Annotated in this window: 59 protein-coding genes and 2 tRNA genes; 60 read left to right on the top strand and 1 reads right to left on the bottom strand. The window is 44.7% G+C overall.

Going from position 1 to position 55,481, the window contains the following annotated elements; genetic code table 11:
* The first annotated feature begins 169 nt into the window (after window positions 1-169).
* From BTR1S_RS19160 to rsmI, 13 genes are all read left to right on the top strand, one after another.
* Window positions 170-361: a sigma factor G inhibitor Gin gene (locus BTR1S_RS19160; protein WP_006640366.1), complete on the top strand. Its 192-nt coding sequence runs from the start codon at window positions 170-172 to the stop codon at window positions 359-361.
* Window positions 362-585: 224 nt separating this feature from the next.
* Window positions 586-1,230, top strand: a complete 645-nt coding sequence (locus BTR1S_RS19155; RefSeq protein ID WP_006640367.1) for a 5-bromo-4-chloroindolyl phosphate hydrolysis family protein — start codon at window positions 586-588, stop codon at window positions 1,228-1,230.
* Window positions 1,217-2,383: a toxic anion resistance protein gene (locus BTR1S_RS19150; RefSeq protein WP_006640368.1), complete on the top strand. Its 1,167-nt coding sequence runs from the start codon at window positions 1,217-1,219 to the stop codon at window positions 2,381-2,383. The genes BTR1S_RS19155 and BTR1S_RS19150 overlap by 14 nt, the downstream gene beginning before the upstream one ends.
* A gap of 154 nt (window positions 2,384-2,537) precedes the next feature.
* Entirely contained in the window at window positions 2,538-3,980 is a 1,443-nt protein-coding gene (locus tag BTR1S_RS19145) for an aminotransferase class I/II-fold pyridoxal phosphate-dependent enzyme (RefSeq protein ID WP_006640369.1), read from the top strand.
* Window positions 3,977-4,615 (top strand): dTMP kinase, encoded by a 639-nt coding sequence (gene tmk / locus BTR1S_RS19140; RefSeq protein WP_006640370.1) that lies wholly within the window; start codon window positions 3,977-3,979, stop codon window positions 4,613-4,615. The genes BTR1S_RS19145 and tmk overlap by 4 nt, the downstream gene beginning before the upstream one ends.
* A gap of 76 nt (window positions 4,616-4,691) precedes the next feature.
* Window positions 4,692-5,021, top strand: coding sequence for a cyclic di-AMP receptor DarA (gene darA / locus BTR1S_RS19135; protein ID WP_029418760.1), 330 nt, complete (start codon window positions 4,692-4,694; stop codon window positions 5,019-5,021).
* 11 nt (window positions 5,022-5,032) lie between these two features.
* Window positions 5,033-5,473 carry a YaaR family protein gene (locus tag BTR1S_RS19130; RefSeq protein ID WP_029418759.1) on the top strand — a complete coding sequence of 147 codons (441 nt, stop codon included), beginning with the start codon at window positions 5,033-5,035 and terminating at the stop codon, window positions 5,471-5,473.
* Between the two features lie 11 nt (window positions 5,474-5,484).
* A complete protein-coding gene (gene holB / locus BTR1S_RS19125; protein ID WP_006640373.1) occupies window positions 5,485-6,474 on the top strand; it encodes a DNA polymerase III subunit delta' in 990 nt (329 codons plus the stop codon).
* Window positions 6,475-6,476: 2 nt separating this feature from the next.
* Window positions 6,477-7,304: a competence/sporulation regulator complex protein RicT gene (ricT, locus tag BTR1S_RS19120; protein ID WP_006640374.1), complete on the top strand. Its 828-nt coding sequence runs from the start codon at window positions 6,477-6,479 to the stop codon at window positions 7,302-7,304.
* A 14-nt stretch (window positions 7,305-7,318) separates the two neighbouring features.
* The gene (gene yabA, locus BTR1S_RS19115) at window positions 7,319-7,681 is read left to right on the top strand and encodes a DNA replication initiation control protein YabA (RefSeq protein ID WP_006640375.1); all 363 of its coding nucleotides are present in this window, start codon (window positions 7,319-7,321) and stop codon (window positions 7,679-7,681) included.
* A gap of 80 nt (window positions 7,682-7,761) precedes the next feature.
* Window positions 7,762-8,505: a tRNA1(Val) (adenine(37)-N6)-methyltransferase gene (locus BTR1S_RS19110; protein WP_006640376.1), complete on the top strand. Its 744-nt coding sequence runs from the start codon at window positions 7,762-7,764 to the stop codon at window positions 8,503-8,505.
* Window positions 8,492-8,785 (top strand): GIY-YIG nuclease family protein, encoded by a 294-nt coding sequence (locus tag BTR1S_RS19105; protein ID WP_006640377.1) that lies wholly within the window; start codon window positions 8,492-8,494, stop codon window positions 8,783-8,785. Before BTR1S_RS19110 ends, BTR1S_RS19105 begins: the two co-directional genes overlap by 14 nt.
* A complete protein-coding gene (gene rsmI, locus BTR1S_RS19100) occupies window positions 8,760-9,635 on the top strand; it encodes a 16S rRNA (cytidine(1402)-2'-O)-methyltransferase (RefSeq protein WP_006640378.1) in 876 nt (291 codons plus the stop codon). Before BTR1S_RS19105 ends, rsmI begins: the two co-directional genes overlap by 26 nt.
* Window positions 9,636-9,681: 46 nt before the next feature.
* Here rsmI and abrB read toward each other — a convergent pair whose 3' ends face one another.
* Window positions 9,682-9,975, bottom strand: a complete 294-nt coding sequence (gene abrB, locus BTR1S_RS19095; protein WP_087962552.1) for a transition state genes transcriptional regulator AbrB — start codon at window positions 9,973-9,975, stop codon at window positions 9,682-9,684.
* Window positions 9,976-10,478: 503 nt separating this feature from the next.
* Between abrB and metG the strand changes: the two genes are divergently transcribed.
* The 47 genes from metG (at window position 10,479) to lysS (ending at window position 55,269) form a co-directional block, all read left to right on the top strand.
* Complete coding sequence (gene metG, locus BTR1S_RS19090) at window positions 10,479-12,467, top strand: methionine--tRNA ligase (protein WP_006640380.1); 1,989 nt, start codon at window positions 10,479-10,481, stop codon at window positions 12,465-12,467.
* 86 nt (window positions 12,468-12,553) lie between these two features.
* Window positions 12,554-13,321, top strand: a complete 768-nt coding sequence (locus BTR1S_RS19085) for a TatD family hydrolase (RefSeq protein WP_029418758.1) — start codon at window positions 12,554-12,556, stop codon at window positions 13,319-13,321.
* A gap of 246 nt (window positions 13,322-13,567) precedes the next feature.
* Window positions 13,568-14,767: a resuscitation-promoting factor gene (locus BTR1S_RS19080; protein ID WP_029418757.1), complete on the top strand. Its 1,200-nt coding sequence runs from the start codon at window positions 13,568-13,570 to the stop codon at window positions 14,765-14,767.
* A 168-nt stretch (window positions 14,768-14,935) separates the two neighbouring features.
* Window positions 14,936-15,496, top strand: coding sequence for a ribonuclease M5 (gene rnmV / locus BTR1S_RS19075; protein WP_006640383.1), 561 nt, complete (start codon window positions 14,936-14,938; stop codon window positions 15,494-15,496).
* The gene (gene rsmA / locus BTR1S_RS19070) at window positions 15,489-16,367 is read left to right on the top strand and encodes a 16S rRNA (adenine(1518)-N(6)/adenine(1519)-N(6))-dimethyltransferase RsmA (protein ID WP_006640384.1); all 879 of its coding nucleotides are present in this window, start codon (window positions 15,489-15,491) and stop codon (window positions 16,365-16,367) included. Before rnmV ends, rsmA begins: the two co-directional genes overlap by 8 nt.
* 180 nt (window positions 16,368-16,547) lie before the next feature.
* Entirely contained in the window at window positions 16,548-17,429 is an 882-nt protein-coding gene (yabG, locus tag BTR1S_RS19065) for a sporulation peptidase YabG (RefSeq protein WP_006640385.1), read from the top strand.
* 214 nt (window positions 17,430-17,643) lie between these two features.
* Window positions 17,644-17,904: a biofilm formation stimulator Veg gene (veg, locus tag BTR1S_RS19060; RefSeq protein ID WP_003178187.1), complete on the top strand. Its 261-nt coding sequence runs from the start codon at window positions 17,644-17,646 to the stop codon at window positions 17,902-17,904.
* A 146-nt stretch (window positions 17,905-18,050) separates the two neighbouring features.
* On the top strand, window positions 18,051-18,236 hold the full coding sequence (locus BTR1S_RS19055; protein ID WP_006640386.1) for a small, acid-soluble spore protein, alpha/beta type: 186 nt from the start codon (window positions 18,051-18,053) through the stop codon (window positions 18,234-18,236).
* A 175-nt stretch (window positions 18,237-18,411) separates the two neighbouring features.
* A complete protein-coding gene (gene ispE, locus BTR1S_RS19050) occupies window positions 18,412-19,281 on the top strand; it encodes a 4-(cytidine 5'-diphospho)-2-C-methyl-D-erythritol kinase (protein WP_029418756.1) in 870 nt (289 codons plus the stop codon).
* 56 nt (window positions 19,282-19,337) lie between these two features.
* Window positions 19,338-20,171 carry a pur operon repressor gene (purR, locus tag BTR1S_RS19045; protein WP_006640388.1) on the top strand — a complete coding sequence of 278 codons (834 nt, stop codon included), beginning with the start codon at window positions 19,338-19,340 and terminating at the stop codon, window positions 20,169-20,171.
* Between the two features lie 18 nt (window positions 20,172-20,189).
* Window positions 20,190-20,567: a 2-iminobutanoate/2-iminopropanoate deaminase gene (ridA, locus tag BTR1S_RS19040; RefSeq protein WP_006640389.1), complete on the top strand. Its 378-nt coding sequence runs from the start codon at window positions 20,190-20,192 to the stop codon at window positions 20,565-20,567.
* A gap of 179 nt (window positions 20,568-20,746) precedes the next feature.
* Window positions 20,747-21,040 carry a septation regulator SpoVG gene (gene spoVG / locus BTR1S_RS19035; protein WP_006640390.1) on the top strand — a complete coding sequence of 98 codons (294 nt, stop codon included), beginning with the start codon at window positions 20,747-20,749 and terminating at the stop codon, window positions 21,038-21,040.
* A 324-nt stretch (window positions 21,041-21,364) separates the two neighbouring features.
* Complete coding sequence (glmU, locus tag BTR1S_RS19025; protein WP_006640392.1) at window positions 21,365-22,735, top strand: bifunctional UDP-N-acetylglucosamine diphosphorylase/glucosamine-1-phosphate N-acetyltransferase GlmU; 1,371 nt, start codon at window positions 21,365-21,367, stop codon at window positions 22,733-22,735.
* A 20-nt stretch (window positions 22,736-22,755) separates the two neighbouring features.
* Entirely contained in the window at window positions 22,756-23,709 is a 954-nt protein-coding gene (locus tag BTR1S_RS19020) for a ribose-phosphate diphosphokinase (protein ID WP_006640393.1), read from the top strand.
* An 81-nt stretch (window positions 23,710-23,790) separates the two neighbouring features.
* Complete coding sequence (locus BTR1S_RS19015) at window positions 23,791-24,417, top strand: 50S ribosomal protein L25/general stress protein Ctc (RefSeq protein WP_029418754.1); 627 nt, start codon at window positions 23,791-23,793, stop codon at window positions 24,415-24,417.
* 112 nt (window positions 24,418-24,529) lie between these two features.
* Window positions 24,530-25,096 carry an aminoacyl-tRNA hydrolase gene (pth, locus tag BTR1S_RS19010; protein ID WP_006640395.1) on the top strand — a complete coding sequence of 189 codons (567 nt, stop codon included), beginning with the start codon at window positions 24,530-24,532 and terminating at the stop codon, window positions 25,094-25,096.
* 57 nt (window positions 25,097-25,153) lie between these two features.
* Window positions 25,154-25,384, top strand: a complete 231-nt coding sequence (gene fin, locus BTR1S_RS19005) for an anti-sigma-F factor Fin (protein ID WP_006640396.1) — start codon at window positions 25,154-25,156, stop codon at window positions 25,382-25,384.
* 63 nt (window positions 25,385-25,447) lie between these two features.
* Entirely contained in the window at window positions 25,448-28,981 is a 3,534-nt protein-coding gene (mfd, locus tag BTR1S_RS19000) for a transcription-repair coupling factor (protein ID WP_029418753.1), read from the top strand.
* A 135-nt stretch (window positions 28,982-29,116) separates the two neighbouring features.
* Window positions 29,117-29,653, top strand: a complete 537-nt coding sequence (gene spoVT / locus BTR1S_RS18995; RefSeq protein WP_006640398.1) for a stage V sporulation protein T — start codon at window positions 29,117-29,119, stop codon at window positions 29,651-29,653.
* A 213-nt stretch (window positions 29,654-29,866) separates the two neighbouring features.
* A complete protein-coding gene (locus BTR1S_RS18990) occupies window positions 29,867-31,459 on the top strand; it encodes a putative polysaccharide biosynthesis protein (RefSeq protein WP_006640399.1) in 1,593 nt (530 codons plus the stop codon).
* Window positions 31,449-32,933 carry a bifunctional methyltransferase/pyrophosphohydrolase YabN gene (gene yabN, locus BTR1S_RS18985; RefSeq protein WP_029418752.1) on the top strand — a complete coding sequence of 495 codons (1,485 nt, stop codon included), beginning with the start codon at window positions 31,449-31,451 and terminating at the stop codon, window positions 32,931-32,933. The genes BTR1S_RS18990 and yabN overlap by 11 nt, the downstream gene beginning before the upstream one ends.
* Complete coding sequence (locus tag BTR1S_RS18980; RefSeq protein WP_006640401.1) at window positions 32,923-33,186, top strand: RNA-binding S4 domain-containing protein; 264 nt, start codon at window positions 32,923-32,925, stop codon at window positions 33,184-33,186. Before yabN ends, BTR1S_RS18980 begins: the two co-directional genes overlap by 11 nt.
* Window positions 33,187-33,261: 75 nt before the next feature.
* Window positions 33,262-33,570, top strand: a complete 309-nt coding sequence (gene yabP, locus BTR1S_RS18975) for a sporulation protein YabP (RefSeq protein WP_006640402.1) — start codon at window positions 33,262-33,264, stop codon at window positions 33,568-33,570.
* A complete protein-coding gene (gene yabQ / locus BTR1S_RS18970; RefSeq protein WP_006640403.1) occupies window positions 33,567-34,193 on the top strand; it encodes a spore cortex biosynthesis protein YabQ in 627 nt (208 codons plus the stop codon). Before yabP ends, yabQ begins: the two co-directional genes overlap by 4 nt.
* A 17-nt stretch (window positions 34,194-34,210) precedes the next feature.
* Complete coding sequence (locus BTR1S_RS18965) at window positions 34,211-34,588, top strand: FtsB family cell division protein (protein ID WP_006640404.1); 378 nt, start codon at window positions 34,211-34,213, stop codon at window positions 34,586-34,588.
* Between the two features lie 79 nt (window positions 34,589-34,667).
* On the top strand, window positions 34,668-35,054 hold the full coding sequence (locus tag BTR1S_RS18960) for a S1 domain-containing RNA-binding protein (RefSeq protein WP_006640405.1): 387 nt from the start codon (window positions 34,668-34,670) through the stop codon (window positions 35,052-35,054).
* Between the two features lie 153 nt (window positions 35,055-35,207).
* Window positions 35,208-35,281: transfer RNA gene (locus BTR1S_RS18955), tRNA-Met, on the top strand.
* A gap of 10 nt (window positions 35,282-35,291) precedes the next feature.
* Window positions 35,292-35,363, top strand: a tRNA-Glu gene (locus BTR1S_RS18950).
* Between the two features lie 219 nt (window positions 35,364-35,582).
* Window positions 35,583-38,072, top strand: a complete 2,490-nt coding sequence (spoIIE, locus tag BTR1S_RS18945) for a stage II sporulation protein E (RefSeq protein ID WP_006640406.1) — start codon at window positions 35,583-35,585, stop codon at window positions 38,070-38,072.
* Between the two features lie 71 nt (window positions 38,073-38,143).
* Window positions 38,144-38,881 (top strand): VWA domain-containing protein, encoded by a 738-nt coding sequence (locus tag BTR1S_RS18940; RefSeq protein ID WP_029418751.1) that lies wholly within the window; start codon window positions 38,144-38,146, stop codon window positions 38,879-38,881.
* Window positions 38,847-39,884, top strand: a complete 1,038-nt coding sequence (prkT, locus tag BTR1S_RS18935; protein WP_006640408.1) for a serine/threonine protein kinase PrkT — start codon at window positions 38,847-38,849, stop codon at window positions 39,882-39,884. Before BTR1S_RS18940 ends, prkT begins: the two co-directional genes overlap by 35 nt.
* A gap of 100 nt (window positions 39,885-39,984) precedes the next feature.
* On the top strand, window positions 39,985-41,415 hold the full coding sequence (gene tilS / locus BTR1S_RS18930; protein ID WP_006640409.1) for a tRNA lysidine(34) synthetase TilS: 1,431 nt from the start codon (window positions 39,985-39,987) through the stop codon (window positions 41,413-41,415).
* Window positions 41,399-41,938: a hypoxanthine phosphoribosyltransferase gene (gene hpt, locus BTR1S_RS18925; RefSeq protein ID WP_006640410.1), complete on the top strand. Its 540-nt coding sequence runs from the start codon at window positions 41,399-41,401 to the stop codon at window positions 41,936-41,938. The genes tilS and hpt overlap by 17 nt, the downstream gene beginning before the upstream one ends.
* Window positions 41,939-42,023: 85 nt before the next feature.
* On the top strand, window positions 42,024-43,940 hold the full coding sequence (gene ftsH, locus BTR1S_RS18920) for an ATP-dependent zinc metalloprotease FtsH (RefSeq protein ID WP_006640411.1): 1,917 nt from the start codon (window positions 42,024-42,026) through the stop codon (window positions 43,938-43,940).
* A gap of 197 nt (window positions 43,941-44,137) precedes the next feature.
* Window positions 44,138-44,914 (top strand): type III pantothenate kinase, encoded by a 777-nt coding sequence (locus BTR1S_RS18915; protein WP_006640412.1) that lies wholly within the window; start codon window positions 44,138-44,140, stop codon window positions 44,912-44,914.
* Between the two features lie 10 nt (window positions 44,915-44,924).
* On the top strand, window positions 44,925-45,794 hold the full coding sequence (gene hslO, locus BTR1S_RS18910; RefSeq protein ID WP_029418750.1) for an Hsp33 family molecular chaperone HslO: 870 nt from the start codon (window positions 44,925-44,927) through the stop codon (window positions 45,792-45,794).
* Window positions 45,795-45,859: 65 nt separating this feature from the next.
* A complete protein-coding gene (locus tag BTR1S_RS18905; protein WP_373870249.1) occupies window positions 45,860-46,744 on the top strand; it encodes a peptidyl-prolyl cis-trans isomerase in 885 nt (294 codons plus the stop codon).
* Between the two features lie 68 nt (window positions 46,745-46,812).
* On the top strand, window positions 46,813-47,739 hold the full coding sequence (cysK, locus tag BTR1S_RS18900) for a cysteine synthase A (protein WP_006640414.1): 927 nt from the start codon (window positions 46,813-46,815) through the stop codon (window positions 47,737-47,739).
* 175 nt (window positions 47,740-47,914) lie between these two features.
* Entirely contained in the window at window positions 47,915-49,345 is a 1,431-nt protein-coding gene (locus BTR1S_RS18895) for an anthranilate synthase component I family protein (protein ID WP_006640415.1), read from the top strand.
* Complete coding sequence (gene pabA, locus BTR1S_RS18890) at window positions 49,342-49,926, top strand: aminodeoxychorismate/anthranilate synthase component II (RefSeq protein WP_006640416.1); 585 nt, start codon at window positions 49,342-49,344, stop codon at window positions 49,924-49,926. The genes BTR1S_RS18895 and pabA overlap by 4 nt, the downstream gene beginning before the upstream one ends.
* A complete protein-coding gene (pabC, locus tag BTR1S_RS18885; protein ID WP_034325931.1) occupies window positions 49,923-50,780 on the top strand; it encodes an aminodeoxychorismate lyase in 858 nt (285 codons plus the stop codon). Before pabA ends, pabC begins: the two co-directional genes overlap by 4 nt.
* A 17-nt stretch (window positions 50,781-50,797) precedes the next feature.
* Entirely contained in the window at window positions 50,798-51,655 is an 858-nt protein-coding gene (gene folP, locus BTR1S_RS18880) for a dihydropteroate synthase (RefSeq protein WP_006640418.1), read from the top strand.
* A complete protein-coding gene (folB, locus tag BTR1S_RS18875; protein ID WP_029418747.1) occupies window positions 51,648-52,010 on the top strand; it encodes a dihydroneopterin aldolase in 363 nt (120 codons plus the stop codon). The genes folP and folB overlap by 8 nt, the downstream gene beginning before the upstream one ends.
* Window positions 52,007-52,507, top strand: coding sequence for a 2-amino-4-hydroxy-6-hydroxymethyldihydropteridine diphosphokinase (gene folK / locus BTR1S_RS18870; RefSeq protein WP_006640420.1), 501 nt, complete (start codon window positions 52,007-52,009; stop codon window positions 52,505-52,507). The genes folB and folK overlap by 4 nt, the downstream gene beginning before the upstream one ends.
* A complete protein-coding gene (locus tag BTR1S_RS22185; protein ID WP_006640421.1) occupies window positions 52,459-52,668 on the top strand; it encodes a helix-turn-helix domain-containing protein in 210 nt (69 codons plus the stop codon). Before folK ends, BTR1S_RS22185 begins: the two co-directional genes overlap by 49 nt.
* Window positions 52,669-52,684: 16 nt before the next feature.
* The gene (gene dusB, locus BTR1S_RS18865; protein WP_006640422.1) at window positions 52,685-53,686 is read left to right on the top strand and encodes a tRNA dihydrouridine synthase DusB; all 1,002 of its coding nucleotides are present in this window, start codon (window positions 52,685-52,687) and stop codon (window positions 53,684-53,686) included.
* An 83-nt stretch (window positions 53,687-53,769) separates the two neighbouring features.
* Window positions 53,770-55,269 (top strand): lysine--tRNA ligase, encoded by a 1,500-nt coding sequence (gene lysS / locus BTR1S_RS18860; protein WP_006640423.1) that lies wholly within the window; start codon window positions 53,770-53,772, stop codon window positions 55,267-55,269.
* The last annotated feature ends 212 nt before the right edge of the window (window positions 55,270-55,481 follow it).

Here is a 55,481-nt window from a genome sequence, read left to right as displayed (position 1 = left end):
AAGCGAAAGACCAGCTTATCTCTAAGCTGGTCTTTTTATATTCCGTCGATATTGATACAAACACCTAATGTTTGCCGTTTACATATACTAATCTAACCTTCAAAAACTTTCTTAATTTTGTATACAAATATGATTTTGGGGAATACTGAAACCCATGGAGGTGGAATGGATGAGTAAGTCTAATCATGGGGAAACGTGCATCATCTGTGAAGAAAATAAAACCGAAGGTATTCATCTTTATACAAAATTTTTATGTGCGGATTGTGAAAAAAAGATCATTTCTACTTCAACATCAGACCCCCAATACGCCGATTATGTAAAAAAATTAAAGAGTCTCCGTACGCCGCCATTGTATTCTTAGACCGCTTCCTGGTCTATTTTTTTTGCAATCAAAATGGGGATCACTTTAAGTTCAGATGGAGGCAATGTATAATGGTATTAACGAAAACATTGATCTTTAAGGCATCTGGGAAAAGGTGTCTTTTTTACTATATTGAATAAATGTGTTCTGTTGAAACTTGTATAATCAATGATACGTAGAAGAGAATCATATGTTGAAATTCAATTCATGGGGAGTAGATGGTGATGAAACCAATCCTTCATTTTTTGCTTCGTGTATATACCGCAAGCACAATGTCCGTGCTCCTTTGGCTGATCAGCTTTTTTGCGTTTGACCAGACGTTTCTGCTGTCTTCTCTTTATGCGGGTGCCGGTTGGGCTGCGATTTACCTTGGAGGCAAGTGGTATGGAACCCATTTATTTTTAAAAGAAAATCAGCTGACAAGGCGGGAATTCGCATATATTAAACAAAATCTGCAGGAAGCTAAAGCAAAAATCGCCCGATTAAGAAAAGCCCTGTTTAAGGTCAAGAATATCCAGACGATAAAGCAAAACCTGGAAATTCTGCGGATTGTCAGAAAAATTTATACGGTCACAAAAAACGACCCAAAACGCTTTTATCAAGCAGAGCGTTTTTATTATCAAACTCTTGATTCGATTGTGGAATTAACTGAAAAATATGCTTTTTTAGCTTCACAGCCAAAGCGAAGTGCAAAGCTTGAAGTTTCTCTGAGTGAAACCCGGATGACAATTGACAAGCTGGCGAAACAATTGGAAGAGGACCTTTACGATTTGCTCGAAACGGATATCGAACATTTGGAATTTGAACTCGATGTCGCCAAACATTCGCTTAAAAAAGCGGGAGGGGGAAAGCCTGATGAGCCAGTATAAATCTAAGACGGAAAGTGAATTTGAAGATCTGCTTTCCGATCCTTTTGGACAGGGGGAAGCAATGGAACCGGGCAAAGCGGAGGAACGGCATGAAGTGAGGCTGGTCGATACGCTGTCAGAAGAAAAACGCCGAAAAGCGCTGCAGCTGTCAGAACAAATTGATCCGAAAAATCATCAAAGCATTACACTATACGGAACACAAGCCCAATCCAAACTCTTGAATTTTTCGCATCACATGCTTGAGCATGTTCAAAAAAAAGATGTCGGCGAAATCGGAAAGATTTTAAGCGATCTCATGAAAAAGCTGGAACAGGTGAATCCTGATGAGCTTCAGCCAGAAAAAAAGAATCTGTTTTCACGCTTTTTTGGCAAGATCTCCAACTCTGTTCAAGAAGTATTATCAAGGTACCAGAAAACAGGGGCACAGATTGATAGAATCAGTGTAAAGCTCGAGCATTCCAAAAACGCGCTGATCCACGATAATAAGATGCTTGAACAGCTTTATGAAAAAAATAAGGAGTATTATGAAGCGCTGAATATTTATATTGCAGCAGGGCAGTTGAAGTTGGAGGAATTGAATACAAAAACCATTCCCGTCCTAAAAGAAAAGGCTGCCGCAAAGCATGATCAAATGGCCGTTCAAGAAGTGAACGACATGGTTCAGTTTGCAGACCGGCTGGAGAAAAGAATGTATGATTTAACGTTAAGCAGACAAATTACGATGCAGAGCGCACCGCAGATCAGGCTGATTCAAAATACAAATCAGGTGCTTGTTGAAAAGATCCAATCCTCTATTATGACGGCGATTCCGCTTTGGAAAAACCAAGTGGCCATTGCTTTGACATTGCTGCGTCAGCGCCGTGCTGTAGAAGCGCAAAAGCAGGTTTCAAAAACGACTAATGAACTGTTGTTAAAAAATGCGGAGATGCTGAAAGCCAATACGATTGAAACCGCCAAAGAGAATGAACGCGGCTTTGTGGACATTGAAACCTTGAAGAAAGTCCAGGATCAATTAATCGGCACACTGGAGGAAACCATTAAAATCCAGGAAGAGGGAAGGACAAAACGCCTTCAGGCAGAAGAAGAAATAAGGGCGATGGAAGAAGATCTCAAGGTAAAGCTGCTCGACATGAAATCACCCCCGCCGTCTTAAAACGATAATAAAGATTTACCATACAGGTCGTCCTTTAAGTTCTTGATGCAGAAGGGTATAATAAGGGCAGAAATCAGATGGCATCCGGCGCGCGTCGCCGGGCGCCTTAAAAACGCCGGCAACGACTCACCGGCCATATGAAGGATCGGTTTACATGAAAACACCTTTATTCACAGCATTGGTCAACCATGCCAAAGGAAACCCTTATTCTTTTCACGTTCCGGGACATCACAATGGAGATGTCTTTTTTGATGAAGGAAAAACACTGTTTAACTCCATCCTTTCGATCGATATGACCGAATTGGCGGGGCTTGATGATTTGCATGATCCGTCAGGCGTGATTCAGGAGGCGCAAGATTTAACATCCCGGCTATATGGATCAAAAGAAAGCTTTTTTCTCGTCAATGGATCGACCGTTGGGAATCTGGCAATGATACTTTCGGTTTGTCAGCCGGGCGATCTTTTGCTTGTTCAGCGAAATTGTCATAAATCAGTTTTTCATGCAATCGAACTTGCAGGAGCCCGTCCAGTGTTTTTGACGCCGGAAACCGATGAAACGATGGCTGTCCCTACACATGTTTTGCAACAAACGGTGAAGGATGCCATCTCAAAATATCCGTCGGCAAAAGGCATTATGCTGACATATCCTAATTACTACGGCCATGCCGCCGACTTGAAGCCTATTATCACAGAAGCCCATCAACATCACATTCCTGTTTTGGTCGACGAAGCCCATGGCGCTCATTTCGTGCTCGGACGTCCTTTTCCGCAGACGGCGTTACGAGCGGGAGCCGATGCGGTCGTACAGTCCGCCCATAAAACGCTTCCGGCCATGACCATGGGGTCTTACCTGCATGTAAACAGCCGGAGAATTGATAGAGACCGTCTGGCATACTATTTGACCGTATTGCAAAGCAGCAGCCCATCTTATCCGCTTATGGCGTCATTGGATTTAGCGCGGGCATATGCTGAAGAAATCGTCAAAACAAACAGATTGGCAAAAATCGAAAAAGAGATTGCCGGCATGAAAGAGCTGTTTTTGAAAATAGCGGGTGTGGACATCAGTGAACCGGCTGACCCGTTCATTCAGAAGGACCCGTTGAAGCTCTGCCTCAGATCAAAACAAGGCCATACAGGCTATGAACTCAAAGAAATATTTGAGGCAAACGGCGTCCATCCTGAACTCGCGGATGAAAGGCAGGTGCTGTTTGTCCTTCCGCTAGAAGGAAAAAGACCTCTGCCGCCTGATGTCATCAGCCGGATTGGAAAACAGATTACCAGCCGATCAGCCGGTGATACCCGTCAGGCTCCGATTGAGCAGCCATCTGAAAAAGTCACGACATTGCCTTATGGAAAAAGCGTGCTGTCCGCATTTAAAACAGAGTCAGTGCCTTTCAATAAAGCTGCGGGCCGGATCAGCGCGGAACAAATCGTCCCGTATCCGCCGGGCATTCCCCTCATAATGGATGGGGAAAGGATAAAACAAGAGAGCATCAGCCAGTTATCCAGGCTTGTCGATCTGAATACGCACATTCAGGGAAGCAGCCGTTTGAAACAAAAACAACTAACTGTATATATAGAAGAGGAGAAATCATGAACGGTTTATTTATTACCTTTGAAGGCCCTGAAGGAGCAGGGAAAACAACCATTCTTCAAGCGGCGGCACAACAACTGATCAAAGAAGGCCATGCCGTTCTCGCAACAAGGGAACCGGGCGGCATTGAAATAGCGGAACAAATCCGCGAGGTCATTTTGAATCCGAGAAACACGGCTATGGATCCTAAAACAGAAGCGCTTTTGTATGCGGCGGCGAGAAGGCAGCATCTGGTTGAAAAGGTAAAGCCGGCACTGGAAGACGGGAACATTGTTTTATGCGACCGGTTTATCGACAGCTCCCTCGCCTATCAAGGGTATGCCAGGGGGCTTGGAATCGACGAAGTCCTGTCCATTAATCAGTTTGCCATCGGAGACTTGATGCCGCACATCACCATTTACTTTGCCATTGATCCGGAGGAAGGGATCAAACGGATCAATGCAAATGATTCACGTGAGAAAAACCGTCTTGATCTGGAACAAATTCATTTTCATACGCTTGTTCAGAAAGGCTATCAGGAGGTCATAAACCGGTTTCCTGACCGCTTCCGAATGGTGGATGCGAGCAAGCCGATTGATCATGTACGAAAAAGCGTAAATGAAATCATTGAAGAAGCATTAAAAACAATTCGTTTGTGACCTGCTTACCATTCTATTGTTATAATGGTAACAAGAATATCCTTAGGTGTTTCCAATCAAAAGGGAGGCTTTTAAAATGAAATTAATAATCGCTGTTGTTCAGGATCAAGATAGCAACCGGCTTTTAAAGGCTTTGACCGATCATAATTTTCGCGTGACAAAGCTGGCGTCAACCGGAGGCTTTCTGAAGTCGGGAAACACAACCTTTATGTTGGGCGTCGATGATATTCGGGTCGACAAAGCATTGAGTCTGATTGAAGAAAACGGAAGTAAACGGGATCAGCTGATCGCCCCTGTATCTCCAATGGGAGGAAACGCGGATTCATATGTTCCTTATCCGGTTGAAGTAGAAGTTGGCGGAGCCACCGTTTTTGTGCTGCCGATTGAGCAATTCCATCAATTTTAAGGGTTGAGGATATGAAAATAAGTCAAGAACTGCGCACGATGATAGAAAAACAGCAGAAGCCTGCTGTCAGAGCAGAAAGCAATTCTGTTTCATTCAAGGAAAAGATGAGCATCCAAAGCGGCAAGCTGAGATTTGAACAGCTGACAATGCTTTTGACGGATATTGAAGCGTTTGGAAAACGGCTCGCCAAGTCGAGGAACTTTAAAGATTTAGCAAGATTTAAAGGCTTGATCAAACGCTTTGTGAAAGAAGCAGTTGAAAACGGCCTGGCGGTTGAGAATTCAAGAAGCTTTGATTTATATGGAAACAGCAGGACATTGAGCATCGTAAAAGAGCTGGATGAAAAGCTTGTTCAATTGACAGAGGAATTGCTGGATCAAGAAAAGCCCTCTATCGAATTGTTGGAACGCATTGGAGAAATAAAGGGTTTATTAATAAACCTTTACACATAGAGAGTGATCGTATGGCTACAACGTGGACAGAAATGCAAAAGCTTCAGCCTCGTGTCATGAAGCTTTTGCAAAATAGTATAGAAAGAAATCGTCTTGCACACGCCTATTTGTTTGAAGGACGGAAAGGAACAGGCAAATTAGATGCTGCCATGCTGCTGGCAAAAAGTTTTTTTTGTCTTGAACAGGGCACAGAACCTTGCGAATCTTGCCGAAATTGCCAGCGGATCTCCTCAGGCAACCATCCTGATGTACACGTCGTTCATCCCGACGGCCTGTCGATCAAAAAAGGGCAGATTCAGGCTCTTCAGGAAGAGTTCTCAAAAACAGGACTGGAATCGCATAAAAAGCTTTACATTATTTCACATGCTGATCAAATGACGGCAAATGCCGCAAACAGCCTGCTGAAGTTTTTAGAAGAACCAAGCGATGATACGATAGCGGTGCTCTTGACGGAACAGCCGCAAAAATTGCTTGATACGATTATATCGAGATGCCAAGTCTTGTCTTTTCAATCACTGCTGCCCGAATCGATTGAAAAAGAGCTGATCAAACAAGAAGTTTCCCCGCATATTGCAGCAATTTTGTCGAATATGACAAACAATTTATCGGAAGCGCTCGAATTGAGTCGAAATGATCAGTTTGCAGAGTCCAGAGCGAAAGTGATAAAATTGTATGAAGTCTTACACCAGCGAAAAGGACATGCTTTTTTCTATATTCAAGATCAGTGGATGCCCTTTTTCAAGGAGAAAGACCACCAAGAAATGGGTCTTGATATGCTTTTATTTATATACCGCGATATATTGTCCATTCAGATAGGACATGAAGATAAAATAATATTTCAGGACTTATTCCAAACATTAAAACAGCATGCGCTGCAATCAACACAACAAAGAGTGACAAACCAGATTCTTGCTGTTTTAGAAGCAAAAAAACGGCTTTATTCCAATGTTAATGCTCAAGGTTTAATGGAGCACTTGGTTTTAATGCTGCAGGAGGGATAAGCTTGTATAATGTGATTGGTGTTCGCTTTAAAAAAGCGGGCAAAATTTATTATTTTGATCCAAATGGATTTCAGATAGATAAAGACAGCTGTGTGATCGTTGAAACGGTTCGCGGTGTTGAGTACGGGCAGGTCGTCATCGCGAATAAGAAGGTAGACGAGCACGATGTTGTGCTGCCATTACGAAAAGTCATCAGGGTGGCCGATGAACGGGACCGCTTAATTGTCGAGGAAAATCAGGAAGCGGCGCTTTCAGCCTTTGATGTATGTCAGAAAAAAGTCAATGAGCACGGTCTTGAGATGAAATTGGTCGATGTCGAATTCACATTCGACCGAAATAAAGTCATTTTTTACTTTACGGCTGACGGAAGGGTCGACTTCAGAGAGCTTGTAAAAGATTTGGCTTCCATTTTCAAAACAAGGATCGAGCTTAGACAAATCGGAGTAAGGGATGAAGCAAAGATGCTCGGCGGTATCGGACCGTGCGGAAGGATGCTGTGCTGTTCGACGTTTCTCGGTGATTTTGAGCCTGTGTCCATCAAAATGGCGAAGGATCAAAACCTGTCCCTTAATCCGACGAAGATTTCCGGACTATGCGGGCGGCTCATGTGCTGTCTGAAATACGAAAATGATGAATATGAAACGGCTAAAGAGCAGCTTCCGGATATCGGTGAAGTGATCGCCACGTCAAACGGGCCGGCGAAAGTCGTCGGACTGAATATTCTCGAACGCATTCTTCAGGTTGAACTGACAGATAGCGAAAAAGTTGTGGAATATACGTGGGATGAACTGCTGCAAGAAGGTGTCGTATCTGCACAAACCACAGATTAACGAGGTGTGAAACCTTGGATAAAAAAGAATTGTTTGATACAGTCATAAGCTTAGAAGAACAAATTGGCTCTTTGTACCGCCAGCTGGGAGACCTCAAGCAGCATATCGGGGAAATGATTGAAGAAAACAACCATTTGCAGCTTGAAAATGAACATTTGCGCAAGAGGCTGGAAGAAACGGATCAAAGGCTGAAAACGGCAAAAACCGGAGAGAAAGAATTAAAAGCAGAGAAGACAGGGCATGCTGATATTGGAGAAGGTCATGACAACCTGGCTCGTCTGTACCAGGAAGGCTTTCACATTTGCAACATTCATTACGGAAGCGTCCGCAAAGAAGGAGACTGTCTTTTCTGCCTCTCGTTTTTAAATAAAAAATAAAGGAAGGGCTTCCGGTTAAAACGGAAGCCTTTTTAACGGGGCAAGCGCCAAGACTACAATTTTCGGGAAAGGGAAAACATATGATTCAATTAAAAGATGATGAGCGACTCGATTATCTGCTGGCAGAGGATATGAAAATCGTGCAAAGCCCGACGGTGTTTGCATTTTCTTTAGATGCCGTGCTGCTGTCGAAGTTTGCATATGTTCCGATTCAAAAGGGGAAGATCATTGATCTATGCACGGGAAACGGAATTGTTCCGCTGCTTCTCAGCACCCGGTCAAAAGCTGAAATCACCGGGGTTGAAATTCAAGAAAGATTGTACGATATGGCATTGCGGAGCGTGGAATATAACAATCTGCAACACCAGATTCATCTCATCAGGGATGACTTAAAGAATATGCCGCAGGTGCTCGGATACAATAAAGCGGATGTTGTCACATGCAATCCGCCATATTTTAAGACGCCGCAAAAAACAGAGCAAAATCTCAATGAACACCTGGCGATTGCCAGGCATGAAATTTACTGCACTCTCGAAGATGTGGTCCGCGTCAGCAGCAAGCTTTTAAAACAAGGCGGAAAGCTTGCTCTTGTCCATAGACCGGGAAGGCTGCTTGAGATTTTTGAACTGATGAAGGCGTATCAAATAGAACCGAAACGCGTGCAATTCGTTTATCCGAAACAGGGGAGAGAGGCCAACACCATTCTAGTCGAAGGAATAAAGGACGGCCGCCCTGATCTGAAGATTTTGCCTCCGCTTTTTGTATATGATGAAGATGATCAATATACGGGCGAGATAAGGAAGATTTTATATGGAGACAAATAATCACTATTTTTATGTGCTGTCATGCCGGGATGGCAGCTTGTATGCGGGATACACGAACAATATTGAAAAGCGTTTGAAAACCCATAATGATGGAAAAGGCGCAAAATATACAAGAGCGCGGCTCCCTGTAAAGCTTTACTATGCAGAACGCTTTTCAACAAAAAGAGAAGCCATGCAAGCGGAATATTATTTTAAAAAATTATCAAGAAAAAGCAAAGAAATATATATAGAAGAAAAGCGAAAGGCGGAGGCACATGATCAATCGTCAAAAGAGCTTTGATCAAAAATCAGACATGGGGATCTTATACCTCGTTCCCACACCGATAGGCAATTTGGAGGATATGACATTCAGGGCCGTTGAAACGTTGAAAGCAGTTGACGTCATCGCTGCGGAGGATACCAGGCAAACGAAGAAATTATGCCATGTGTACCAAATCGAAACACAGCTCGTCAGCTATCATGAACATAATAAAGAAAGCAGCGGGCATAAAATCTTGGAATGGCTCAAGGAAGGGAAAAATATCGCATTGGTGAGCGATGCCGGGATGCCGACCATATCGGATCCGGGGGCCGAAATCGTCCGTGATTTTACGGATATCGGCGGTTATGTCGTGCCGCTTCCCGGTGCGAATGCAGCTTTAACCGCACTGATCGCTTCGGGTCTTCCGCCTCAGCCCTTTTTCTTCTTCGGTTTTTTGGATCGGAACAAGCGGGAGCGGAAGAAGCAGCTTGAGCAATTAAAAAACAGACAGGAAACAATTGTTTTTTATGAATCGCCACATCGGCTGAAGGAGACGCTGTCCGCGATTTATGACGTGTTTGGTAACCGCCGGGTCGCGTTAACTAGAGAGCTGACCAAAAAGTTTGAGGAATTTATTAGAGGGACGATGGAAGAAGTCCTGGCATGGACGGATGAGGAACAGGTGCGCGGAGAATTTTGCCTTGTTGTTGAAGGCTGCGGAGAAGAAGCGCCAGAAGAAGCAGCTTGGTGGGAAAACTTTTCAGAAAAAGAACATGTTGAACATTATATCAGCAAAGGGCTTCAATCAAAGGAAGCCATAAAAAAAACCGCCGTTGACCGCGGAGTCCCAAAACGAAAAATATATGACGCTTATCATATCCAAAACTGAAGAAAACCGCTCTTGCTTTCGCAAGAACGGTTTTTGTATAATCAAATTAATTTTTTAGAGATTGAAGCTGAGCTTGAATTTCGTTGATGATTTGTTCAGCGCCTTCTGGGCTGAGAACAAGTTTACCGCCAGCAAGTTTCAGGTTATCATCAGAAACCTCACCTGTTACTTGGCAAGTCATGTTTGGTTTATATTTTTTCAAGATGATTTTTTCGTCATCCACATAGATTTCAAGAGCGTCTTTTTCCGCGATTCCAAGTGTACGGCGAAGTTCAATCGGAATCACCACGCGTCCTAGCTCATCAACTTTACGTACGATACCTGTAGATTTCATATTCATTCTCCTCCCGAAAGATTCTTATTTTAATAGGTGTTATAATCTTCGTCATTATTCGACAAAATCCTTACAGTCCTAGCATAACAAGGTTTCCAATAAACGTCAATCATTTTCTTTTCTATTGTTTGTAAAAATTAGCTCTTATAGTCAAAAAACCTTGAGAGAACTGATTAAATAAGGGATTTGAAGATGATAAAACCAATCGATAATCCTAAAAAAAGCCCTTAAATCAAGACTTTCGAACTAAGGTTTTTCCTCATATCGATTATATACGACATTATTCGACAATGAAAGCATTTTTTTGTCGAAGTTTTATATTTATTTCCTAAAAAAAATTGGAATCGACTATATTCCTTGTTTATCGACATGTATATTTTCTTGAACTTGAAGGCTAAGATGGTATCATATAAAGAGGGATTAAGTAATGAAGATATTTGAATGAAGACATTTGCCGCTCTCGTCCTTTGGGCGGGAGTTTTTTGACATTTTAATTGGGAGGTTCCATCATGCCGCAAGAAAAAAATACGTTTTACATTACAACACCGATCTACTATCCAAGTGGAAAATTACATATTGGGCACGCCTACACAACCGTTGCCGGTGATGCCATGGCCCGCTATAAAAGGCTTAGAGGCTACGATGTCAGATACTTAACAGGAACAGATGAGCACGGCCAGAAAATCCAGCAAAAGGCCGAAGAGGAAAATATCGCACCGCAGGAATTGGTGGATCGTGCGGCAAAGGAAATTCAGCAGCTTTGGAAAAAGCTTGATATTTCCAATGATGATTTTATTCGGACGACTCAAGACCGCCATAAGACCGTCATCGAAAAGGTTTTTCAAAAACTGCTCGACAACGGAGATATTTATCTTGACGAATATGAAGGCTGGTACAGCATTCCTGATGAAACATTTTACACGGAAACTCAGCTGGTTGATGTGGAGCGGAATGAAAAAGGGGAAGTCATCGGAGGGAAGAGTCCTGACAGCGGGCACCCTGTAGAGCTGATTAAAGAGGAGTCCTACTTCTTCCGCATGGGAAAATACGCAGACCGTCTGCTAGCTTTTTATGAAGAAAATCCTGAATTTATTCAGCCTGAATCCCGTAAAAACGAAATGATCAACAACTTTATTAAACCGGGCCTTGAGGATTTGGCCGTGTCCCGGACGACGTTTGACTGGGGCATCAAAGTGCCGGGCAATCCGAAGCATGTCGTTTATGTGTGGATTGATGCGCTCTTTAACTATATTACGGCACTCGGTTTTGATACGGACCACGATGAAAATTATCAAAAATACTGGCCTGCCGATGTCCACCTTGTCGGGAAAGAAATCGTCCGCTTTCATACCATCTACTGGCCGATTATGCTGATGGCATTGGACCTTCCATTACCTAAAAAGGTTTTTGCCCACGGATGGCTGTTGATGAAAGACGGGAAAATGTCCAAATCAAAAGGGAATGTCGTAGACCCGGTTACGTTAATCGACAGATACGGTCTTGACGCATTGCGCTATTACTTGCTTCGCGAAGTGCCGTTCGGATCTGACGGCGTCTTTACACCGGAAGGATTCGTAGAACGGATCAATTATGACCTGGCAAATGATTTAGGAAACCTTTTAAACAGAACGGTCGCCATGATCAATAAATACTTTGACGGGCAAATTCACTCTTATCAAGGTCCGGTAACAGATTTTGATGAATCACTATCATCGTTTGCGAAAGAAACGATACAAGCATATGAGCAGGCGATCGAAAACATGGAATTCTCTGTGGCGCTTTCTTCCCTGTGGCAGCTTGTCAGCAGAACGAATAAATATATCGATGAAACCGCACCATGGATTCTTGCAAAAGATAAAGAAAAAGAAAACGAACTTCAGTCCGTTATGTATCATTTGGCAGAATCGCTGCGCATCACGGCTGTATTGCTTCAGCCGTTCTTAACGCAAACGCCGGAAAAGATTTTTTCACAGCTTGGTATTTCCGATCCGGCATTAAAAACATGGGAAAGCATTGCCGGCTTCGGTCAGCTCACATCAGTGAAGGTTCAAAAAGGAGATCCGCTGTTCCCGCGGCTTGAGGCTGAAGAAGAAGTTGCATATATCAAATCAAAAATGCAGGGAAAAGCTCCAAAAGAAGAACCGAAAAAAGAAGAGGCTGCGCCTGAGCGTCTTCCCGAAATCACAATTGATGACTTTATGAGCATGGAGCTGAGAGTCGCTGAAGTCCTTCAGGCAGAACCGGTAAAGAAAGCTGATCGGCTGTTAAAACTGCAGCTTGATTTGGGCTTTGAAAAACGCCAGGTCGTATCGGGAATCGCAAAGCACTACAAGCCTGAAGAATTAGTTGGTAGAAAAGTCATTTGTGTAACCAACTTAAAACCGGTAAAACTAAGAGGGGAATTATCTCAAGGAATGATTTTAGCCGGTGAGGACAACGGAGTTCTGTCACTTGCAGCTGTAGACAGCTCATTAGCAAACGGAACACGAATCAAATAAATTTGACAAAAGGTGTTTCACGTGTAACATTTCGTCGAACACCTTTTGTTTTTATCTAAATTCAAATGAAAAGGGTGGCATTTCTGATGTTATTTGATACACATGCACATTTAAATGCGGAGCAGTTTAATGAGGATTTAGAAGATGTCATTGCCCGGGCAAAGGAAGCAAAAGTGGAGCATATCGTTGTCGTAGGTTTTGACCGTCCAACGATCAAACGGGCGATGGAACTGATTGAGACATATGATTTCATATATGCGGCAATCGGCTGGCATCCGGTTGATGCCATTGACATGACTGATGAGGATCTGCAATGGATTAAAGAGCTTTCCTCTCACGAAAAGGTTGTGGCAATTGGCGAAATGGGTCTTGACTACCATTGGGACAAATCACCGAAGGACATTCAAAAAGAAGTGTTTAGAAAGCAAATTGCTTTGGCGAAGGAAGTCAAGCTTCCGATCGTCATACACAACCGCGATGCGACAGAAGACGTTGTCACGATTTTGCGTGAAGAAGGAGCGGAAGAAGTCGGCGGTATTATGCATTGTTTTACAGGCAGCGCAGAAGTGGCGAAAGAATGCATAAATATGAATTTCTACCTATCTTTTGGCGGTCCGGTTACCTTCAAAAATGCAAAAAAACCGAAAGAAGTCGTCAAACAAATACCAAATGACCGTCTTCTGATTGAGACTGACTGCCCGTATTTAACGCCCCATCCTTTTAGGGGAAAGCGGAATGAACCGGGCTATGTCAAACTGGTTGCAGAACAGATCGCGGAATTAAAAGGGATGACTTACGAAGAAGTGGCTGCCATTACTTCTGAAAACGCAAAAAAACTTTTCGGCATCAGCTGACAGTATTTGATGTCAATCTTTGCACAAGCTTGTCTTTTCGGGAGCCGATTCTAAGAAGTTCTACATGTCTGTTTACACTCATAGGATATCTTTGTCGACAAGTCTTTCTTTCTTTTATGAGGTTGTATTTCCATAATAAAAGTAATGGCGGGCTTGCGGAGGTAAATAGAGAGGAGGGTTGACAGGCTTGTAGATACTCTATATAATCTCCCCGAGGAGAAGGAGGCGTTTTTCATCATACAAAAAATGAAAAAGCTGTTTTCCGTAAAGCTTAGCAAAAGCAGAGGAGTTCTCATTGTTGCCGGGCTGCTGGTGGCAGGGAGCGGAACTGCATACGGAGCAAACGAGCTCACGAAACAACCGGTCTCGATTTCGATAAACGGGAAAAAGCAGAGTGTCCGCACGCATGCTAAAACGGTGGGTGAGCTGATGAAAGGCTTAAACATCAAGACGAGGAAAGAGGATCACATTTCTCCCGCTGAAGATACAAAAATAACAAGCAACATGAATGTTGAGTACATTGCTGCCAAACCGGTCCATTTGGCGATGGACGGAGAGGAAAAGCAAGTATGGACGACAGCGGGTACGGTCGGCAAACTTTTGAAAGAATTGAATCTCGAGTTGGCGGAACATGATCAAATTGAACCCTCAGTTGATAAAGAGATAAAAAAAGACATGAAGCTGACTTTGCAAAGAGCTTTTAAAGTGACTGTAAAGGATGCCGGCAAAAATAAAGACATATGGACAACTTCGACTACGGTCGCTGACTTTTTAAAACACCATAAGATCAGCATAAAGGGCGATGATGAAGTCAAGCCTGCGCTGGATGAAACACTGACGAAAGATCAGGCGAACATTCACATTACTCGCATCAAAAAAGTCACCGATGTAGTGGAAGAGAACATTCCTTTTGACGTGAAGAAGAAAGAGGATGCATCTTTGGAAAAAGGCACGGAAAAGGTCGTTCAAGACGGCAAAGAAGGCAAGCTTAAAAAGCACTATGCCGTTATTAAGAAAAACGGCAAAGAAGTTTCCAGGGAATTGATTAAAGAGGAAACAGCGGCTGAAAGCAAAGCCAAAATCATCGCCGTCGGCACAAAACGAAAAACGGTAGCTCAAATAAGCACAAATGTATCGCGCGGCAATGAAGCTTCCGGAAAAGAGTTCTATGTGACTTCAACAGCATATACGGCAAGCTGCAGCGGCTGCTCAGGACACACGGCGACCGGTGTGAATTTAAAAAACAACCCGGGCTCCAAGGTCATTGCGGTTGATCCAAGCTTCATTCCATTGGGCACGAAAGTCCATGTAGAAGGATACGGATATGCGGTTGCGGCTGATACAGGCTCCGCAATTAAAGGCCGCAAAATCGATGTGTTTTTCCCGAGCAAGTCTGCGGCTTACCGCTGGGGAAACAAAAGAGTTAAAATCAAGGTTCTCAACTAAATCAGCATTTATTTTATTTTGATCGTAAGCAGAGGGATTTTGCGCCCTCTGTTTTTTTGGTTATAATAGATCCATCTTGTTTTCTAATTACTTAGACGGTTTTGTTACAAAAAGGTTTCAATATTTTTAAAAATGTAATAAAAGGTTTTTCAGCATGCGGAGGAAGAAATGAAAATTAAGGAAATCATCGTTGTCGAAGGACGTGACGATACAGCAAAAATCAAGTCTGCCGTTGACGCGGATACAATTGAAACGAACGGCTCCGCCATCGGGGAAGATGTGATTAAACAAATTCAGCTGGCTCAAAAAACGCGCGGGGTCATCATTTTAACAGACCCCGATTATCCGGGTGAAAAAATCAGAAAAACTATTGCCGAAAAGGTGCCCGGCTGTAAGCATGCATTTTTGCCCAAGCATTTGGCAAAGCCTAAAAACAAGCGAGGAATCGGTGTTGAGCATGCATCGCCTGAAAGCATCAGAGCCTGCCTGAAGACCGTTCAGGAGGAAATGGAAGCGACGGAAGCGGAAATTGAAACGCGTGATCTTATCGAAGCCGGCCTGATCGGAGGCCCCCTTGCCAAACAAAGGCGGGAACGGCTCGGCGAGATTTTAAATATTGGGTATACAAATGGAAAGCAGCTTCAAAAGCGTCTGCAGATGTTTCAAATTAAAAAAAGCGATTATTTAAGCGCTCTGGATGCTGTGCTGCGGGAGGAAAACAATGAATAAAGATATAGCCACCCCCAAAAGGACAAAAGAAATCCTCAATAAATACGGATTTTCTTTTAAAAAAAGCTTGGGGCAGAACTTTCTAATTGATACAAATATATTGGACAGAATCGTTGACCATGCCGAAGTGACGGAACGCACGGGCGTGATCGAAATCGGTCCTGGAATCGGCGCTTTAACCGAGCAGCTGGCAAAACGCGCCAAGAAAGTGGTGGCCTTTGAAATTGACCAAAGGCTTCTGCCGATTTTGGAGGATACATTATCCCCTTACGACAATGTGACTGTGATTCATCAAGATGTTCTGAAAGCCGATATTAAAGCTGTGATGGATGAGCAGTTTCAAGGTTGTGACGAGGTCATGGTTGTCGCCAACTTGCCGTATTATGTGACGACTCCTATTATTATGAAGCTTCTGGAGGAACATCTGCCGCTTAAAGGCATTGTCGTCATGCTGCAAAAAGAAGTGGCAGACCGCATGGCTGCAAAGCCTTCATCAAAAGAATACGGCTCTCTTTCCATCGCCGTTCAATTTTATACTGAGGCGAAAACGGTCATGGTTGTACCGAAAACGGTTTTCGTTCCCCAGCCAAACGTTGACTCCGCCGTCATCAGGCTGACGCTGCGAGAAGCCCCGGCTGTCACAGTTAAAGATGAGGCCTTTTTCTTTCAGGTTGTCAAGGCGAGCTTCGCCCAGCGCCGCAAAACGCTTTTGAATAATCTCGTCAATAATTTGGCGACTGGAAAAGAGAAGAAAGCTGAGATTGAAAAAGCGCTGCAAGATTCACAAATCGACGGAAAGAGACGCGGCGAATCGCTCAGCATCGAAGAATTCGCCGTGCTTTCCGACCATCTGGCAAAAGCCTTTCTGTAAGGAAGGGCTTTTTTTGCGTTGGGCCGAGAGTGTAGCGGAAACGATAGGGCTTGCTCCCCGTTCACCACTTGAACTGCAGGTACATAGGCTAAAGAAGCACCTTTATTTTTTGCTGTATTCCGGCCGGCATTTGAGATTTTTATCAAAGATGGGGCTTAGTCTATGTGTGGAGTGAAAAGCATGCAGTTTAAAATAGGCGATATGGTGGTCAGAAAATCTTATCGAAGAGATATATTATTTCGAATTATACGAATTGATCAATCGGCAAAGGGAGAACCGATAGCTGTTTTGCACGGTGATGAAGTCAGGTTAATCGCTGACGCGCACCTGGCGGATCTGGAGATTGTCCGCGAGGCTGAGCGTCTGATGAGAAAACGGGAAGAAGAAACAAAAATGAAGGAATCCCTTGATTTGCTCCGTCAGGATTATAAGCTTCTTCGCGAAAAACACGAATACCGTGCAACAAATCAATACAACAACCAAAAGCAGTATTTTCATATGCCGGGAAGGGTACTTCATTTAGACGGGGATTCAGCTTATTTGAAAAAGTGTCTCGCATTGTATGAAAAGATCGGTGTTCCTGTGTACGGCATCCATTGCTATGAAAAGAAAATGTCCGCCGTCATTGAGGAGCTTATTGACGAATATCGGCCCGATTTATTAGTCATCACAGGGCATGATGCATATTCGAAGCAGAAAGGGGGCATCGATGACTTGGATGCCTACAGACATTCCAAAGATTTTATTGAAACTGTTCAAAAAGCAAGAAAAAAAATTCCTCATCTCGATCAGCTCGTGATTTTTGCCGGAGCGTGCCAGTCTCATTTTGAGTCATTAATCAGAGCAGGGGCGAACTTTGCAAGCTCTCCGTCAAGGGTTAACATTCATGCGCTTGATCCGGTCTATATCGTTGCAAAAATCAGCTTTACTCCTTTTATGGACCGAATTAACGTCTGGGAAGTACTGAGAAACACCCTGACGAGGGAGAAAGGGCTCGGAGGGATTGAAACCCGGGGTGTTTTACGAATTGGAATGCCGTATAAAACGAATGCTAATCAGTAAACCCGCCCGTTTTTCGGCGGGTTTTTGTCAGGTTTTCGCCATATTTTTAAAAAACATACATAATGAAGCGAAAAATGAGGAAAATAAGGGAAAGTCGACGTGCAATTTGTCACAATTATTTTATTGACAATCGCTTATAAACGTTGATATAATTTAAATTTTATTTGACAAAAATGGGCGGTTGTTGTATACTGAATGTAGTGAGGTGGATGCAATGGCGAAAACGTTGTCCGATATTAAAAGATCGCTTGATGGACATTTAGGAAAAAGGCTTACGTTAAAAGCAAACGGAGGCCGCCGAAAAACGATTGAGCGTTCGGGCATTTTAGCTGAGACGTACCCTTCTGTTTTTGTGATACAACTAGATCAAGACGAGAATTCGTTCGAAAGAGTTTCATACAGTTATGCAGATATTCTTACTGAGACGGTTGAGTTAAGGTTTTCCGATGACAAAACGAGCTCAGTAGCACTTTAATTAGCAGTAGACGTCATGTTTACTGCTTTTTGTTTATCCATAATTTCTCGGGAAAGATCTGCAGGCGATCAAGAAAAGCTATAAATGTCACCCGTTTTATGATGAGTTCTGGCACATGGTATGATACTTGAAAGGGGCTGTTTCGCATGGGCAGACGTCGAAGCATCATGTCAGAAGAATTCAAATATGAATTGGCAAAAGATCTTGGGTTTTACGATACTGTCAAGAATGAAGGCTGGGGAGCGATTCGGGCCAGAGACGCCGGAAACATGGTGAAGCGGGCCATTGAATTAGCCGAACAGCATATGGCTCAAAATCAACAGAACCAGTAAAACGGTGACAAACGGAGGACGCTGCTGTCCTCCGTTTTTTGTTTAAAGAATCGGGCGGAGCGCATCCGGTAAGACGAGTCCTTTTGCCGCAGTACATGCATTTGTACGACCTGTACTTCAAAATATGTTACAATGTGGATACTTATGTTTAGATGGAGAAGTAGGTGAAAAAGGATTGCGTATTTTAGAGAAGGCGACGGCTAAAATCAATTTGTCTCTTGACGTCCGCGGCAAACGTCCTGACGGATACCATGAAGTTGAGATGGTTATGACGACGATTGATCTGGCGGATAGGGTTGAGTTAACGGAGCTGGCAGAAGATAAAATAACGGTTTCTTCCCATAACCGCTTTGTTCCGGATGACCAGCGGAATCTTGCTTATCAGGCTGCAATGCTGATGAAGAAACGGTACGGCATTAAAAAAGGCGTTTCCATTTTGATTACGAAGGTCATTCCGGTAGCTGCGGGACTGGCGGGGGGAAGCAGCGACGCCGCCGCAGTCCTCAGAGGCTTGAACCGCCTGTGGGATATGAAGCTTTCTGTAAATGAGCTTGCAGAGCTTGGCGCGGAGATCGGATCGGATGTCTCGTTTTGCGTTCACGGCGGAACGGCACTTGCAACAGGCAGAGGAGAAAAAATCCGCCACATTGAGACTCCTCCGCATTGCTGGGTCGTGCTTGCGAAACCGACGATCGGCGTATCGACCGCAGAGGTATACAGGCAGCTGAAGATCGACAGTGTTGAACATCCGGATGTACAGGGGATGATTTCCGCCATCGAAGAGAAAAATTTTCACAAGATGTGTGACAAGCTTGGAAATGTTCTCGAATCTGTTACATTAAACATGCATCCTGAAGTTGCGGTGATTAAAAATCAGATGAAGCGCTTTGGCGCGGATGCGGTATTAATGAGCGGAAGCGGTCCGACGGTGTTTGGGCTTGTCCAATATGAATCAAAAGTGCAAAGAATATATAACGGGTTAAGAGGGTTTTGCGATCAGGTATATGCAGTCCGGATGATCGGGGAACAAAATGACCTTGATTAAATCCGTATGTTAAGTTATATTATTTTTAAAAATATTCGGATTTTGGAGGTAAGTGCATGAAGTTTCGTCGAAGCGGCAGATTGGTGGATCTGACGAATTATTTGCTGACCCATCCGCATGTCTTAGTGCCATTAACCTTCTTTTCAGAACGGTATCAATCTGCTAAATCATCAATTAGTGAAGATTTAACCATCATTAAGCAGACCTTCGAGCAGCAGGGAATTGGAACGCTTCAGACGGTTCCCGGGGCAGCTGGGGGCGTTAAATATATTCCAAAGGTAAAACTTGGTGAGGCAGAGGAATTTATTAATGAACTCGGGGACTCATTGATTGATTCGGAACGTATTTTGCCCGGAGGCTACTTATATTTAACGGATATTCTCGGGAAACCGTCCGTGCTGACAAAGGCCGGGAAGATTTTCGCTTCCGCCTTTTCAGACAGGGAAATCGATGTCGTCATGACTGTGGCAACGAAAGGAATTCCTCTGGCATATGCGGTGGCCAGTTATTTGGACGTGCCCACAGTTGTCGTCAGAAAGGATAATAAGGTCACTGAAGGGTCAACGGTCAGCATTAATTATGTATCAGGTTCATCCAATCGCATACAGACAATGTCGCTTGCAAAACGCAGTTTAAAGACGGGATCACACGTTTTAATTATTGACGACTTTATGAAAGCGGGCGGAACGATCAATGGTATGATCAATTTGCTGGATGAATTCAATGCACATGTCGCCGGAATCGGCGTCCTTGTTGAAGCCCAGGGCGTGAAGGAGCGGCTGGTCGATGAGTATATGTCGCTTCTCACCCTTTCGGAAATTGATATGAAGGAAAAGAAGGTCAATATTCAAAACGGAAATTTTCAGCGGTTTTTTAAAGACAATGAATAAAGAATGGGGGAGTTTGAGATGACAAAGGTTGTGCAGACAAAAGAAGCGCCGGAAGCGATCGGACCATATACGCAGGGGATTATCGTAAATAACATGTTTTACAGCTCAGGACAAATCCCTTTAACTCCGGCCGGTGAAATGGTAAAAGGGGATATTACGGAACAGACGCATCAGGTTTTCCGCAATTTAAAAGCTGTCCTCAAGGAAGCGGGCGCTTCACTGGAAACCGTCGTCAAAGCGACTGTGTTTTTGGCTGACATGAATCAATTTGCAGAAGTTAACGAGGTCTATGGCCAGTATTTTCATGAGCATAAACCGGCGCGTTCCTGTGTGGAGGTTGCGCGGCTGCCAAAAGACGCGCTCGTTGAAATAGAAGTCATCGCCCTTGTGAAATAGTTGAATTTTTAAAAAGGTGGTTTTGGTTAGCAAAATCATCTTTTTTTGTTGGATTTTTGACAATTCAGTGTGTTTTTATCCCAATATTACAAAAATATTTTTAATTATGCAGGAAAACAAAAAAAGCCGTTGAATAATTACACTAATGTTTTTATATTGGGAAAAGGTGGTGAACTACTGTGGAAGTTACCGACGTAAGATTACGCCGCGTGAATACCGATGGTCGCATGAGAGCGATTGCATCCATCACGCTGGATCACGAATTTGTAGTGCATGACATTCGTGTAATTGATGGAAACAATGGTCTTTTCGTTGCGATGCCAAGTAAGCGTACACCTGATGGAGAATTTCGTGATATCGCTCATCCAATCAACTCAAGCACCCGCGGAAAAATTCAGGACGCGGTGTTAAATGAATATCATCGTTTGGGTGAAGTTGAGGAAATAGAATATGAAGAAGCTGGAGCTTCTTAAAAAAAAGAGGGCTTATGGAAGCCCTTTTTATTTTGCGGAAAAAATGATGAAATGAATAAAATGACAATATATGGTTGTTTTCTGCATATATCAGTAAATGGGTAAAAAGAACAAAGTGAGGGCCGGTATTCGCAGAGCACCGTTCTATCGGCGGATTTGTGTCCCATGGCCGGGATTCCCGCTTCAGGATGGAATTCCAGATGCAAGCTTGACATCCAAAAATTGCTTATTCTGTTTGCTGATTTCTCTTTTGGGCTTGCTTGAAATCAACTCATATTTAGGATATATTTTTCTATGGATAAAAGGGATAATGGAGGCCAATAAATGGATAAGCGGTTTGCAGTTGTTTTAGCAGCTGGTCAAGGAACGAGAATGAAATCAAAGTTATATAAAGTTCTTCATCCTGTTTGCGGAAAGCCGATGGTCGAGCATGTCGTCGATGAAGCTCTTAAGCTATCATTGACCAAACTTGTCACAATTGTCGGACATGGTGCGGAAGATGTCAAGAAGCAGCTGGGGAAAAAGAGCGAGTACGCTCTTCAGGCTGAACAGCTCGGTACGGCGCACGCTGTTAAGCAAGCCAAATCGATTCTTGCTGATGAAAAAGGAACGACGATCGTGATATGCGGGGATACACCGCTGTTAACGGCCGAGACGATGGAAGCCATGCTCCGGGAGCATCAGGAAAAAGGGGCAAAGGTTACAATTTTAACGGCGGTTGCAGAGGACCCGACAGGCTACGGGCGGATTATCCGTAATGAAAACGGCGACGTTGCGAAGATTGTCGAGCATAAAGATGCGACAGATGAGGAACGGCTTGTCAAAGAAATCAACACTGGGACTTACTGTTTTGATAATGAAGCTCTTTTCAGGACGATCGAGCAGGTGTCAAATGATAATGTCCAAGGGGAATACTATCTTCCGGATGTTATTGAAATCTTGAAAAATCAAGGTGAAACTGTTGCCGCTTATCAGACTGATAACTTCCAAGAAACGCTCGGCGTCAACGACAGAGTCGCTCTTTCTCAAGCAGAAAGATACATGAAGCGGCGCATCAACAAGCGACATATGCAAAATGGCGTCAGCTTAATCGATCCTGATCATACGTATATTTCACCTGAAGCTGTCATCGGCCGTGATACCGTCATCTATCCCGGAACTGTGATCAAAGGACGGGTGGTTATCGGCGAGGACACGGTTATCGGACAAAACAGCGAGCTGGAAAACAGCACGATCGGAAGCCGGACGGTCATTAAACAATCTGTGATCGTCGACAGCGAGATCGGCGATGATGTCACGATCGGTCCGTTTGCTCATATCAGACCCGACTCGAAAATCGGCAATCAAGTCAGAATCGGCAATTTTGTCGAAGTGAAGAAAGCGCAATTCGGTGATCGCAGCAAAGCCTCTCATTTAAGCTACATAGGGGATGCGGAAATTGGGACGGATGTCAATCTTGGCTGTGGTTCGATTACCGTTAATTATGATGGAAAAAATAAATTTATGACCAAAGTTGAAGACGGTGCTTTTGTCGGCTGCAACTCAAATTTGATCGCTCCAGTTACAATCGGCAAGGGAGCCTACGTAGCTGCGGGGTCAACAATAACGGACGATGTACCCGGCCAGGCTTTGTCTATTGCCAGAGCAAGACAGGTTAATAAGGAAGACTACGCTAAGAATAAGCACAAAAAATAATCCTAAATCGGAGGTTTACCATGTCTAATCAATATGAAGACGACAATTTGAAGATTTTTTCTTTAAACTCAAATCCGGTTCTTGCGGCCGAAATCGCAGAGATCGTCGGAGTAGAGCTGGGAAAGTGTTCTGTTAAACGTTTTAGCGACGGAGAAGTCCAAATCAATATCGAGGAAAGCATCCGCGGCTGTGACTGTTATGTCATTCAATCGACAAGCGCTCCGGTCAACGAGCATATCATGGAGCTTTTAATCATGGTTGATGCATTGAAACGCGCGTCTGCTAAAACGATTAACATTGTAATGCCTTATTACGGGTATGCCCGTCAGGACAGAAAAGCGCGCGCACGTGAGCCGATCACAGCTAAGCTGGTGGCGAACTTGCTCGAAACAGCCGGTGCCACCCGGGTGATTGCTCTTGACTTGCATGCGCCGCAAATTCAAGGCTTCTTTGATATACCGATTGATCATTTAATGGGTGTTCCGATTTTAGGAAGTTATTTTGAAGAGAAAAATTTAAAGGATATTGTTATCGTGTCTCCTGACCATGGCGGGGTGACTCGGGCGCGCAAGCTGGCCGACCGTCTGAAAGCGCCGATAGCGATTATTGATAAACGCCGTCCGAAGCCGAATGTGGCGGAAGTCATGAATATTATCGGACATATAGAAGGAAAAACAGCCATTTTAATCGATGACATCATCGATACGGCAGGAACGATTACGCTGGCGGCAAATGCGCTTGTCGAAAGCGGCGCCTCTGAAGTATATGCCTGCTGTACGCATCCAGTACTTTCCGGTCCGGCAATCGAAAGAATCAAAAATTCCAAGATTAAAGAGCTTGTTGTGACAAACAGCATCGAGCTTCCGGAAGAAAAGAAAATCGAAAAGTTCAAACAGCTTTCCGTAGCGCCGCTATTGGCGGAAGCGATTATTCGCGTTCATGAAAAACAATCTGTCAGCTTCCTGTTCGATTGATTTGCTCATTTTGGTTTAAAGTTTTGTCGTTATGGGTATGGTTTTAGAAAAAACCAATCTTACGATAGGATGGTGCTGAATATGGCAACTTTAAAAGCGGAAGAAAGAACAGGCTCCAGGCGTTCTTCTTTAAGGAGCATCCGGTCGGCCGGATTTGTGCCGGGTGTTGTATACGGGAAACATATAGGAAACAAGTCTGTTTCACTTGACAGTACCAAGCTTTTAAAAATTTTGCGTGACGAGGGAAAGAACACGATCATCAATCTGGATATAAACGGTGAACAGCATTCGGTCATGGTGGCTGAGATTCAGACGGACCCATTGAAAGATTCGATTGTACATGCTGATTTCAAAGTGGTTGATATGGAAGCGGAAATGGAAGCGGCCGTTCCCGTGAATCTGACGGGAGAAGCAGAGGGCGTCAAGCAGGGAGGCGTTCTCCAGCAGCCGCTTTACGAACTGTCGGTTACAGCCAAGCCGAAGAACATTCCTCAGGCCATTGAAGCCGATATTTCGCAGTTAGAAATCCATGGTGTGTTAACCGTCGGCGACATCAAACCGACGGGGGATTATTCATTTAACCATGAACCGGATGAAGTCGTCGCATCCATCGTCCCTCCTCAAAAGCAAGAGGAAACAGAAGCCGAATCAGCAGCTCAAGAAGTTGAGGAACCAGAAGAAAGCAATGCAGAGGGAAAAAATGAATAAATACGTAAGGCGTAATCCTCCCGCGGTTACGTCTTTTGTGCTAGAATGAGGAAATTAGGACGCTCCCCCTCATACTGGATGAGGCAGGGTTTTGATTAAGGGAGGATGTAGAATGCTTGTGTTTGCAGGATTGGGCAATCCGGGAAAAACATATGAGAAAACGAGGCACAACGTCGGTTTCATGACGATTGACGAGCTTTCAAAAGAATGGAATATTGCCCTTGATAAAACAAAATTTAACGGACAATATGGAATAGGATTTGTTTCCGGCAGAAAGGTTCTACTTGTTAAGCCGCTTACATATATGAACTTATCGGGAGAATGTTTGAGGCCGCTTTTGGATTATTACGAGATCCCGATTGAAAATCTGAAAGTGATTTATGATGATTTGGATCTTCCTGCCGGAAAAATCCGTCTCAGGGTTAAGGGAAGCGCAGGAGGGCACAATGGGATTAAATCAATGATTCAGCATCTCGGGACATCTGATTTTCACAGGATCAGGATCGGAATCGGCCGTCCTGTAAACGGTATGAAAATCGTCGATTATGTACTTGGTGCTTTTACGGCTGACGAGGAGCCGGCGATACAGGAAGCTGTTCAAAAAACGGTAAAAGCCTGTGAAGCTTCTTTGGAAAAACCTTTTTTAGAAGTAATGAATGAATTTAATGCAAAGGTATAATACGTATGGGAACGGATCATACTAGTCTTAAAAAGACTGGTTATTGGAGGTTCCCGTATGGCTTTGCATTATTACTGCCGCCATTGCGGCGTTAAAGTAGGAAGTCTTGACCATTCTTACGTACACAGTGAAAAATTGGGTTTTGACCACTTAACAAATGAGGAAAGAAACGATATGATTTCTTATAAAGATAATGGGGATTTACACGTGAAGACGATATGCGAAGATTGCCAGGAAGCGCTTGAACGGAATCCGGATTATCATCAATATCATTCGTTTATTCAATAAAAGCTTTGGTGTAGAGACTAGACCAAAGCATTTTTCTATTTGAGGAAGAGAGGAGGGGCTCATTTGAACAATATTCAATCCTATATTACGAAAAGCGACGATTTCAAATCCATCGTCAACGGTTTGAACGAAGGGCTGAAGGAACAGCTGCTTGCGGGGCTCTCCGGATCTGCCCGGTCCTTATTTACAGCCGCTCTTTCAAAAGAAACAAACCGGCCGGTATTTTTAATTACGCATAACCTTTATCAAGCTCAAAAAATTACAGACGATTTGACGGGGCTGATAAAAGATCAGCCTGTCCTTTTATATCCTGTTAATGAATTGATTTCATCCGAGATTGCTGTGGCAAGCCCTGAACTGCGTTCACAGAGGCTCGATGTTTTGAACAGGCTTGCGGCAGGAGAAACGCCGATTGTAGTGGCTCCGGCAGCCGCCGTCAGAAGAATGCTGCCCCCGGTGGAGGTATGGAAAAACAGCCAGATTCATTTGAAAACGGGACGGGATATCGATCCGGAAAAACTCCTTCAGACTCTCGTGCAAATTGGATATGAACGTACAGACATGGTTGCGGCTCCCGGTGAATTCAGCATTCGCGGGGGCATTATCGATGTTTATTCATTGACTGAAGACAATCCAATTCGTATTGAGCTGTTTGATACGGAGATCGATTCCATCCGCATTTTCAATTCAGATGACCAGCGTTCTTTGGAGTCGCGCGATGAAGTGACGATCGGTCCGGCAAAGGAGCTGATCGTGCGTGAAGAAGATCGGAAACGGGCGCTTGAACAAATGGATCAAGGTCTTGCCGCCAGCCTTAAAAAGCTGAAGCTCGATAAACAAAAGGAAATTCTCCATCAAAATATCGCGGAGGACAAAGAGCGGCTCACGGAAGGAAACATCAGCCAGGAGATGGTCAAATACCTTTCTTATTTTTATGAAAAGCCTGCTAGTTTGCTAGATTATTTTCCGAAACATACATTGCTCATTCTGGATGAAATCAGCCGCATCCATGAGATGGAAGAACAACTGCAAAAGGAAGAGGCCGAATGGATTACAAGTCTTCTTGAAGAAGGCAAAATTCTTCATGACATATCGATGTCATTTCCTTTTCATAGCCTCATATCAAAACAGTCTCGCCCGATTTTATACTATTCGCTGTTTTTACGGCATGTTCAGCATACAAGCCCGCAAAATATCGTGAATGTGTCGAGCAAGCAAATGCAAAACTTTCACGGTCAGATGAATGTGCTCAAAAATGAAATCGAACGGTTTAAAAAATCGAGATACACGACTGTTTTTCTTGGAGACAGCCCAGAGCGCGTCGAAAAACTCGCATCCGTTCTGTCGGATTATGAAATAGAAGCTGCTCAAGCGGATGAGAATACAGCGCTTGCCCAAGGCCAGATTTATATCATGGACGGCGGCCTCCAATCGGGATTTGAGCTTCCTCTGATGAAGCTTGCCGTCATCACTGAGGAAGAGCTCTTTAAAAAACGCGTGAAAAAACAGGCCCGTAAACAAAAACTGACGAATGCCGAGAGAATCAAAAGCTACTCTGAGCTCCAAGTCGGCGACTATGTCGTTCACGTCAACCATGGGATCGGAAAATATTTAGGTATTGAAACGCTTGAGATCAACGGAATCCACAAAGATTATTTAAACATTCATTACCAGGGAAGCGATAAGCTTTATGTGCCAGTCGATCAAATTGACCAGGTGCAAAAATATGTCGGTTCAGAAGGCAAGGAACCGAAGCTGTACAAACTGGGAGGAAGCGAATGGAAGCGCGTCAAGAAAAAGGTGGAATCGTCCGTTCAGGACATCGCCGATGACTTGATCAAGCTTTATGCGGAACGAGAGGCGAGCAAGGGATACGCGTTTTCTCCCGACCACGAAATGCAGCGCGAATTTGAAGCGGCTTTTCCTTATCAGGAGACAGAAGATCAGCTGAGATCGATCCAAGAAATTAAAAAAGATATGGAAAAAGAACGCCCGATGGACCGGCTGCTTTGCGGAGATGTCGGCTATGGAAAAACAGAGGTGGCCATAAGAGCGGCATTTAAAGCGATCGCCGACGGAAAACAGGTTGCTCTCCTCGTACCGACCACCATTTTGGCCCAGCAGCATTATGAAACGATTCAGGAGCGTTTTCAGGATTATCCGATCAACATTGGTCTGCTTAGCCGATTCCGGACGCGGAAAGAGGCGACGGAAACGATTAAAGGCCTGAAAAACGGTACAGTCGATATTGTCATCGGAACTCACAGGCTTTTATCAAAAGATGTCGTGTACAAAGATCTCGGACTGCTCATCATTGATGAAGAACAAAGGTTTGGTGTCACGCATAAAGAAAAAATTAAACGAATTAAAGCGAATGTCGATGTTTTGACTTTAACAGCGACTCCAATCCCGAGAACCCTTCATATGTCCATGCTCGGGGTCAGAGACTTATCAGTCATTGAAACGCCGCCGGAAAACCGTTTTCCAGTACAGACATATGTTGTCGAATACAATGGCGCTTTGGTGCGGGAAGCGATTGAGCGCGAACTTGCCAGAGGGGGCCAAGTATACTTTCTGTACAACCGCGTCGAGGACATTGAAAGAAAAGCCGAAGAAATTTCAATGCTCGTGCCTGATGCGAAGGTGGCGTATGCCCACGGAAAAATGACGGAAAATGAACTGGAATCTGTCATGCTTAACTTTTTAGAGGGAGAATCAGACGTTCTCGTCAGCACGACGATTATTGAAACAGGCGTTGATATTCCGAATGTCAATACGCTGATCGTCTATGATGCAGACAAGATGGGGCTTTCCCAGCTTTATCAGCTGAGAGGGCGCGTCGGCCGCTCCAACAGGGTTGCATATGCGTACTTTACGTATCGAAAAGACAAAGTTCTGACTGAGGTAGCGGAAAAAAGGCTTCAAGCCATTAAAGAATTCACGGAGCTTGGATCAGGCTTTAAAATTGCGATGCGCGATTTGACGATCCGCGGCGCCGGCAACCTGCTGGGCGCTCAGCAGCATGGCTTCATAGATTCCGTCGGTTTTGATTTATACTCGCAAATGCTGAAGGAAGCGATAGAGGCCCGAAAAGGAGACGCGCCGCAGGTCGAACGGTTTGAACCGGAAATCGATTTAGAGCTTGACGCGTATATTCCGCAAACATATGTGACGGACGGCAAGCAAAAAATAGATATGTATAAACGGTTCAGATCGGTTGCAACCATTGAAGAAAAAGATGAGCTTCAGGATGAAATGATCGACCGTTTTGGCGAATATCCGAAAGAGGTCGAATATTTATTTGCCATCGCGGAAATGAAAGTATATGCCATAAAAGAGCGCGTTGAGCTGATCAAACAGGATAAAGACGCCGTCAGACTGACGATCGATGAAAAGGCGAGCGCTGAAATCGACGGACAAAAGCTGTTTGAGCTTGGCAGCAAATACGGCAGGCAGATCGGCCTCGGGATGGAAGGCAAGAAATTAAAAATCTCGATTCAGATTAAAAACCGCAAGCCGGAAGAATGGCTCGCAACCTTGCTGGATATTCTGAAAGGCTTGGAAAACGTCAAAAAACAAACGATTGCTTCATCGTAAAAATTTGTTGCTTCTCGCGTATATTACATTTGATGTGACGGATACTAAAATCAATCAAGAGTGGAGAGTGTTAGGAAATGCACAGCTCTGTTTTATCCACCAGATATATCATCAAATGAAAGAGAGGCAGCACAGATGAAAGCAACTGGTATCGTACGTCGAATTGATGATTTAGGACGGGTCGTGATCCCTAAGGAAATACGGAGGACATTGCGGATTCGCGAGGGAGACCCGCTGGAAATATTCGTTGACCGCGATGGCGAGGTTATTTTAAAAAAGTATTCTCCCATCAGCGAGCTTGGCGATTTTGCAAAGGAATATGCAGACGCCCTTTATGACAGCATGGGCCATTCCGTCTTGATTTGTGACAGGGATGTGTATATTGCCGTATCAGGAAGCTCTAAAAAAGACTATTTAAATAAGTCCATCAGTGACATGATCGAAAAAGTAATGGATCAGCGCAACTCTGTATTAGACGGTGATGCAAAAACGATTCAGCTGATTGACGGCATTGACGAAGAAGTCGCTTCCTATACGGTCGGACCGATTGTTGCGAACGGTGACCCGATCGGAGCCGTTGTGATTTTTTCAAAAGACCAGTCAATTGGAGAAGTGGAGCATAAGGCAGTTGAAACCGCCGCTGGTTTTTTGGCGCGCCAAATGGAACAATAGGTCTTATTCCTTTTATTTTGTCATTCCTGTTCACCCGGGCAGGAATGGCGAAACTTGCTTTTGATATAAGTGTAAACGAGCTGGAACAGCACCCCTTTGGGCTGTTCTTTTTTTAGTTGCCTATGATGGAGGGGGCTGCGGCGCGGGATATGGTATAATAAGCACGTTTCGTTGTGTTTTTCCAAAGAAAAGCACATTGGAAGGAGCTTGCAGATGGGCTTTTTAAACGGCCAAAGCAGCCGGCTTTGGCAAGGCGCCTTTGTATTATCATTGGCGGGAATTTTATCTAAAATATTAAGCGCTGTATACAGAGTGCCTTTTCAAAATATAGTGGGAGACGTCGGCTTCTATATTTTTCAGCAAGTGTATCCCATGATAGGAATTTCGGTGATGCTAGTGACTTCAGGCTTTCCGGTCATCATTTCAAAGCTGCTGAATGATTTTGGGGCGGAAAGCCAAACCAAAATCATTCGTGTATCCATGCTGTTTATATCCGGTGTGGCTATCAGTTTTTTTCTCCTGCTGTTTGCAGGAGCGAAAGGCATTGCAGGATTGATGGGCGACCCGGGTTTAGCCGAAGTTATACGCGCCGCCTCTTATTCTTATTTGCTGATTCCGTTCGTATCAATATTCAGAGGTTATTTTCAAGGAAATGAGCTGATGATGCCGACGGCATTTTCTCAAATCGGTGAGCAGATGTTCCGGGTTGCCGCCATCCTCTGCTTTACATGGTGGCTCGTCAACAATGGCTATACTTTATATGATGCGGGGGCTGGCGCGGCCTTTGGATCTCTTGTCGGAGGCCTTACGGCGCTCTTCATTTTGGGGCTGTGTTGGATCAAGAGGGAAAGGAACCGTTCAAAAGGGCGGGCTGAGGCTGAGACGAAGACCATATTGAAACAGCTTTGCCTGTATACGGTCACCATCTGTGTCACCAGCCTCATGATGATACTTATTCAGCTTGTAGATGCCTTAAACTTATATTCCCTTCTGGCCGGTCAGGGGATGGACGAGATGGAGGCAAAACACACAAAAGGCGTATACGACAGGGGGCAGCCGCTGTTGCAATTGGGAACCGTTTTTGCAGCGGGCATTGCGACGGCTCTTGTCCCGTCCCTTACAAAGGCGAAGAAACAGCAGGAGATGACGGCTGTTCAAGAAAAAACACAATATTCATTGAAAATGAGCTTGGTCATCGGAATAGGAGCGGCGATGGGCCTGATTTGCATTTTGGAGCCGGTCAATGTCATGCTGTTTAAAAACAGTGAAGGAACGGCAGCCCTTCAAATTTTCAGCGTATCGATCTTTTTTGCGTCGCTTGCCATGACCATTACTGCCGTTTTGCAAGGATTTGGAGACACTGTTTATCCGGCCGTCGCCGTTTTAGCCGGCTTTTTCTTCAAGATTGTTCTGAATGTCGTGCTGATCCCTGTCCTCGGTATTGCCGGAGCGGCCTTGGCTACTGTGATATCGTTTGCCGCAGTCGCCGGTCTCAACCTTTTCCGTCTGAAAAGGACAGGTTTGATTCGTTTTTCGGATTGCAGAATCGGCGGCATGTTCATCTCCGCTTTGATCATGTCCGCCGTATTGATCATTTGGCTTTACACGTTTGAAGCGGTGATACCGCATGAAGGCAGATGGATCTCCGCAATTGAAAGCCTGACAGCCGTGTTCATCGGTGGAGCTGTCTTTTTATACAGCATCTTAAAGTGCCGCGTGTTTTCCGATAAAGAACTTGAGCTTGTGCCTTTTGGAAACAAGCTGATTACATTAAACAAGAAAGGGGCAGCCGAAAATGGCAGGTAAAATAACAGTTGTCGGCCTCGGGGCGGGCGATATGAACCAATTAACCCTCGGCGTATACAAGCGCCTCACCCAGGCTGAGGCGCTCTATGTCAGGACAAAAGATCATCCTTTAATAGAAGAGCTGAAGAACGAAATCCCATCGATGTATTTCTTTGATGAAGTGTATGAGAAACACGACGGATTTGAAGAGGTTTATGAAGAAATCGTTGAAACGCTTTTTCAAAAAGCGCAGGATCAGGACGTGCTTTACGCCGTGCCTGGGCATCCGTTTGTCGCTGAAAAAACCGTTCAGCTTTTGCTTGAGGGGCAAAGTCGTCATCAGGTTGAAGTCGCGGTGGAGGGAGGACACAGCTTTCTTGATGCGACATTCAATGCCTTGCAGATCGACCCGATCGAAGGATTTCAGTTTGTTGACGCCGTCCAATTTTCAGCGGATGAAATCGAGCTCAGCCATCATTTGATCATTAGCCAGGTTTATGACCAGATGACGGCTTCCGAAGTGAAGCTGACTTTAATGGAAAAGCTTCCCGACGATTATGAAATCGTTATTGTCACGGCAGCGGGAAGCAGCCTGGAAGAGACCAGAAGAGTGCCTCTTTATGAGCTGGACAGGAGCGTCGGCATCAACAATTTGACGAGCATCTATGTGCCGCCTGTCAAAGACGAAGCCCTCCTGCATCAGGAATTTTCGATGTTCCGCCGCGTCATTCGGGAACTGCGCGGGCCTGACGGCTGTCCTTGGGATCGGAAACAAACCCACCAGTCATTGAAAAAATACTTAATAGAAGAATGCTATGAAGTGCTCGAAGCCATCGATGAGGAGGACCCGGATCACCTGGTTGAAGAATTGGGAGATGTCATGCTGCAAGTCCTTCTCCATGCGCAGATCGGGGAAGATGACGGCTTCTTTACAATCGATGATGTCATAGCCGGAATCACCGGGAAAATGATCAGAAGGCATCCGCATGTCTTTGGAAACATCACTGTACGTGATGAGGCTGACGTCGTGAAAAACTGGGAAGATATTAAAAAGCAAGAAAAACAGACTGCCCAAAAGTCCCTTCTTGACGATATTCCCAAGCCGCTGCCTGCGCTTTCAAAAGCAAACCAGCTTCAGAAAAAAGCGGCTAAGACCGGGTTTGACTGGTCTGATGTAAAAGATATGTGGAACAAAGTCAATGAAGAAATGAAAGAATTTTCTTTCGAAGTTTCCGACGCCGAACCTCATGCTAAGAAAATCAAGGAAGAATTCGGCGACCTTTTATTTGCTCTCGTCAATGTCGGCAGATACTATAAAATAGAACCGGAAGAAGCGCTTGCGATGACGAACTCCAAGTTTTACAGAAGGTTCACCTACATTGAACAAGCGGCGAAGCGTTCCGGTAAAGACCTTGAAAGCATGACATTGGAAGAAATGGACGAACTTTGGAATGAAGCGAAAGAAATCGAAAGGAGCGATAGCCATGAGACTTGATAAATTTCTAAAAGTGTCAAGACTGATCAAAAGACGCACCTTGGCAAAAGAAGTGGCAGACCAAGGGAGAATCACGGTAAACGGCAACCAGGCGAAAGCGAGCACTGACATAAAAGCGGGAGACGAGCTTGAAGTGCGTTTCGGCCAAAAGCTCGTCACCGTCAGGGTCAATGAATTAAAAGATACGACGAAAAAAGAGGAAGCCGCAAATATGTACACCGTCCTGAAGGAAGAAAAGCTCGGAGGAGAATAGGCTTGTTCTAAAAAAATCCCCCCTCTCATACAATGCAGTAACGAATCTTAGCATGAGGATATGGGGGATGAATAGATGAGTTTATATTATGATCAGCACAACCCTTCCGGCGGGTCATCTGCTCCTGAGCATAATGTAATGATGAAGGGCCGCAAGCTGTTAGATATTTCAGGCGTCAAGCAGGTTGAGAGTTTTGACAATGAAGAATTTTTGCTGGAAACGGTGATGGGGATGCTTGCTGTCAGAGGCGAAAATTTGCAAATGAAAAATCTGGATGTTGAAAAAGGCGTTGTCTCCATTAAAGGCAGGGTGCTTGATCTCGTCTATTTGGATGAGCAGCAGGGGGAGAAAGCTAAAGGGTTTTTTAGCAAGTTGTTTAAATGACGCTGACGACGCAGTTCTACACGATGCTGGCCATGGCCGGAATGGGGGCATGGCTGGGCGCTTCCCTTGATACTTACACCCGTTTTGTCATTCGTTCGAACACGGCAAGATGGCTTTTGTTCATACACGACCTTTTGTTTTGGATGGTACAAGGCCTCCTTTTTTTCTACGTCCTCCTGAGCGTGAACGAAGGGGAGTTCCGAATTTATATTCTGTTGGCCGTGCTGCTCGGGTTTGCCGCTTATCAAAGCCTTTTTAAACGAATCTATCTCAAAATACTGGATTGGATGATTTCATTCTTTGTTTTGATCTGCCGAATATTCGGAAAAATGATGCGGATGATGGTGTTCCGCCCTATTGTGTGGACATTTTACGCCATTTTTGCGACGATTCTATTTACGATGAGAAATATATATGTTCTTTTTCGTTTTTTTGCGTTATCTTTATATAAGATCATAAAAATTGTCTGCTACCCGATCTATGTGTTGATGCGCCAATGCTTCAGACTTCTTCCCGCCCGTATCCGGCATGCGGTGAAGCGCTTTTTTCAAAAGGGAGCAGGATTTTTAAAAAAGGGAAAGAAACTATTCATAACGATCCAAACGAAATTTTTGAAAAAGTGAAGGGAGGCCGTCTGGAATTGAACGATTCTAGGAAACGAAATATTTCTCAAATACAGAATGAATATAAAGAACAGATGGAACGGAAACAGCAGTATCTGAAACGAAAAAGACGCGGTCTTTACAGACGGTTGACGGTATTTGGGGCGGTTGCGCTGCTGGCGGCGATCGTGTTTGCCGGCTCGCTTTGGTCACAGACTTCGGATATCAATGCGAAAGAAGAGAAAAAAGCGCAGCTTTTGAAACAATTGGATCAACTGGAAGCAAAAAAAGCGGATTTAAAGGATGAGATAGTCAAACTAAAAGACGAGGACTATGTTGCCGAGCTTGCCAGAAAGGATTATTACTTATCAAAGGATGGCGAAATCATCTTCAAGTTTGATGAGAAGAGCAAGTAGCCTTGTTGACACTTATTTTTTTCTTTATGTATAATTAAAGAAATGATCTTTTTTAAGTCTAAGGAGGAGCACTTTTTTTATGTCGATTGAAGTTGGCAGCAAGTTGCAAGGGAAAGTAACAGGTATTACAAATTTTGGAGCGTTTGTTGAATTGCCTGGAGGATCAACAGGTCTTGTTCATATCAGTGAAGTCGCCGATAATTACGTGAAGGACATTAATGATCACCTGAAGGTCGGAGACCAGGTAGAGGTTAAAGTCATCAATGTTGAAAAAGATGGAAAAATCGGCTTGTCCATCAAAAAGGCTGTAGACCGTCCTCAATCAAGACCAAGAAACGATTTCCGCTCTAAAGAAACGTTTGAACAGAAAATGAATAAGTTTTTAAAAGATAGTGAAGATCGCTTATCGTCTCTAAAACGCAACACGGAATCAAAACGTGGAGGGCGCGGAGCAAGAAGAGGTTAACTTGCTGCTTTCTATATATACGAAAGGCATTCGTCTTATCCCTACGGATGCCTTTTTTATTATTTATAAAAATTTTATTCAATTTTCTATTGACGGAGCGGACAAACCTTTGTATTATAGAACTTGTGCGTTAAACGAACAAACGAATAACATGGCGGTGTAGCTCAGCTGGCTAGAGCGTACGGTTCATACCCGTGAGGTCGGGGGTTCGATCCCCTCCGCCGCTACTTTTATGAAGGCCCGTTGGTCAAGTGGTTAAGACACCGCCCTTTCACGGCGGTAACACGGGTTCGAATCCCGTACGGGTCATAGTGAAAACCGGTTTCGATCAGAAACCGGTTTTTTGGTGCGGAAAAATAGCCGAATATGCAAAATAGCGAGAATGAACTCGACTTACCAAGAGAGATTGACGCTTTCTACAGAAACCGTCGAAGAGTTCTTTCAATTCGTTACCTTCTTTTGACAAAATCCTATTTCATCTTTCGTTATAATGGCAAGCAACGAATAAAACAGGTGGGAGATGAGAGCATGGAAAAAGCGGAAAGAAGAGTTAACAGCCCAATGGCGGGGCCTGTTGTTCAAAAAATGTATGCATGGTTTGGCAAAATGACAAAACTCATGATGCAGCACTTGTATTCGCTCTTTTTTTATAAAGGCCTTATCTACATGATCATCGGCTTTTTATTGGGACGGGCCTTCATTCTGTCAGAGGTGATTCCTTTTGCTCTTCCATTCTTCGGAGCGATGCTTTTAATTAAGAAGGACAAGGCCTTGATGGCGTGTCTGGCGCTGCTTGCGGGAGCTGTAAGCATATCCCCGCAGCATTCGTTATTTGTTCTCGCAGCGCTTGTCGCATTTGCGATATGTTCAAAAATGACCTCTCTTATTATAAAAGACCGTGTCAGAACGTTGCCTGTCGTCGTGTTTTTGTCAATGGCTCTGACAAGGTGCTGTTTCGTCTATGCTCAATATGGTACGGTTTCAAGCTATCATTACATTATGGCTTTTGTGGAAGCCGGTTTGTCGTTTATATTAACGTTGATTTTTTTGCAAAGTCTGCCGATTGTCACGTCTAAGCGGGCGAAACAATCATTGAAAATTGAGGAAATCATTTGCTTTATGATTTTAATCGCCTCTGTTCTCACCGGCTTTACCGGAGTTTCATTTCAAGGCATGCAGGCTGAACTGATATTGGCCCGCTATGTCGTGCTGACCTTCGCGTTTATCGGCGGAGCCAGCATCGGCTGTACAGTCGGGGTTGTGACAGGGCTGATTCTCAGTCTTTCAAATATCGGCAATTTATATCAGATGAGCCTGCTGGCTTTTTCAGGCTTGCTTGGCGGCCTTTTAAAAGAAGGGAAAAAAGCGGGTGCCGCGGTCGGCCTGCTGATCGGATCCCTCTTGATTTCGCTCTATGGCGAGGGTTCGGCCGAGCTTGTACCGACGCTTTATGAATCGCTGATCGCGATCGCCCTGTTTCTGTTGACACCTCAGTCGCTTACAAAAAAAATGGCCAAATATATTCCCGGCACGACAGAGCATGCACAGGAACAGCAGCAATACGCAAGAAAAATCCGGGATGTCACGGCTCAAAAAGTCGATCAATTTTCAAATGTTTTCCAAGCCTTATCTGACAGTTTTTCCACATTTTATCACGCGGTTCCTGAAGAAGAAGGCAAAGAGAAAGAAATTGACTTGTTTTTAAGCGCTGTGACGGAACATTCCTGTCAATCGTGCTATAAGAAAAATAAATGCTGGGTTCAGAACTTTGATAAAACATATGATTTAATGAAGCGGGTTATGCAAGAAACGGAGGAAAAGCAATATTATAAAAACCGCAAGCTGAAAAAAGAATTTCATCAGCACTGTTCAAAATCAAAACAGGTTGAAGCATTAATAGAGGATGAACTCACGCATTTCAGAGCCAATCAGACATTAAAGCAAAAAGTTCATGACAGCAGGCGGCTCGTTGCGGAACAGCTTTTGGGCGTATCCCAGGTAATGGCCGACTTTTCTCGGGAAATAAAAAGGGAAAGGGAACAGCATTTCATCCAGGAAGAACAAATCAGGGAAGCGCTGCAGCACTTTGGAATTGAAATTCAGCAAGTCGAAATCTACAGTCTTGATCAAGGAAACATTGATATTGAAATGAGCATTCCGTTTTGCAACGGGCACGGAGAATGTGAAAAAATCGTCGCCCCGATGCTTTCCGATATTTTAGAAGAGCAAATTATCGTCAAGGCTGAACAATGCGCCGGACACCCGAACGGGTACTGTCATGTCGCCTTCGGCTCAGCGAAATCTTACCGGGTGTCAACAGGTGCGGCCCATGCGGCGAAAGGCGGCGGCCTCGTCTCCGGCGACAGCTACAATATGATGGAACTTGGCGCGGGCAAGTATGCCGCGGCCATCAGCGACGGCATGGGGAACGGCGCAAGAGCACACTTTGAAAGCAATGAAACGATCAAGCTTCTTGAGAAAATCCTTCAGTCGGGAATTGATGAAAAAGTCGCGATTAAAACGATTAACAGCATCCTTTCATTAAGAACGACTGATGAGATTTACTCGACGTTGGATTTATCCATCATCGATTTGCAGGATGCAAGCTGCAAGTTTTTAAAAATCGGATCAACGCCAAGCTTTATTAAGCGGGCTGATCAAATTATCAAAATTCAGGCGAGCAATCTGCCGATCGGCATTATTACCGAATTTGACGTGGATGTCGTCAGCGAGCAGCTGAAAGCCGGGGATATACTGGTCATGATGAGCGACGGCATTTTTGAAGGCCCGAGACATGTTGAAAATCATGACCTTTGGATGAAGCGAAAGCTGAAATCGCTCAAAACCGAAGACCCTCAAGAAATAGCTGATTTAATCATGGAAGAAGTGATTCGGACAAGGTCGGGGCTCATAGAGGATGACATGACGGTGATCGTCATTAAGATTGATCATAATACACCGAAATGGGCTTCAATCCCGGCGCCCGCTTTTTTCCAAAAGAGCCAAGAGATTTCTTAGCATTCGTATAAATCAGATTTCTTCTGGCGATGATGGAATTAGATAGATATCTTTGTCCAGGAGGAATCAATATGAAAAAGGGGCATTTGAATCAAATTCTGCTGATCACCGACGGCTGTTCAAACCGGGGTGAAGATCCGCAGGCTATGGCAGCCTTTGCGAAAGAGCAGGGAATAACCGTCAATGTCATCGGGATTATGGATGAACATTCAATGGATCAAGAAGCAATGAAGGAAGTCGAAGGAATCGCCCTTGCTGGAGGCGGAGTTCATCAAGTTGTCTATACATCACAGCTTTCGCAGACGGTGCAGATGGTCACGAAGAAAGCGATGACTCAGACGCTCCAAGGCGTTGTCAACAATGAACTCAAACAAATTCTCGGAAAACATACGGAAATGGATGAACTGCCTCCCGATAAACGAGGCGAAGTCATGGAGGTCGTTGACGAGCTCGGTGAAACCGTTCATTTGCACGTCCTGGTGCTGGTTGATACGAGCGCAAGCATGAATCCGAAGCTTCCGACAGTCAAAGAAGCTTTGATCGATCTGTCCATCAGTTTGAATTCACGGATCGGTGATAACGAATTTGCGGTGTTTATATTTCCCGGGAAAAAACAAGAGGTTGAACTTGTGCTGGATTGGACGCCAAAGTTTGAATCCCTTTCTTCAATATTTTCCAAGCTTTCTGCTGGAGGTATTACGCCGACAGGTCCGGCAATCCGGGAGGCGATCCAGCATTTCAAGAAAATCGGCTCAAGAAGGGGCATGTTAGAAGATGATGAAAGACGCTTCGACGAGTTTGGCGGGTAGTTTAAAGCCGGGTTCATCCATTGTTGGAAAGTGGAACAATCATTCCTACAAGATCATCAGACAGCTTGGAAAAGGGGCGAATGGCGTTGTTTATCTGGCTGATTCAAAAAGAGGCCGCGTAGCTTTAAAAGTCAGTGATGACAGCCTATCGATTACCTCGGAAGTGAATGTTCTAAAATCTTTCTCAAAGGCCCAGGCGAGAGCAATGGGGCCTTCTTTTTTTGACGTTGATGATATGCCGGCGCCAAATAGCGGCAAAAAACTTTCATTTTATGTAATGGAATATATTGAAGGTCCGCTTCTTTTACGCTATATCACCGAAAAAGGGGAAGAATGGATTCCCGTATTGATCAGTCAGCTTCTGTCAAATTTATCAATCATCCATCGCGAAGGGTGGGTGTTTGGTGATTTAAAGCCTGAAAATCTGATTGTGACAGGGCCCCCGGCAACGATCCGCTGCATCGATGTCGGCGGGACGACAAAGGAAGGCCGGGCCATCAAGGAATATACTGAGTTTTTCGACAGAGGCTATTGGGAATGCGGGACACGTAAAGCAGAACCTTCATATGATTTGTTTTCCGTCGCTATGATCATGGTGAACTGCGTGACGAAGAAGGAGTTTAAAAAAGCCGGAAATCCGATGAACCAGCTTCTTTCGGTCATTGACAGCCATCCATTTTTAAAAGAATACAAAACGGTATTGGTATCGGCTTTAAAAGGAGCGTACAAAACGGCGGATGAAATGAAGAACGATCTGCTTGAGGCGGGCCGTCCCGCCGGCACACAAAGTTCGCGTCCATCCAGAACAGCGCGCTCTTCTTCAATGGCCGCCTCACCGAACAGCGCGGGGCAAAAACGGCCGGGCGCGTCGCAGCCCCGGTCGAGAAGCGGCCGAAAACTGCAAAAAAAGCGCCAGTCGCAAGGCGGCACGTTTGAAACGCTGCTGATTGTCGTCAGTGTGCTTGCTCTCTACTTCGCTTATATTGTGCTCTTTTTCATTTAAGCAGATCATGCGGCGATAGCTCTTCTTTGCAGGGACAGTTTGAAAGTGTTAGGATATTTATATCTTTTGAAATTCACCCTGCTTATAGTGGGAGGACATCGTGAAAAGTATTGAGGAATTTATGAAAAAAAACGATCTGTCGTTTGATGATGCGACAATCATTGTCGGAGTCTCCGGAGGGCCTGATTCAATGGCTTTGCTTCATGCGCTGAAACGCATGATTCCCGGATCTGCGTCACTGATTGCTGCACATGTCGATCATATGTTCAGAGGCTTGGAGTCTGAACAGGACATGCGCTTTGTAAAGGATTTCTGCAAAGCGGAGGGGATTCTCTGTGAAGCGCTGCAAATCAACGTTCAGAAGTATGCTGCCGAAAAAAACCTCAATAAACAGGCAGCTGCAAGAGAATGCCGCTTTCGGTTCTTTAAAGATCAAATGGAAAAGCACCATGCCACATATTTGGCCCTGGCTCATCATGGCGATGACCAGATCGAGACGATGCTGATGAAATTGGCGAAAGGAACCGTCGGTTTAGGACTTGCCGGCATCCGGCCGGTGCGCCGGTTTGGAGAAGGGTGGCTGATCAGGCCGTTTCTCGATCTTGCAAAGGAGGATATTTTACAGTACTGCAAAGCGAATCATGTACCGTTCAGAACAGATCCAAGCAACAATGAAGACGATTATACCCGGAACAGATTCAGGCATCATGTTCTTCCTTTTTTGAAGGAGGAGTCGGAAGATGTCCATAAACGGTTTCAATCTGTCAGTGAATCGCTGACAGAAGATGAATTATACTTACAGGCATTAACGAAAGATAAAATGAATACAGTAATCACAAACAAGTCAAGTTCCTGTATCGAAATCAATGTGGAAAGCCTTCTTGCACTTCCTTTGCCTTTACAAAGAAGAGGAGTTCAACTAATATTAAACTATCTTTATGAAAACGTTCCAACTGCGTTTTCATCCCATCATATTAAGGTGTTTCTGGAATGGATTGCAAAAAAAGATCCATCCGGTTCCCTTGATTTTCCAAATGGGTTAAAAGTGATAAAATCATATCATACATGTTTGTTTACATTTCATCGGTTGCAATGTGAAAATATTTCCTATCAATATGAAATTAGCGGAGCAGACGAAGAAGACCTGATGCTTCCGGGCGGCTTCTCCCTTCATGTGAGCAAACAAGGCGAAGACCGTGCTTTGAATGGAAATGATGTTTTCGCAACAAGTCCGCAGCAGGTTCATTTCCCCCTTTATGTACGGACAAGGCAAAAAGGGGATAGAATCAAACTTAAAGGGATGAACGGCTCAAAAAAGGTAAAAGATATATTTATTAATGAAAAAGTGCCTCTTTCGAAAAGAGACAGCTGGCCCATTGTCACAGACGCGGATGGAAGGATTATCTGGATACCGGGTCTGAAAAAATCCATTTTTGAGGAACTTGATGTTACAAACAATGATCGCATTGTATTACAATATAGACAGCATGAAAAGTGTAGGGGGCTAGCAAAGAATGAAACACGATATTGAAAATATTTTGATCTCCGAGGAAGAGATCCAAAAAAAAGTCAAGGAGCTCGGCGCTGCTTTAACCGAAGAGTATAGCGACAAGTTCCCCCTGGCCATCGGCGTCTTAAAAGGGGCCATGCCATTTATGGCGGATCTTTTAAAGCATATTGATACATATTTGGAAATGGATTTCATGGATGTATCAAGCTATGGCAATTCCACGGTCTCTTCAGGTGAGGTAAAAATCATTAAGGATTTGGATACATCTGTAGAGGGCCGTGACATCTTAATTATTGAGGACATCATCGACAGTGGGCTGACTTTGAGTTATCTTGTAGAGCTTTTCCGATACCGCAAGGCAAAATCGATTAAGATTGTGACCCTTCTTGATAAACCGAGCGGACGCAAGGCGGATATCAAAGCGGACTACGTCGGCTTTGAAGTGCCGGATGCCTTTGTCGTAGGATACGGTCTTGATTATGCGGAACGCTACCGCAATCTCCCGTATATCGGAGTGCTCAAACCGGCGGTTTATGAGAGCTGATTGGGAAAGGGATATCTGTTGTATTGGAACGATTTTCTATGATACTATTGAACATAGTTGTGCTTACTGTGGGAGGAGGTAAGGAATGAATCGGGTCTTCCGTAATACCATTTTTTATTTACTTATTTTATTAGTTGTGATCGGAGTTGTGAGCTACTTCCAAACCGCAAATCCGAAAACCGAAAATATGACGTACAGTGACTTTGTTTCAAACCTTGATAACGGGAAGGTTGAAAATGTTTCTATCCAGCCTGTCAGAGGTGTTTATGAGGTCAGAGGACAGCTTAAAAACTATGCCAAAGACCAGTATTTCCTGACCCATGTTCCTGAAGGAAAAGGGGCAGACCAGATTTTTGATGCAGTGAAAAAGACGAAGGTACAAGTTGAGCCTGCACAGGAAACGAACGGATGGATGACCTTCTTTACAACCATAATCCCTTTTGTTATTATCTTCATTCTTTTCTTCTTCCTGCTTAATCAGGCTCAGGGCGGCGGAAGCCGTGTCATGAACTTCGGCAAGAGCAAAGCGAAGCTCTATACAGAAGAGAAGAAGCGAGTCAAATTTAAAGATGTAGCAGGAGCGGATGAGGAAAAGCAAGAGCTGGTGGAAGTTGTTGATTTCCTGAAAGACCCGCGCAAATTTGTTGAGCTCGGGGCGAGAATTCCAAAAGGCGTGCTGTTAGTCGGACCTCCGGGTACGGGTAAAACATTGCTGGCGAAAGCTTGTGCAGGAGAAGCCGGCGTTCCTTTCTTCAGCATAAGCGGATCAGACTTCGTCGAAATGTTCGTCGGTGTCGGTGCATCCCGTGTCCGCGATTTGTTTGAAAATGCTAAGAAAAATGCGCCATGCCTGATTTTCATCGATGAAATCGATGCTGTCGGACGTCAGCGTGGAGCCGGTTTAGGCGGCGGCCATGATGAACGTGAACAGACGCTGAACCAGCTTCTTGTCGAAATGGACGGTTTCAGTGCGAATGAAGGGATCATCATTATCGCGGCGACAAACCGCGCCGATATTTTAGACCCGGCATTGCTGCGTCCGGGACGTTTTGACCGTCAAATCACAGTCGACCGTCCGGATGTAAACGGCCGTGAAGCTGTGCTTCGGGTGCATGCGAGAAACAAACCGCTTGACGAATCAGTAAACTTGAAATCGATTGCGATGAGAACGCCTGGATTCTCCGGTGCGGATCTCGAGAACCTTTTAAATGAAGCGGCTCTTGTAGCTGCCCGACATGACAAAAAGAAAATCGATATGCGTGACATTGATGAAGCGACAGACCGCGTCATCGCCGGTCCTGCCAAGAAAAGCAGGGTCATTTCCAAAAAAGAACGCAATATCGTTGCATATCACGAAGCTGGACACACTGTCATCGGACTTGTCCTGGATGAAGCTGATATGGTGCATAAAGTAACGATCGTTCCCCGCGGTCAAGCGGGCGGATATGCCGTCATGCTTCCTAGGGAAGACCGTTATTTCCAAACGAAGCCGGAGCTGCTTGACAAAATCGTCGGTCTGCTTGGAGGCCGTGTAGCTGAAGAGATTATATTCGGCGAAGTCAGCACCGGAGCCCATAATGACTTCCAGCGTGCAACAGGCATCGCAAGACGGATGGTAACCGAATTCGGTATGTCTGAAAAACTCGGTCCGCTTCAGTTTGGACAGTCACAAGGCGGTCAGGTGTTCTTAGGCCGCGACTTCAACAATGACCAAAACTACAGCGATGCGATCGCATATGAGATCGACAAGGAAATTCAGCGCTTCATTAAGGAATGCTATGAACGTGCGAAAACAATCCTGACAGAGAACCGCGATAAGCTTGAGCTGATAGCCCAAACATTGCTTGAGGTTGAGACGCTCGATGCGGAACAAATCAAGTATTTGATTGAACACGGAAGACTGCCGGATCGTCATTATGAAGATGATCAAGAGAAAAACGATGATGTGAAGGTAAACATCAACAAAAGAGAAGAAGAAACAAAAGAAGATGAAAAAGAGTAAGTCAATTTGCTCACATTCGTTTCTTTAAAGAAAACTGCCAAGCTGTGCTTTTTGGCAGTTTTCTTATTTTTTATGACTGAACACCGCCGCGGCAGTTCGGTTTTGATTCGTTTACAAACAGAATCGGCATCGTGTATTGTATGATGGTAGAATGTTTTATGTCCAAGTAAGAGAAACTAGTCAAAAGTGGTGATAAGATGTTACTTGTTATAGATGTGGGAAATACAAACACCGTTCTTGGTGTATACCATAACGGAGAGCTCGAATACCACTGGCGGATTGAAACGAGCCGCCATAAAACCGAGGATGAATTCGGCATGCTCCTCCGTTCTTTATTTGATTATGTAGGCCTGATGTTTGATCAGATCGAAGGGATCATCATCTCTTCAGTGGTGCCGCCGATCATGTTTTCACTTGAAAGAATGTGCACAAAATACTTTCATATTGAGCCGCAAATTGTCGGCCCCGGAGTGAAAACCGGTCTGAATATCAAATACGACAACCCAAAAGAAGTCGGTGCGGACCGCATCGTAAATGCGGTGGCGGCCATTCATCTCTATGGAAGCCCGCTGATTGTTGTTGATTTTGGAACTGCTACAACGTACTGTTATATTAACGAGAATAAGGAATACATGGGCGGAGCGATCGCGCCGGGTATTACGATATCAACGGAAGCTCTTTATTCCAGAGCCGCAAAACTCCCGAGAATTGAAATTGCGCGGCCGGATAATATTATCGGCAAAAGCACGGTCAGCGCCATGCAGTCCGGAATTCTTTACGGGTATGTCGGACAAGTTGAAGGCATTGTCAAACGGATGAAATGGCAGTCAAGACAAAATCCGAAAGTCATTGCGACTGGCGGTCTTGCATCATTAATCGCGGATGAGTCCGATTGTATCGATGTGGTAGACCCCTTTCTTACCCTAAAAGGGCTAGAACTGATTTACGAACGGAATCGCGTTGAAAGTGTTTAGGAGGGTGACAATGGATTATTTAGTAAAAGCCATTGCATATGACGGTAAAATCCGTGCATATGCAGTAAGAACGACAGAGACCATTCATGAAGCGCAAAGACGCCATAACACATGGCCGACAGCATCTGCTGCTTTGGGACGGACGATGACGGCCGCCGTAATGCTTGGCGCGATGCTGAAAGGCGAAGACAAGCTTACAGTCAAAATCGAAGGGGGCGGGCCGATCGGAGCCATCGTCGCCGATGCAAACGCAAAGGGAGACGTCAGGGGATATGTGTCAAATCCGCACGTTCATTTTGATTTAAATGAACATGGAAAGCTTGACGTCAGAAGAGCTGTCGGAACTGCGGGCACTTTAAGCGTTGTAAAGGATCTCGGCCTGCGCGAATTATTTACGGGCCAGGTTGAGATTGTTTCCGGAGAAATCGGCGAGGATTTTACATATTACCTCGTATCATCCGAGCAAGTGCCTTCATCCGTAGGAGTCGGCGTGCTCGTCAATCCGGATAATACGATTTTGGCTGCCGGGGGCTTTATACTTCAAGTTCTCCCCGGTACTGACGATGATACAATTACAAAGCTTGAAACCAACTTATCAAAAGTGGAACCGATATCTAAGCTGATTCAAAAAGGTCTTACACCTGAGGAAGTGCTGGGCGCAGTTTTGGGAGAAGATGCTGAAGTGCTGGAAACCGTCCCTGTCCGCTTTACATGCAATTGTTCCAAAGAGCGGTTTGCAAGAGGAATTATCGGACTTGGCAAGCAGGAGATTCAAGCGATGATTGATGAAGATGGCCAGGCTGAAGCGCAGTGCCATTTCTGCAATGAAACGTATTTGTTTACAAAGGAAGAGCTCGAAGCTCTTCGAGATGAAATATAATGCCCGCTATCTATTAGCGGGTCTTTTACAATGGGGAAAGGGGAGAATTTATGTTGAAGTCAAAAATGCTGGTTCCGATTGTGTTAATCGCAGTTTTCGTCAATTGCATCGTGATCGCGTATGTCCTCACGAAGTCGCAAGTCGCTTCTTCTTCATCTGATCGCGAAGTAATAGCCAACATCGGCAAAAACGAAATCACAAGAGAAGAATGGCTGAGTAAAATGGAAGAGAGGTACGGCAAATCGACGCTGGAGGATATGATTAATGACCGGGTCGTTGACCAGCTAGCCGAAAAAAACAAAATCAGCGTTTCTGAAGCCGACATTGACAGGGAGTTTATCCTGGTCAAAGCCGTTTATAATTCTTTTTATGAGGATGAAAGCACAACCGAAAAAGAGTGGAGGGAGCAAATCCGGCATAATATTCTGCTTGAAGAGCTGCTTACAAAAGATATCGTGATTTCTGAAAAAGAATTAAAGTCGTTTTATCAACAAAACAAGACCTTATATAAATTTGATGATTCATATCGGCTGAAGCATATCGTTGTAAAAGATAAAAGCGAAGCCGAGCGGGTTTTACAAGAATTAAAAGGCGGATCAAGCTTTGAAGCAGCCGCAGCAGAACATTCAACAGACCGGTATACGGCACCTTATGGCGGAGACCTAGGATTTGTCAATGATCAGCGGGATAACGTCCCTTCGGCATACATAGAAGCGGCTAAACAGCTAAAGGACAATCAATGGACGGCAGAACCGCTTAAAGTCAGCGGGGGATATGCGATCCTCCAGCGGAAAGAAAAGCTTGACGGACGGGCTTTTACTTATAATCAAGTGAAGAGCCAAATCAGAAGGCAGATTGCAATGGATCAATTAGGTGACAAGGCATCAGTCAAAACATTGTGGAAAGATGCGGACGTGTCTTGGTTCTATGACGCGAAAAATAAAGATTGACAAAATATTTTGATATTGATAAATTAAATATAATCCCAATACAATTACTCGGAAATTGAGGTGTTCACATGGTTCGCGTTGCAAACTCTGTTTATGACTTAATCGGAAACACACCTATCGTAAAATTAAATCGTTTAGTCGACGAAGACAGTGCTGATGTATATGTAAAACTTGAGTATATGAATCCTGGAAGCAGCGTAAAAGACCGGATTGCGCTTGCAATGATCGAAGACGCCGAAGAGAAAGGCCTTTTGAAAGAGGGCGATACCCTCATTGAGCCGACAAGCGGAAACACAGGAATCGGCCTTGCCATGGTCGCTGCGGCCAAAGGTATTAAGGCGATTCTTGTCATGCCTGACACGATGAGCTCAGAACGCCGCAACCTTCTGCGCGCCTACGGTGCTGAGCTGGTATTAACGCCTGGTGCAGAAGGCATGAAAGGCGCTATTAAAAAAGCGGAAGAGCTTGCGGAAGAGCATGGCTATTTCATGCCTCAGCAATTCAACAATCCTGCGAATGCCGAAGTTCACCGCCGTACGACAGGGCGGGAAATCGTTGAACAGTTCGGTGATGACGGACTTGATGCATTCATCGCCGGTATCGGAACAGGCGGTACGATTACAGGCGCAGGAGAAGTGCTGAAAGAAAAATACCCATCAATTAAAATCTACGCGGTTGAACCGACGGATTCCCCGGTTCTCTCCGGAGGAAAACCGGGTCCGCATAAAATACAGGGAATCGGAGCAGGCTTCGTCCCTAAAATCTTAAATACCGATGTTTATGATGACATCATTACGGTAAAAAATGAAGAAGCCTTTGAATTCGCGCGCAAAGCGGCGAAAGAAGAAGGGGTTCTCGGGGGAATTTCTTCAGGCGCGGCCATCTTTGCCGCAATCCAGGTTGCTAAAAAGCTTGGAAAAGGCAAAAAAGTACTTGCTGTTCTTCCTAGTAACGGAGAGAGATATTTGAGCACACCTCTTTATCAATTTGAATAAGATCGAAACGGACGGGGCTATCGGCAATGCCGACGGCCCTTTTTTAGTTGACCCAACTGCGCCCCTCTGAGTAAAACTCACGGGCTTTTTGCGATTGGAAAATAATTTCTCTTTTCCAAGAAAAAAGATTTGCATTACAATAAGGACAGTAGAAAAACGGCAGAGGAATGATGAGATGAGACAACGAAGGCCTGTAGCTAGAACATTTCCTTTCTCTAAGGAACGATTTGTAAAACGGTATGAATTTCTTTCAAAAGGCAAAGAGCACCATGTTTTGCTGGAAAGCGCCAGAGGCGGCGAATACAGCATCGCCGGACTTGATCCTGTGGCCATAGCGAAAGGAAAGGATGGAATCACGACGATCCAATATAAAGGGGACATCATTTTCAAAGAGGGAGATCCGTTTTTGCAGTTTACAAAGTGGTTTCAAACGCTAAAAACGGAGACGGTTGCAGATTTTCCCGATTTTCAGGGAGGGGCTGTCGGTTTTTTAAGCTATGACTATGCCCGCTATATTGAAAAGTTTAAGCTCCTGTCTATCGATGATCTGCAAACGCCTGATTTATTCTTTCTCGTGTTCGATGATTTGGCTGTTTATGATCATGCGGAAGAGAAGCTGTGGGTGATTACCCATACCGAGGAAAATGAGCCCTCAAAAGCGGAAGAGATGCTTGATATGCTTGAAACGATGTGGACATCGGAAGAGAGCGGAGCCGCAAAGCGTGAAAAAGCCGCTGAAAATAAAGGTGCATCATTCGCTTCTTCTTTTACTGAAGCCGGCTTTACCCAAGCGGTGGAAAAAATCAAACAATATATTGCAAGCGGCGATGTGTTTCAGGTTAACCTTTCTCTGCGGCAGTCGGAGCGGCTGTCGGCACCGCCTTTTGACGTCTATAAAATGTTAAGGAAGGTCAATCCGTCGCCTTACATGGCTTATTTGGAAACGCCCGATTTTCAAGTGATTTGCGGATCACCGGAACTGCTGATCAAGAAAAAAGGAAACCTCCTTGAAACGAGGCCGATCGCCGGGACAAGATCCCGGGGAACAGACGAAGCAGAGGATCAATCGCTTGCAAACGAGCTGATCATGAATGAGAAAGAACGTGCGGAGCATGTCATGCTTGTTGATCTGGAGCGAAATGACCTTGGAAGGGTCTCGAAATATGGCACTGTAAGCGTCAATGAATTCATGGTGATTGAAAAATACTCTCACGTCATGCACATTGTTTCAAATGTGTGCGGAGAAATAAAAGAAGAGTGCGACGCCGTGGATGTGATCCATGCCGTATTTCCGGGAGGGACGATCACCGGGGCGCCAAAGGTGAGAACGATGGAAATTATCGAGGAGCTTGAGCCGACGAGGCGCGGGCTTTATACTGGTTCTATAGGGTGGTTCGGATATAATCAGGATATGCATTTTAATATTGTCATCCGAACGATCTATGCCAAAGCAGGCCATGCATTCATGCAATCAGGAGCGGGCATCGTCATTGATTCCAATCCTAAGCATGAATACAAAGAATCGTGTAAGAAGGCCGCTGCGATGAAAAAGGCGCTGCAGTTGAGCGAAGAAGAGAAAAAAGAGCAGAGGAGAGCTGAGATATGATTTTAATGATCGATAACTATGATTCGTTTACTTACAATTTGGTTCAGTATTTAGGTGAGCTTGGTGAAGAGTTGATGGTAAAGCGGAATGATGAGATCACGATTGCGGAAATAGAAGAGATGTCCCCTGACTTTTTGATGATTTCGCCGGGGCCGTGCAGCCCGGATGAAGCGGGAATCAGCCTTGAAGCCATCCGGTCGTTTGCCGGAAAGATACCGATTTTCGGAGTTTGTCTCGGACACCAGTCGATCGCCCAGGTGTTCGGCGGTGAGGTAGTGAGGGCGGAGCGCTTAATGCACGGAAAGACATCTGAGATTTCCCATGACGGGTTGACCGTATTTAAGGATCTTGAAAATCCACTGACCGCGACCAGATACCATTCGCTGATTGTAAAGCCGGAAACGCTGCCTGACTGCTTCATCACATCCGCCTGGACAAAAGAAGGCGAGATTATGGCCATCAGGCATAAAGAGTTGCCGATTGAAGGCGTTCAGTTCCATCCAGAGTCCATCATGACCTCCTTTGGAAAAGAAATGCTAAAGAATTTTATTGAGACTTACCGAAAGAAAGTGAACGCATGATCATATACCTGAACGGTCAATACTTGGAGGAGGGGGAAGCGAGACTTTCTCCTTTTGACCACGGTTTTCTATACGGAATCGGCGTTTTTGAAACATTCCGCCTTTATGAGGGGAAACCTTTCCTCTTTGAATGGCATATGGAAAGGCTGGAGAGGGCGGTCAGCGAGCTGAAAATCGACATTTCGCTGACGAAGGATGATATTCTGGAAGTGCTTGACGAGCTTTTGAAGCTGAATCAGCCGCCAAACGGACATGCTCGTGTTCGTCTTAATATATCTGCAGGCCCCTCTGCATCTGGGCTTTCTGCCGACTCTTACAAACAGCCCGGCGTCATGGTGACCATGAATGCTTTCGATCCTTCTTCAATACCGGCTGAAAAAGAAGGGGTCGTATTAGAAGTCAGGCGAAACACGCCTGAGGGTCCGCTTCGCCTGAAATCACATCATTTTTTAAATAATTTGTACGGAAAAAGAGAAGTGGGAAATGATCCGCAGAAAGAAGGGATTTTTCTTACGGACGGCGGAGCTGTAGCTGAAGGAATCATTTCCAACGTTTTTTGGACGAAGGACGGATGTGTGTATACACCTTCACTCAAGACTGGAATTTTAGACGGGGTCACAAGGCGTTATATCATAGAACGTTTTCCCAAAATGGGTGTTGAAGTCAGGCAGGGGGAATACCCTTTGGAACATCTGCTTCGTGCGGATGAAGCCTGGATGACCAATTCCGTTCAGGAAATCGTCCCTTTCCGGAAAATCGGCAATGCCCTGTTTCCGGGAAAGGATGGAAGCCTGACAAAAAGTCTGCAAGAGGTATACACTAACGATAGACAACGCAACAAAGACTATTATTGATCTAAAGGGTGAAGGATATGGCGCCGCAAACATTGGCCCGTTCAAAACGGTTGATAGCAAAACACCACACATTGTCATATGAAGATAAAACATTGATTATGGGAATTTTAAATGTGACTCCGGATTCATTTTCAGACGGAGGGAAATACAACAGCATCGATCGCGCCGTGATACATGCGAAACAAATGATAGAAGACGGCGCGCATATCCTCGATATCGGCGGGGAATCAACAAGGCCCGGCGCCGGCAAAGTTTCTGCTGATGAAGAGCTCACAAGGGTTATACCGGTGATTGAAAAGCTTGTTCAGGAAATCGATGTGCCGATTTCTATTGACACATACAAGGCGCAAGTCGCCGACGAAGCCGTTAAAGCCGGGGCTTCCATTATCAATGATGTCTGGGGGGCAAAGGCCGATCCGGAAATGGCGCCGGTTGCAGCTTCCCATGATGTGCCGATTGTTTTAATGCACAACCGCCATGAGCGGAATTATACAGATTTGATACCGGATATGATGGCTGATTTGGGGGAATGCATAAGCATCGCAAAAGCAGCCGGTGTGCCGGATCATCATATTATCATTGATCCCGGGATCGGATTTGCAAAAACATACAAGGACAACCTCGCAGTCATGAATCAGCTTGAGGCATTCTGTGATCTTGGATATCCGGTTTTATTAGGGACTTCACGCAAAACATTCATCGGCCGTGTGTTGGATCTGCCGCCTGAGGAGCGGGCAGAAGGCACGGGGGCGACGGTATGTCTAGGTATTCAAAAAGGATGCGATATTGTCAGGGTGCATGATGTCAAGCAAATCTCGAGAATGGCGAAAATGATGGATGCCATGATTGATAAAGGAGGCGCTTATCATCGATAAAGTGTATGTTGAAGGGATGGAGTTTTACGGGTATCATGGCGTTTTCAAAGAAGAAAACAAACTCGGTCAGCGATTCCGCGTCGATTTGACGGCGCATCTTGATTTGAGTGAAGCGGGAAAAACCGATGACATTGATGCGACGATTAACTATGCCGAGCTGTATAAGCTTTGCAAAGAGGTTGTCGAAGGAGAGCCGGTCAACCTTGTCGAAACCCTTGCGGAAACGATAGCCGCTAAAGTGCTCAAGCGATTTCAAACGGTTCAGGAATGCACCGTCAAAGTGATAAAGCCTGATCCGCCGATTCCCGGCCATTATAAATCCGTTGCCATAGAAATGACGAGAAAGCGGAAATGAAGCATACGGCATATATCGCGCTTGGCTCCAATATCGGTCCGCGGGAAGAATTTTTAAAAAAAGCGGTCGCTCTCCTTCATCAGCATCCGTCTGTGGCGGTTACCGATATTTCCTCCATCTATGAAACAGACCCTGTCGGTTACACAGATCAGGATGCGTTTTTAAACATGGCCGCTGAGGTCAAGACGTCTCTTACTCCGTTTGAATTGCTTGATTTGACCCAGCACATTGAAAATGAGCTCGGCCGGACACGCGATATCAGATGGGGGCCGAGAACGGCAGACCTTGACATTTTGCTTTATAATCGTGAAAATATTGAGACAGAGCAACTCACAGTTCCCCATCCGAGAATGCATGAACGTATGTTTGTACTCGTCCCGCTACTGGAGATTTATCCGGACTATGAGGGATCTTGTGATCATGCAATAAATCGGGAAGGTGTAAGGATATGGAAGCAGAGATCTGGGGTAGACGAATTCGTGCGTTCAGAAAACTGAAAGGTTATACTCAAGAAGGGTTTGCAAAAGCGCTGGGTATATCCGTTTCTGTGCTTGGCGAAGTTGAACGGGGAAACCGTATGCCGTCGGAAAGCATGCTCAGGGATGTAGCCAATACTTTAAATATAACAGTGGAGGAACTATCTCCATCAGAAGAATAAGAAAGGAGGACGAAAAATGTTTAAAATCGGTGATATTGAATTGAAAAACAGAGTTGTGCTGGCGCCGATGGCCGGAGTGTGCAACTCCGCTTTCCGCTTGACTGTTAAAGAGTTCGGAGCGGGCCTCGTATGCGCCGAAATGGTCAGTGACAAGGCAATCCTTTACAACAACGCAAAAACGATGGGAATGCTGTACATCGATGAGCGCGAAAAGCCGCTCAGCCTGCAAATCTTCGGCGGTGAAAAAGAGACGCTGGTCGAAGCTGCAAAATTTGTTGACCAAAACACAACTGCTGATATTATTGATATAAACATGGGATGTCCGGTGCCAAAAATCACAAAATGCGATGCGGGAGCCAAGTGGCTTCTGGATCCGAATAAAATTTACGAAATGGTTTCTGCCGTGGTGGATTCCGTTGATAAGCCTGTTACCGTTAAAATGAGAATGGGCTGGGATGAAGACCACATCTATGCGGTGGAAAATGCGAGAGCAGTAGAACGCGCAGGCGGAAAAGCGGTGGCTCTCCATGGACGGACCCGTGTACAAATGTATGAAGGAACAGCGAACTGGGATATTATCAAAGAAGTAAAGCAGTCTGTTTCAATACCTGTCATCGGCAATGGAGACGTGAAAACCCCTCAAGATGCAAAGCGCATGCTTGATGAAACAGGAGTGGACGGCGTCATGATCGGCCGCGCCGCTTTGGGGAATCCTTGGATGATTTACCGTACGGTTCATTATCTTGAAACCGGCGAGTTGAAAGATGAACCTAAAGTACGGGAAAAGATAACTGTCTGCAAGCTTCACCTTGACCGTTTAATCAAACTCAAAGGAGAACATGTTGCTGTTCGCGAGATGAGAAAGCATGCAGCCTGGTATTTAAAAGGCATAAGAGGAAACGCAAAGGTCCGGAACGAAATCAACAATTGTGAAACAAGAGATGAACTTGTTCAGCTGCTAGATGCGTTTACGATTGAAGCCGAGGCAAAAGAGCTTCAGGATGCAAAAGTGGGATAAATCCGACCTCTGCTCACTGCCAGTTTTAACTGGCAGTTTTTCTGCTTTTTTCCTGAAAGAATAAAAGTAACGGAGTGATACTGATGAGTCATGAAGAGCATAACCATGAAGAGTTAAACGACCAACTGCAAGTCAGACGGGAAAAAATGAATCAAATGAGGGAAAGCGGAAAAGACCCGTTTGGTCAGCGTTTTGACCGCTCTCATCAATCAGCTGAACTTATTGGCTTATACGATAAGTTTTCAAAAGAAGAATTAGAAGAAAAAGCGATTGAGGTCACCATTGCAGGACGGATGATGACAAAACGCGGTAAAGGAAAAGCGGGATTCGCTCATATTCAAGACCTGCAAGGCCAAATTCAGATTTACGTAAGAAAGGACAGCGTTGGTGAAGAGCAGTATGAGCTATTTAAAAGCTCTGACTTAGGCGATATCGTCGGCGTCACAGGCGTTATGTTCAAAACGAATGTAGGCGAACTGTCTGTAAAAGCGACATCCTTTGATCTTTTAACGAAGGCTCTTCGCCCTCTTCCGGATAAATATCACGGATTAAAAGACATTGAGCAGCGCTATCGCCAGCGGTACTTAGATTTGATCGTGAATCCGGACAGCAAAAATACATTTATTACGCGCAGCAAAATCATTCAATCCATGAGAAGATACCTGAATAACCATGGGTATTTAGAGGTTGAAACACCTATGATGCACTCGATCCCTGGAGGCGCATCCGCACGTCCGTTCATTACTCATCATAATGCGCTGGATATGCCTCTTTATATGAGAATCGCAATTGAGCTTCATTTGAAAAGGCTGATTGTCGGCGGATTGGAAAAGGTTTATGAAATCGGGCGCGTATTCCGTAATGAAGGGGTTTCTACCCGTCATAACCCCGAGTTTACGATGATTGAACTTTATGAAGCTTATGCCGACTATAAAGATATCATGAGATTAACAGAGAATCTGATCGCTCACATTGCTGAAGAGGTGCTTGGCACAACGACGGTTCAGTATGGAGAGCATCAGGTCGAACTCAAACCTGAATGGAAAAGGCTTCACATGGTTGATGCCGTTAAGGAATTGACTGGCGTAGACTTCTGGAAAGAAGTATCTGTAGATGAAGCGAAAGCTTATGCTAAAGAACATGGGGTTGAAATTACTGAAAATATGTCAGTGGGACATATCATCAATGAGTTCTTTGAACAAAAAGTAGAAGAGACATTGATCCAGCCAACCTTTATATATGGACATCCGGTAGAAATTTCACCGCTTGCTAAGAAGAATCCTGAAGACCCTCGTTTTACAGACCGTTTTGAGCTGTTTATCGTGGGTCGTGAGCACGCGAATGCATTTACTGAACTAAATGACCCGATTGATCAAAAAGAGCGCTTTGAGGCGCAATTAAAAGAACGTGAAGAAGGAAATGACGAAGCTCATATGATGGATGAGGACTTTGTCGAAGCATTAGAGTACGGAATGCCTCCTACCGGCGGTTTAGGTATCGGTATTGACAGACTTATTATGCTTTTGACGAATTCACCTTCAATCAGGGATGTTTTATTATTCCCACAAATGAGGCATCGTTAAAGACCTTTCAGTCGGAGGCGCTATTATAGCGGTTCCGGCTGAATTTAAATTGATTTTTATTTTTTTCTAAAAAAGTATTGCGCAATCGTAAATACGGTGGTATATTATTATTCGTTGCCGCTAAACAGGCAATGAAACAAAAAAGAACTTAAAAAAAGTTCTTGACTTTATATTGAGTAATGGATATAATATAAAAGTCGCTTTAATAATGA

The sequence above is a fragment of the Bacillus sonorensis NBRC 101234 = KCTC 13918 genome (assembly GCF_001592005.1).
In the GTDB taxonomy this organism is placed as follows: domain Bacteria; phylum Bacillota; class Bacilli; order Bacillales; family Bacillaceae; genus Bacillus; species Bacillus sonorensis.
This window is presented reverse-complemented; position numbering and strand designations above follow the sequence as displayed.

What these genes read in the sequence shown, in the direction of transcription:
- BTR1S_RS19160 (WP_006640366.1), top strand. Translation starts at nt 170, where the DNA reads ATGAGTAAGTCTAATCATGGGGAAACGTGCATCATCTGTGAAGAAAAT.
- BTR1S_RS19155 (WP_006640367.1), top strand. Translation starts at nt 586, where the DNA reads ATGAAACCAATCCTTCATTTTTTGCTTCGTGTATATACCGCAAGCACA.
- BTR1S_RS19150 (WP_006640368.1), top strand. Translation starts at nt 1,217, where the DNA reads ATGAGCCAGTATAAATCTAAGACGGAAAGTGAATTTGAAGATCTGCTT.
- BTR1S_RS19145 (WP_006640369.1), top strand. Translation starts at nt 2,538, where the DNA reads ATGAAAACACCTTTATTCACAGCATTGGTCAACCATGCCAAAGGAAAC.
- tmk (WP_006640370.1), top strand. Translation starts at nt 3,977, where the DNA reads ATGAACGGTTTATTTATTACCTTTGAAGGCCCTGAAGGAGCAGGGAAA.
- darA (WP_029418760.1), top strand. Translation starts at nt 4,692, where the DNA reads ATGAAATTAATAATCGCTGTTGTTCAGGATCAAGATAGCAACCGGCTT.
- BTR1S_RS19130 (WP_029418759.1), top strand. Translation starts at nt 5,033, where the DNA reads ATGAAAATAAGTCAAGAACTGCGCACGATGATAGAAAAACAGCAGAAG.
- holB (WP_006640373.1), top strand. Translation starts at nt 5,485, where the DNA reads ATGGCTACAACGTGGACAGAAATGCAAAAGCTTCAGCCTCGTGTCATG.
- BTR1S_RS19110 (WP_006640376.1), top strand. Translation starts at nt 7,762, where the DNA reads ATGATTCAATTAAAAGATGATGAGCGACTCGATTATCTGCTGGCAGAG.
- BTR1S_RS19105 (WP_006640377.1), top strand. Translation starts at nt 8,492, where the DNA reads ATGGAGACAAATAATCACTATTTTTATGTGCTGTCATGCCGGGATGGC.
- rsmI (WP_006640378.1), top strand. Translation starts at nt 8,760, where the DNA reads ATGATCAATCGTCAAAAGAGCTTTGATCAAAAATCAGACATGGGGATC.
- abrB (WP_087962552.1), bottom strand. Translation starts at nt 9,975, where the DNA reads ATGAATATGAAATCTACAGGTATCGTACGTAAAGTTGATGAGCTAGGA.
- metG (WP_006640380.1), top strand. Translation starts at nt 10,479, where the DNA reads ATGCCGCAAGAAAAAAATACGTTTTACATTACAACACCGATCTACTAT.
- BTR1S_RS19085 (WP_029418758.1), top strand. Translation starts at nt 12,554, where the DNA reads ATGTTATTTGATACACATGCACATTTAAATGCGGAGCAGTTTAATGAG.
- BTR1S_RS19080 (WP_029418757.1), top strand. Translation starts at nt 13,568, where the DNA reads ATGAAAAAGCTGTTTTCCGTAAAGCTTAGCAAAAGCAGAGGAGTTCTC.
- rnmV (WP_006640383.1), top strand. Translation starts at nt 14,936, where the DNA reads ATGAAAATTAAGGAAATCATCGTTGTCGAAGGACGTGACGATACAGCA.
- rsmA (WP_006640384.1), top strand. Translation starts at nt 15,489, where the DNA reads ATGAATAAAGATATAGCCACCCCCAAAAGGACAAAAGAAATCCTCAAT.
- yabG (WP_006640385.1), top strand. Translation starts at nt 16,548, where the DNA reads ATGCAGTTTAAAATAGGCGATATGGTGGTCAGAAAATCTTATCGAAGA.
- veg (WP_003178187.1), top strand. Translation starts at nt 17,644, where the DNA reads ATGGCGAAAACGTTGTCCGATATTAAAAGATCGCTTGATGGACATTTA.
- BTR1S_RS19055 (WP_006640386.1), top strand. Translation starts at nt 18,051, where the DNA reads ATGGGCAGACGTCGAAGCATCATGTCAGAAGAATTCAAATATGAATTG.
- purR (WP_006640388.1), top strand. Translation starts at nt 19,338, where the DNA reads ATGAAGTTTCGTCGAAGCGGCAGATTGGTGGATCTGACGAATTATTTG.
- ridA (WP_006640389.1), top strand. Translation starts at nt 20,190, where the DNA reads ATGACAAAGGTTGTGCAGACAAAAGAAGCGCCGGAAGCGATCGGACCA.
- glmU (WP_006640392.1), top strand. Translation starts at nt 21,365, where the DNA reads ATGGATAAGCGGTTTGCAGTTGTTTTAGCAGCTGGTCAAGGAACGAGA.
- BTR1S_RS19020 (WP_006640393.1), top strand. Translation starts at nt 22,756, where the DNA reads ATGTCTAATCAATATGAAGACGACAATTTGAAGATTTTTTCTTTAAAC.
- BTR1S_RS19015 (WP_029418754.1), top strand. Translation starts at nt 23,791, where the DNA reads ATGGCAACTTTAAAAGCGGAAGAAAGAACAGGCTCCAGGCGTTCTTCT.
- pth (WP_006640395.1), top strand. Translation starts at nt 24,530, where the DNA reads ATGCTTGTGTTTGCAGGATTGGGCAATCCGGGAAAAACATATGAGAAA.
- fin (WP_006640396.1), top strand. Translation starts at nt 25,154, where the DNA reads ATGGCTTTGCATTATTACTGCCGCCATTGCGGCGTTAAAGTAGGAAGT.
- spoVT (WP_006640398.1), top strand. Translation starts at nt 29,117, where the DNA reads ATGAAAGCAACTGGTATCGTACGTCGAATTGATGATTTAGGACGGGTC.
- BTR1S_RS18990 (WP_006640399.1), top strand. Translation starts at nt 29,867, where the DNA reads ATGGGCTTTTTAAACGGCCAAAGCAGCCGGCTTTGGCAAGGCGCCTTT.
- yabN (WP_029418752.1), top strand. Translation starts at nt 31,449, where the DNA reads ATGGCAGGTAAAATAACAGTTGTCGGCCTCGGGGCGGGCGATATGAAC.
- BTR1S_RS18980 (WP_006640401.1), top strand. Translation starts at nt 32,923, where the DNA reads ATGAGACTTGATAAATTTCTAAAAGTGTCAAGACTGATCAAAAGACGC.
- yabP (WP_006640402.1), top strand. Translation starts at nt 33,262, where the DNA reads ATGAGTTTATATTATGATCAGCACAACCCTTCCGGCGGGTCATCTGCT.
- yabQ (WP_006640403.1), top strand. Translation starts at nt 33,567, where the DNA reads ATGACGCTGACGACGCAGTTCTACACGATGCTGGCCATGGCCGGAATG.
- BTR1S_RS18960 (WP_006640405.1), top strand. Translation starts at nt 34,668, where the DNA reads ATGTCGATTGAAGTTGGCAGCAAGTTGCAAGGGAAAGTAACAGGTATT.
- spoIIE (WP_006640406.1), top strand. Translation starts at nt 35,583, where the DNA reads ATGGAAAAAGCGGAAAGAAGAGTTAACAGCCCAATGGCGGGGCCTGTT.
- BTR1S_RS18940 (WP_029418751.1), top strand. Translation starts at nt 38,144, where the DNA reads ATGAAAAAGGGGCATTTGAATCAAATTCTGCTGATCACCGACGGCTGT.
- prkT (WP_006640408.1), top strand. Translation starts at nt 38,847, where the DNA reads ATGATGAAAGACGCTTCGACGAGTTTGGCGGGTAGTTTAAAGCCGGGT.
- hpt (WP_006640410.1), top strand. Translation starts at nt 41,399, where the DNA reads ATGAAACACGATATTGAAAATATTTTGATCTCCGAGGAAGAGATCCAA.
- ftsH (WP_006640411.1), top strand. Translation starts at nt 42,024, where the DNA reads ATGAATCGGGTCTTCCGTAATACCATTTTTTATTTACTTATTTTATTA.
- BTR1S_RS18915 (WP_006640412.1), top strand. Translation starts at nt 44,138, where the DNA reads ATGTTACTTGTTATAGATGTGGGAAATACAAACACCGTTCTTGGTGTA.
- hslO (WP_029418750.1), top strand. Translation starts at nt 44,925, where the DNA reads ATGGATTATTTAGTAAAAGCCATTGCATATGACGGTAAAATCCGTGCA.
- BTR1S_RS18905 (WP_373870249.1), top strand. Translation starts at nt 45,860, where the DNA reads ATGCTGGTTCCGATTGTGTTAATCGCAGTTTTCGTCAATTGCATCGTG.
- cysK (WP_006640414.1), top strand. Translation starts at nt 46,813, where the DNA reads ATGGTTCGCGTTGCAAACTCTGTTTATGACTTAATCGGAAACACACCT.
- BTR1S_RS18895 (WP_006640415.1), top strand. Translation starts at nt 47,915, where the DNA reads ATGAGACAACGAAGGCCTGTAGCTAGAACATTTCCTTTCTCTAAGGAA.
- pabA (WP_006640416.1), top strand. Translation starts at nt 49,342, where the DNA reads ATGATTTTAATGATCGATAACTATGATTCGTTTACTTACAATTTGGTT.
- pabC (WP_034325931.1), top strand. Translation starts at nt 49,923, where the DNA reads ATGATCATATACCTGAACGGTCAATACTTGGAGGAGGGGGAAGCGAGA.
- folP (WP_006640418.1), top strand. Translation starts at nt 50,798, where the DNA reads ATGGCGCCGCAAACATTGGCCCGTTCAAAACGGTTGATAGCAAAACAC.
- folK (WP_006640420.1), top strand. Translation starts at nt 52,007, where the DNA reads ATGAAGCATACGGCATATATCGCGCTTGGCTCCAATATCGGTCCGCGG.
- BTR1S_RS22185 (WP_006640421.1), top strand. Translation starts at nt 52,459, where the DNA reads ATGGAAGCAGAGATCTGGGGTAGACGAATTCGTGCGTTCAGAAAACTG.
- dusB (WP_006640422.1), top strand. Translation starts at nt 52,685, where the DNA reads ATGTTTAAAATCGGTGATATTGAATTGAAAAACAGAGTTGTGCTGGCG.
- lysS (WP_006640423.1), top strand. Translation starts at nt 53,770, where the DNA reads ATGAGTCATGAAGAGCATAACCATGAAGAGTTAAACGACCAACTGCAA.